Annotated in this window: 41 protein-coding genes and 4 tRNA genes; 24 read left to right on the top strand and 21 right to left on the bottom strand. The window is 45.1% G+C overall.

Annotated elements, in window-relative coordinates:
- The 5 genes from K5Q92_RS15280 to K5Q92_RS15260 all read left to right on the top strand — a co-directional run bounded on the left by K5Q92_RS15280 (position 1) and on the right by K5Q92_RS15260 (position 773).
- A tRNA-Val gene (locus tag K5Q92_RS15280) sits at positions 1–76 on the top strand.
- Between the two features lie 37 nt (positions 77–113).
- Positions 114–189 (top strand) — tRNA-Val (locus tag K5Q92_RS15275).
- Between the two features lie 38 nt (positions 190–227).
- Positions 228–303 (top strand) — tRNA-Val (locus tag K5Q92_RS15270).
- A gap of 37 nt (positions 304–340) precedes the next feature.
- Positions 341–416 (top strand) — tRNA-Val (locus K5Q92_RS15265).
- A gap of 129 nt (positions 417–545) precedes the next feature.
- On the top strand, positions 546–773 hold the full coding sequence (locus tag K5Q92_RS15260) for a hypothetical protein (protein WP_220769848.1): 228 nt from the start codon (positions 546–548) through the stop codon (positions 771–773).
- Positions 774–862: 89 nt separating this feature from the next.
- Here the strand turns inward: K5Q92_RS15260 and K5Q92_RS15255 are convergent, their stop codons facing one another.
- Complete coding sequence (locus K5Q92_RS15255) at positions 863–2,092, bottom strand: MFS transporter (RefSeq protein ID WP_220769847.1); 1,230 nt, start codon at positions 2,090–2,092, stop codon at positions 863–865.
- Between the two features lie 211 nt (positions 2,093–2,303).
- Between K5Q92_RS15255 and K5Q92_RS15250 the strand changes: the two genes are divergently transcribed.
- Positions 2,304–3,185 carry a LysR family transcriptional regulator gene (locus tag K5Q92_RS15250; protein ID WP_220769846.1) on the top strand — a complete coding sequence of 294 codons (882 nt, stop codon included), beginning with the start codon at positions 2,304–2,306 and terminating at the stop codon, positions 3,183–3,185.
- 101 nt (positions 3,186–3,286) lie between these two features.
- On the opposite strand, the gene maiA is transcribed toward K5Q92_RS15250, so the two are convergent.
- From maiA to phhA, 5 genes are all read right to left on the bottom strand, one after another.
- Positions 3,287–3,937, bottom strand: coding sequence for a maleylacetoacetate isomerase (maiA, locus tag K5Q92_RS15245; protein WP_220769845.1), 651 nt, complete (start codon positions 3,935–3,937; stop codon positions 3,287–3,289).
- A 113-nt stretch (positions 3,938–4,050) separates the two neighbouring features.
- Positions 4,051–5,037 (bottom strand): fumarylacetoacetate hydrolase family protein, encoded by a 987-nt coding sequence (locus K5Q92_RS15240; protein WP_220769844.1) that lies wholly within the window; start codon positions 5,035–5,037, stop codon positions 4,051–4,053.
- A 285-nt stretch (positions 5,038–5,322) separates the two neighbouring features.
- Complete coding sequence (gene tyrR, locus K5Q92_RS15235) at positions 5,323–6,864, bottom strand: transcriptional regulator TyrR (RefSeq protein WP_220769843.1); 1,542 nt, start codon at positions 6,862–6,864, stop codon at positions 5,323–5,325.
- Between the two features lie 434 nt (positions 6,865–7,298).
- Positions 7,299–7,637 (bottom strand): 4a-hydroxytetrahydrobiopterin dehydratase, encoded by a 339-nt coding sequence (locus K5Q92_RS15230; protein ID WP_220769842.1) that lies wholly within the window; start codon positions 7,635–7,637, stop codon positions 7,299–7,301.
- Positions 7,638–7,702: 65 nt separating this feature from the next.
- Positions 7,703–8,494, bottom strand: coding sequence for a phenylalanine 4-monooxygenase (gene phhA, locus K5Q92_RS15225; RefSeq protein WP_220769841.1), 792 nt, complete (start codon positions 8,492–8,494; stop codon positions 7,703–7,705).
- A gap of 499 nt (positions 8,495–8,993) precedes the next feature.
- Between phhA and galU the strand changes: the two genes are divergently transcribed.
- From galU to K5Q92_RS15205, 4 genes are all read left to right on the top strand, one after another.
- Positions 8,994–9,902, top strand: a complete 909-nt coding sequence (gene galU, locus K5Q92_RS15220) for a UTP--glucose-1-phosphate uridylyltransferase GalU (RefSeq protein ID WP_220769840.1) — start codon at positions 8,994–8,996, stop codon at positions 9,900–9,902.
- 41 nt (positions 9,903–9,943) lie between these two features.
- The gene (galE, locus tag K5Q92_RS15215) at positions 9,944–10,963 is read left to right on the top strand and encodes a UDP-glucose 4-epimerase GalE (RefSeq protein ID WP_220769839.1); all 1,020 of its coding nucleotides are present in this window, start codon (positions 9,944–9,946) and stop codon (positions 10,961–10,963) included.
- A gap of 233 nt (positions 10,964–11,196) precedes the next feature.
- Positions 11,197–11,676: a ferredoxin-type protein NapF gene (napF, locus tag K5Q92_RS15210; RefSeq protein ID WP_220769838.1), complete on the top strand. Its 480-nt coding sequence runs from the start codon at positions 11,197–11,199 to the stop codon at positions 11,674–11,676.
- Between the two features lie 102 nt (positions 11,677–11,778).
- Positions 11,779–12,204 carry a polymer-forming cytoskeletal protein gene (locus K5Q92_RS15205; RefSeq protein WP_220769837.1) on the top strand — a complete coding sequence of 142 codons (426 nt, stop codon included), beginning with the start codon at positions 11,779–11,781 and terminating at the stop codon, positions 12,202–12,204.
- A gap of 61 nt (positions 12,205–12,265) precedes the next feature.
- Here the strand turns inward: K5Q92_RS15205 and K5Q92_RS15200 are convergent, their stop codons facing one another.
- From K5Q92_RS15200 to cysQ, 4 genes are all read right to left on the bottom strand, one after another.
- Positions 12,266–12,946 (bottom strand): DUF2982 domain-containing protein, encoded by a 681-nt coding sequence (locus K5Q92_RS15200; protein ID WP_220769836.1) that lies wholly within the window; start codon positions 12,944–12,946, stop codon positions 12,266–12,268.
- A 466-nt stretch (positions 12,947–13,412) separates the two neighbouring features.
- The gene (locus K5Q92_RS15195) at positions 13,413–14,165 is read right to left on the bottom strand and encodes a YdcF family protein (RefSeq protein WP_220769835.1); all 753 of its coding nucleotides are present in this window, start codon (positions 14,163–14,165) and stop codon (positions 13,413–13,415) included.
- 145 nt (positions 14,166–14,310) lie between these two features.
- A complete protein-coding gene (mak, locus tag K5Q92_RS15190) occupies positions 14,311–15,195 on the bottom strand; it encodes a fructokinase (RefSeq protein ID WP_220769834.1) in 885 nt (294 codons plus the stop codon).
- Between the two features lie 76 nt (positions 15,196–15,271).
- Positions 15,272–16,072 (bottom strand): 3'(2'),5'-bisphosphate nucleotidase CysQ, encoded by an 801-nt coding sequence (cysQ, locus tag K5Q92_RS15185; RefSeq protein WP_220769833.1) that lies wholly within the window; start codon positions 16,070–16,072, stop codon positions 15,272–15,274.
- Positions 16,073–16,513: 441 nt separating this feature from the next.
- Here cysQ and K5Q92_RS15180 point away from each other — a divergent pair, with 441 nt between their 5' ends.
- Positions 16,514–17,980 carry a capsule assembly Wzi family protein gene (locus tag K5Q92_RS15180; protein WP_220769832.1) on the top strand — a complete coding sequence of 489 codons (1,467 nt, stop codon included), beginning with the start codon at positions 16,514–16,516 and terminating at the stop codon, positions 17,978–17,980.
- Positions 17,981–18,444: 464 nt separating this feature from the next.
- Here the strand turns inward: K5Q92_RS15180 and rfbD are convergent, their stop codons facing one another.
- The 5 genes from rfbD to K5Q92_RS15155 all read right to left on the bottom strand — a co-directional run bounded on the left by rfbD (position 18,445) and on the right by K5Q92_RS15155 (position 26,631).
- The gene (gene rfbD, locus K5Q92_RS15175; RefSeq protein WP_220769831.1) at positions 18,445–19,545 is read right to left on the bottom strand and encodes a dTDP-4-dehydrorhamnose reductase; all 1,101 of its coding nucleotides are present in this window, start codon (positions 19,543–19,545) and stop codon (positions 18,445–18,447) included.
- Positions 19,546–19,570: 25 nt separating this feature from the next.
- A complete protein-coding gene (locus K5Q92_RS15170; protein WP_220769830.1) occupies positions 19,571–20,338 on the bottom strand; it encodes a phosphatase in 768 nt (255 codons plus the stop codon).
- A gap of 225 nt (positions 20,339–20,563) precedes the next feature.
- Entirely contained in the window at positions 20,564–22,090 is a 1,527-nt protein-coding gene (locus tag K5Q92_RS15165) for a sigma-54 dependent transcriptional regulator (RefSeq protein WP_220769829.1), read from the bottom strand.
- A gap of 114 nt (positions 22,091–22,204) precedes the next feature.
- Positions 22,205–25,768: a PAS domain S-box protein gene (locus K5Q92_RS15160; RefSeq protein WP_220769828.1), complete on the bottom strand. Its 3,564-nt coding sequence runs from the start codon at positions 25,766–25,768 to the stop codon at positions 22,205–22,207.
- The gene (locus tag K5Q92_RS15155; RefSeq protein WP_220769827.1) at positions 25,768–26,631 is read right to left on the bottom strand and encodes a phosphate/phosphite/phosphonate ABC transporter substrate-binding protein; all 864 of its coding nucleotides are present in this window, start codon (positions 26,629–26,631) and stop codon (positions 25,768–25,770) included. The genes K5Q92_RS15160 and K5Q92_RS15155 overlap by 1 nt, the downstream gene beginning before the upstream one ends.
- Before the next feature lie 303 nt (positions 26,632–26,934).
- On the opposite strand from K5Q92_RS15155, the gene K5Q92_RS15150 reads away from it, so the two are divergent.
- The 6 genes from K5Q92_RS15150 to K5Q92_RS15125 all read left to right on the top strand — a co-directional run bounded on the left by K5Q92_RS15150 (position 26,935) and on the right by K5Q92_RS15125 (position 34,024).
- Entirely contained in the window at positions 26,935–28,170 is a 1,236-nt protein-coding gene (locus tag K5Q92_RS15150; RefSeq protein ID WP_220769826.1) for a SpoIIE family protein phosphatase, read from the top strand.
- 9 nt (positions 28,171–28,179) lie between these two features.
- The gene (locus K5Q92_RS15145; protein ID WP_220769825.1) at positions 28,180–28,569 is read left to right on the top strand and encodes an ATP-binding protein; all 390 of its coding nucleotides are present in this window, start codon (positions 28,180–28,182) and stop codon (positions 28,567–28,569) included.
- Positions 28,570–29,726: 1,157 nt separating this feature from the next.
- On the top strand, positions 29,727–30,086 hold the full coding sequence (locus tag K5Q92_RS15140; protein WP_220769824.1) for an STAS domain-containing protein: 360 nt from the start codon (positions 29,727–29,729) through the stop codon (positions 30,084–30,086).
- A 12-nt stretch (positions 30,087–30,098) separates the two neighbouring features.
- Positions 30,099–31,388 (top strand): polysaccharide biosynthesis/export family protein, encoded by a 1,290-nt coding sequence (locus K5Q92_RS15135; protein WP_220769823.1) that lies wholly within the window; start codon positions 30,099–30,101, stop codon positions 31,386–31,388.
- A 21-nt stretch (positions 31,389–31,409) separates the two neighbouring features.
- Positions 31,410–32,822 carry an exopolysaccharide biosynthesis protein gene (locus tag K5Q92_RS15130; RefSeq protein ID WP_308443598.1) on the top strand — a complete coding sequence of 471 codons (1,413 nt, stop codon included), beginning with the start codon at positions 31,410–31,412 and terminating at the stop codon, positions 32,820–32,822.
- Entirely contained in the window at positions 32,780–34,024 is a 1,245-nt protein-coding gene (locus K5Q92_RS15125; RefSeq protein ID WP_220769822.1) for an O-antigen ligase family protein, read from the top strand. Before K5Q92_RS15130 ends, K5Q92_RS15125 begins: the two co-directional genes overlap by 43 nt.
- Before the next feature lie 666 nt (positions 34,025–34,690).
- Here the strand turns inward: K5Q92_RS15125 and K5Q92_RS15120 are convergent.
- Positions 34,691–35,140: a transposase gene (locus K5Q92_RS15120; protein ID WP_220769821.1), complete on the bottom strand. Its 450-nt coding sequence runs from the start codon at positions 35,138–35,140 to the stop codon at positions 34,691–34,693.
- An 898-nt stretch (positions 35,141–36,038) separates the two neighbouring features.
- Between K5Q92_RS15120 and K5Q92_RS15115 the strand changes: the two genes are divergently transcribed.
- From K5Q92_RS15115 to K5Q92_RS15090, 6 genes are all read left to right on the top strand, one after another.
- Positions 36,039–37,382: an oligosaccharide flippase family protein gene (locus K5Q92_RS15115; RefSeq protein WP_220769820.1), complete on the top strand. Its 1,344-nt coding sequence runs from the start codon at positions 36,039–36,041 to the stop codon at positions 37,380–37,382.
- Positions 37,372–38,445, top strand: coding sequence for a glycosyltransferase family 2 protein (locus tag K5Q92_RS15110; protein ID WP_220769819.1), 1,074 nt, complete (start codon positions 37,372–37,374; stop codon positions 38,443–38,445). The genes K5Q92_RS15115 and K5Q92_RS15110 overlap by 11 nt, the downstream gene beginning before the upstream one ends.
- 183 nt (positions 38,446–38,628) lie before the next feature.
- Positions 38,629–40,854, top strand: coding sequence for a WecB/TagA/CpsF family glycosyltransferase (locus tag K5Q92_RS15105; RefSeq protein WP_220769818.1), 2,226 nt, complete (start codon positions 38,629–38,631; stop codon positions 40,852–40,854).
- Positions 40,855–40,864: 10 nt separating this feature from the next.
- Entirely contained in the window at positions 40,865–42,307 is a 1,443-nt protein-coding gene (locus K5Q92_RS15100; RefSeq protein ID WP_220769817.1) for a sugar phosphate nucleotidyltransferase, read from the top strand.
- Between the two features lie 52 nt (positions 42,308–42,359).
- The gene (locus K5Q92_RS15095; RefSeq protein WP_220769816.1) at positions 42,360–42,812 is read left to right on the top strand and encodes an adenylyltransferase/cytidyltransferase family protein; all 453 of its coding nucleotides are present in this window, start codon (positions 42,360–42,362) and stop codon (positions 42,810–42,812) included.
- Complete coding sequence (locus K5Q92_RS15090) at positions 42,812–44,062, top strand: CDP-glycerol glycerophosphotransferase family protein (protein WP_220769815.1); 1,251 nt, start codon at positions 42,812–42,814, stop codon at positions 44,060–44,062. Before K5Q92_RS15095 ends, K5Q92_RS15090 begins: the two co-directional genes overlap by 1 nt.
- A gap of 429 nt (positions 44,063–44,491) precedes the next feature.
- Here K5Q92_RS15090 and rfbC read toward each other — a convergent pair whose 3' ends face one another.
- From rfbC to K5Q92_RS15075, 3 genes are all read right to left on the bottom strand, one after another.
- Positions 44,492–45,043 (bottom strand): dTDP-4-dehydrorhamnose 3,5-epimerase, encoded by a 552-nt coding sequence (gene rfbC / locus K5Q92_RS15085; protein WP_220769849.1) that lies wholly within the window; start codon positions 45,041–45,043, stop codon positions 44,492–44,494.
- Positions 45,044–46,141: 1,098 nt separating this feature from the next.
- Positions 46,142–47,152, bottom strand: a complete 1,011-nt coding sequence (locus K5Q92_RS15080) for an NAD-dependent epimerase (protein ID WP_220769814.1) — start codon at positions 47,150–47,152, stop codon at positions 46,142–46,144.
- 394 nt (positions 47,153–47,546) lie between these two features.
- On the bottom strand, positions 47,547–48,713 hold the full coding sequence (locus K5Q92_RS15075; RefSeq protein WP_220769813.1) for a nucleotide sugar dehydrogenase: 1,167 nt from the start codon (positions 48,711–48,713) through the stop codon (positions 47,547–47,549).
- A 595-nt stretch (positions 48,714–49,308) separates the two neighbouring features.
- Here K5Q92_RS15075 and K5Q92_RS15070 point away from each other — a divergent pair.
- Positions 49,309–50,712 carry an MBL fold metallo-hydrolase RNA specificity domain-containing protein gene (locus K5Q92_RS15070; RefSeq protein ID WP_220769812.1) on the top strand — a complete coding sequence of 468 codons (1,404 nt, stop codon included), beginning with the start codon at positions 49,309–49,311 and terminating at the stop codon, positions 50,710–50,712.
- A gap of 223 nt (positions 50,713–50,935) precedes the next feature.
- On the opposite strand, the gene K5Q92_RS15065 is transcribed toward K5Q92_RS15070, so the two are convergent.
- Together K5Q92_RS15065 and K5Q92_RS15060 are read right to left on the bottom strand one after the other, a co-directional pair.
- A complete protein-coding gene (locus tag K5Q92_RS15065; protein WP_220769811.1) occupies positions 50,936–52,879 on the bottom strand; it encodes a nucleoside-diphosphate sugar epimerase/dehydratase in 1,944 nt (647 codons plus the stop codon).
- An 825-nt stretch (positions 52,880–53,704) separates the two neighbouring features.
- A partial coding sequence (locus K5Q92_RS15060) for a DegT/DnrJ/EryC1/StrS aminotransferase family protein (protein ID WP_220769810.1) occupies positions 53,705–54,880 on the bottom strand: 1,176 nt, incomplete at its 5' end.

Genomic DNA, 54,880 nt, shown 5'->3' with positions numbered 1-54,880 from the left:
GGTCGATTAGCTCAGCTGGGAGAGCACCTCCCTTACAAGGAGGGGGTCACTGGTTCGAGCCCAGTATCGACCACCATTCTTTTCATAAAGAATTAAAACATTGTGAAATCCCAGGTCGATTAGCTCAGCTGGGAGAGCACCTCCCTTACAAGGAGGGGGTCACTGGTTCGAGCCCAGTATCGACCACCATTCTTTTCATAAAGAATTAAAACATTATGTAAATCCCAGGTCGATTAGCTCAGCTGGGAGAGCACCTCCCTTACAAGGAGGGGGTCACTGGTTCGAGCCCAGTATCGACCACCATTCTTTTCATAAAGAATTAAAACATTATGAAATCCCAGGTCGATTAGCTCAGCTGGGAGAGCACCTCCCTTACAAGGAGGGGGTCACTGGTTCGAGCCCAGTATCGACCACCATTCTCTAGTTTTCCCCTTTTTTTAGAACTTCCCTTTTATAAAACACCTTAAATTAATTCCATCCTATCTTTGTCACTCAAGTACGTTCTCTACTATTCTTTTAGAATAACCTTTAGTTGGACAAACCTTATGGCAGATGTCAGTCAATCAGCTTCATTAGCAAGTATTGCGGCCTATTTAAAACTGACTTACCAATACGATCAAGACACCGCACTTGTGGAAGCAAAGTCAGTGATGAAAAACCTCGTCAAAATGCGGCAAAAGGGTTTTATTACCGGTTGGTATTTCGATGAAAACGGTCATCTTGAGCTATTACCTAGCGATCACGTTATGCAACAGATAAATCCTAACAAATAGAGGGGAGTCAGCAGCTCTAAGTCGTTATAGCCTTAATCACATACTGACAAACAATAAGGCTCGCGCCCTTCCCCTCCTGCCAAATTTAGCTATGATTCCATCACTAACGGACCACAAGCAGACTTAGGCTGGATCAGTTTAAATACCACCAAGCTAAGTACCACTAAGCCCAGCACCGATCCCAACACCACACCTTGCCAACCCCATAACAACCAAAATGGCAATAAATAGGGACCACCTATTGCTGCGCCAAGGTAATAGCTACATAGATAAAGCGCCGTCGCTTTTGCTCTGTGTTCCTTTGCACGATAAGCAACCCATGCATTACAACTACTGTGAATTAAGAAGAAACCAAAGGCCGAGATCAAAAATCCTACAAAGATCGCCCCTAAACTATCGAACAGAGTGAGTAGACTCCCTGAAAATAGCGCTAGCACAGAATAGATAAAGACTCGCTTTAGCCCAAGTCCAGCAACCCATTTAGCCGAACAATAAGAGGCATAGGTTCCACTCAGGTAGCAAAGGAAAATAAGTGTCACTTCAAATCGCCCTAGCTTAAACGGGCTATCCATCAAATGAAGCTGAATATAGCTAAATTGGTTTACCATCACCATGAAGGCAAGTCCACCGACAAGGTATATAAGCCGTAGCTTAGGGTCGGCTAAATGGTGGCAAAAACCATTAAAGTCTGAGCGCTTTAGCGGCCATCGGCCTAATTCAATTTCAGGCTTAACGAAGTGACTCTTAGGCAAAAGATAACTCACAATAAGCGTACCACTCAAAGAAACAGCGGTTAATAAAGCCATCGCCTGTTGCCAATCTAGATACTGTGCCATCCCCCCACCTAGCAAACGCCCAACAATGCCACCAACACTATTGGCCGCAATATAAATTGCCCCAGCTTTTAACAGCGCATTGCTACCTAATTCATCTTTAAAATAGGCCATCGCCATTGCAGGAACAGAAGCAAGCAGTGCTCCCTGCAGCATTCTCAGTAAGATCAATTGATTAAACTCAGTAATGAACAAAGCGCAAAAATCTAGTACAACTAAGAGATACAGACTGATAAGGATAGGTTTTTTACGGCCAACACGATCGGAAAGCACTGCAAACAACAACAGTGAAAACGCCATGGTAAAACTGGTTACCGACAGCAATAACGTTGCATGGCTCTTAGTTACAGAAAATGAGTCCGCAATCAGTGGCAACATGCCTTGGACTAAATATAAATTGATAAAAATAACCATAGAAGCGAGAGATAAACTGATAATAAGGCGGATCTCGCTAGCATCTTGCCTCTGTGGACTGAGGGTATTCATGGGTAACTAACTCAAAATGTTTAATTACTCGATAGCATATCAACGGCTAACGCATAAGAATAACAACTAAAAAATACAAAAGTTATTGATTTTTGTTATAGCAACTTTAAAGTAGAAACCTTATCAACGGCCCAAAATTAATACTGAGCCAATACAAGAAAAGGCGCTAAACAAAGAGTGAACGCCGATTAAAAAAATAGAAAGAGTCAACATGGATATTAGGCAGTTAAAGTACTTAGATGCATTGGTTACAGTAGGGAGTTTCACCAAAGCCGCCGAGCAACTCAATATGGCCCAACCTGCATTGAGTCAGAGCATTAAGCGACTCGAACAGGAGCTTGGTGTCACGCTAGTTGATAGAGGCCCGAACAAAAGCAGTAAATCAATTTCGCTGACGGCCGAAGGCAATGCCCTGCACCAACATGCCAAGTTGATCATCAAGAAAATGGCTCAAGCTGAAGCACATATCAAATCGATGGCGAACCTCACAATGGGCGAAGTCAGGGTAGCTGTGCCGGGCATGCTAGGCTCATACTACCTTCCTAGTCGATTAATGGCGTTTCGGCATCAGCATTCACAGCTTAAGTTATCTCTGTTCGAAGGCGGAACCCGCGACACACTAAGAATGCTGCAAAATGAAGATGTCGATATCGCTATTATTACCGCCAACGATCTCACCGATGAATTTGACAGTCATTTGCTACTACAAGAACAAATGGTAGTTGCTGTTGGTAAAGAGCACCCACTTGCTAAATCCGATGCGGTAACGCTAGAAGCGTTTTTCCAACATGAACTGGTATTCTTTAAGCCTGGATATTTTCATCGTGATTGGATGCTCGAACAGGCTGAGCAATTGGGACTTAAAGCGAATATCGCATTTGAAACAAACTTAATTAACCTCATTAAACAGGTGGTAGCACAAGAATATGGAATAACCAGCGTACTAGAGATGGTGATAGAGAAACACGACAACATCTGCGCCAAACCCTTCTGCCCGCCTATGTTTTTAGACTTACATATCGCTTGGAAAAAGCAACGGCCTATCAGTCAAGCTGACAAGGCGTTTGTTGAGTTTCTCATGCAAAACCGTTAACTATACCAACGCTCGTTATTAAGCTAGATATAAGCCAATCAGTTCTTCAAATTTCTCGCAAAACTGTTAGCAATACTTAAACAATAACGAGCATATAGCAGTTAACTTGCGTCCAATTGGTTTTCGGGTACTGCATCTATAAATGCTTGCTGAGTCAAACAGTGTGCGTTTATACGCTCAATATTTGGGTATGGACTCATGTCGACCTTAAAGCGCTTGGCGTTATACACCTGAGGCACTAAACAGATGTCGGCAAGGCTTGGGTTATCACCAAAGCAAAAAAGCCCGCTATGTCGCGCTAGTTGCTTTTCTAATGCACTAAAGCCCTCTTTAACCCAATGATGGTACCAAGCCGTTTTACTTTCATCGGCAATATCTAGCTCACTAGCCAAATATTGCAACACTTTAAGGTTATTAAGCGGATGAACTTCACAAGCCACCGTTAACGCCATTGCGCGCACAACAGACTTGTCGAGCGGCGAGCTAGGCAAAAGTGCAACCTCTGGATAAACCTCATCAAGATACTCAATAATAGCGAGAGATTGGGTTAACACACGCTGCTGACCATTATCTTCAATAATGAGACTGGGCACTAACTCTTGAGCGTTTATTCGTTGATATTCGTCCTTATGCTGCTCACCGCCATCTTTAACCAGATGCACAGAAACTTGCTCTGCAACGAGCGACTTTAGATTCATCGCAATACGTACGCGATAAGCGGCACTTGAGCGCCAGTAACCGTATAGTTTCATCTGAGTACCGTCCTTATTTAAAAATCGATATATCCATTACAACTAGGGAGTCTATTTATAAAAAAGGCTAACTCCTAAGAATTAGCCTTATCAGCGCTACAATCAACAAGGTACTAAGCCTTATACTCCACGACTTGCTGGTCAATCGAACCAAAGATGCTGTTATTGTTTTCATCAAGCATTTCAATACGAACCCGATCACCAAAGCCCATGAATGAGGTCGTCGGCTTACCCTCAGCTATGGTTTCAAGCATACGAGTCTCCGCAAGACAGCTAGAGCCTGCGCTGCGATCATAGTTTGAGATAGTGCCTGAACCGATAATTGCTCCCGCGCCAATTGGACGAGTTTTAGCCACATGAGAAACCAGTTGGCTAAAGTTGAACGTCATATCAACTCCGGCATTAGGACGACCAAATAGCTCACTATTAAGATGAGTAATTAACGGCAGATGGATCTTAGAGTCCTGCCACTTATCTTCTAGTTCATCAGGAGTCACCGCCACAGGTGAAAAGCTACTCGATGGTTTTGATTGGAAGAAGCCAAATCCTTTTGCAAGCTCACCCGGAATAAGGTTTCTTAGCGATACGTCATTCACTAGCATCAGCAACTTAATATGTTGCTCGGCATTTTCAACTGATACGCCCATGGGTACATCATCTGTGATCACTGCAATTTCAGACTCAAAATCGATGCCCCACTCTTCGCTTGCTAGCGGGATATCCGCCTTAGGCGCGATAAAGCTGTCAGAGCCCCCTTGGTATACCAACGGATCTGTCCAGAATGTTTCTGGCATCTCGGCACCACGGGCTTTACGCACTAACTCAACATGGTTGACGTAGGCACTCCCATCAGCCCATTGATAGGCTCTTGGTAGCGGAGACAAACACTTAGACTCATCAAAATCTACCGCGTTATCCATCATGCCCCTGTTTAAAGCATCGTACAGCTCAACTAGCTGTGGGTTCAGCAACTCCCACGCATCCAGCAGTTGCTGCATCGTATGAGCAATAGCAGGTACGGCAACAGCCTTGGTCAAATCTTTGCTAACCAACATCAGTTGACCATCACGGCGTCCATTATCATAACTTGCTAACTTCATCCTCACTCCTAATAAATTGTGGCTTGGCTGCGATACGTGCTTTGTTCTTTTGCGTTAGCAGCGAGCTTTTACCAAAATCGAAACATTGGTTATAATTCGAGACTGGGTCATAGAATGACATCAACTTGCTACTCAGTGGAATAGTGTGAACAAAATCACAGTTAATCACTTTAACCCCGCCAATGTAAACTTATTGATACAACCTCCAATTAATAGGCTAATGACGCTCCTTTTTATCAGCCACAGCCTATTTAAGCATGAGTCGACGGCAAACTATTTTTACACCTACTTAGGTTTGTTTATCTTATATTCCCGTAGCTTGTTAGCAATTGCCGTATGTGAAACGCCTAACTTCTTAGCCAACTGCCGCGTACTCGGATAGGCAGGATAAAGCCTGCGTAAAAGGCTCGCTTCAAACTGTTTCATCGCCTGCTCGAGGCTGCCCTCAAACTGGTGGTCGAAATAGCCAAAGCCTTCAGCATAAGAAGGTAACTTTAACTGTTCAACAGTAAGCTCGGCATTTCCATCCCACATAGATACCGCCCTAAAAATCGCATTTTTAAGTTGGCGTACGTTACCCGGCCATGCGTACCCGAGTAAATGCTCTCTACACTCTCCGGATATACGACGAATAGGTATAGATAGCTGCTGGCTATAATGCTCTAGGAACATCTCTGTAAGCGGAATAATATCGACTTTGCGTTCACGTAACGCCGGCACATGAAAGCTCAATACGTGGATGCGGTAATAGAGATCTTCTCTAAACTCGCCACTTTGGCATAATTCGGCAAGATTCTTCTGAGTGGAACAGATAATACGCACATCGCTGCGGATCTCTTCATCACCGCCTACTCGCCTAAAAGTGCCATCTTGGATGAATCGTAATAGCTTAACCTGAGCCGACTTTGACATCTCGGCAATCTCATCGAGGAAAATTGTTCCACCCTTCGCTTCCTCAATAAAGCCACGCTTAACGACGCTGCCATTGCTAACGAAGCCAAAAAGCTCCTCTTCGGCCGCGCTGTCGGGCATAGCAGCACAGTTAATGGCGATGAAAGGGTGTTCGCGGCGCATACTGGCATCGTGGCAGGCTCGAGACATCAACTCTTTACCTGTCCCAGTTTCACCTGTGATCAATAAAGGCGCATCAAGCTGCGCCATACGGCGTGCTTGAACCAGCACCTCCTTCATCTTGTCACTGGTTGCTAATACGTTTTCAAAACCACTCGATTGGTTTTGCAATGCATTGAACTGCTTACCTAGTCGCGCCGGGGATTTCAGCGATACCACTGCACCGGCTAAAATAGGGGTGTCACTGCCGCTATCAGGCAGGTAAATGGGTAACATTTCGGCGAGGTACTCATTTTCACCTATGTTCACCCGTGTCGCTTGAGCCAGTACGGTTGACTCACTCAACCAACGGCTAAAGCTAAAACCATGAACCCAATGGTTTATCGGCTCATCGATCACCTCGTGCTCAGCCATACCCACTGTGTGCAAGGCCGATTCATTAACGATTCGGATCCGCCCTTTGACATCGATAGAAAACACCGAATCAGGTAAGGTTTTCAATAGGGTTTTTAAGGCGTAGTGCTCCTGCTCTGACGGCATGAAGGAAACGGTACGCACATCATGTACGCCTTCGACTTTTCGAATTAGGGGTAGTAACTCACTGAGCGTATCAAAACTGACTTCGGCAAATTGTAGATAAAGAAAACCTTGATTACTTGCATCAATCGCAAACAAGTTGATCCCATAGTCTTCCATGATCAACAAGATATCTTTGGCAAGACCGACACGGTCCAAACAGCTGACTTCCAAGCGCATACTATTGCAGTTCCCTTTTTTAAATACTCGTTATTGGGATAACACTACTTACCAGAAGTGAATAAGCTCAGTTTGTGGAGCAGGTTTATAGCAACATGCACTTCTGTAATCGCCTATACGTTAGAAGTTTATCGGTGCCGTGGCAAGACTTGTTTACAGTGGATTTGTAACATTCTATACGGAAAAGCCAAGAAACTCTCGGCTCTGAATTCTCAAACGCTTCACAGTTAAGGCGCAGCGTAGACACAAACAGCGTTCAGCCCTCGCTTCTTAGTGAAAACACAAATTAACAAGGGGCTGCAACAACAGGTATCGCTGACTGTTTGGCCTGAAATGTACGCAGCACCCAGCGCCTCACAGCTCCTGTTTTCCAATGTTTCTTGCCACTCTTACATGAGGCTTTTTCTTAAATACTTTTCTTTTTGCGCGATCTTCTAATCTAGCAGCGCATCGGTCTTGGCCGCCATGATGAAGTCATTCTTATGTAAACCCTTTATCGAGTGAGACCACCAAGTAACGGTAACCTTCCCCCACTCAGTCAAGATGCCTGGGTGATGAAAATCGGCTTCAGCTAAATCAGCTAACTTATTGGTAAACGCCATTGCCAACTTAAAATTCTTGAATTTATAAACACGCTCTAATTGCATAACTCCGTCACGAACCTCAACCCCCCAATCAGGGATTTTTGCGATTAATTGTGCGAGCTCCTCATCAGTAACTTTCGGTGCATCTGCGTGGCAAGCTTCACATTTCATTTGCGCTAATTCAGTCATTTCTGTTCCTCAAACGATTCATTATTTTCTTATTCAACATTCAATACTTAAAGCTTACTCTTTACTTAACCCGCCTTAGCAGGGAATGTCGGTTTAAATAACCCTAAGCTTTGCGCTTTTTTTACCGCAGCCATAATGTCCATCTCAGCTATCGTACCCAAATCACTGACATTCTCGATGGCGTAATAGATTGGCTGCATAATATCAATTCGATAAGGCGTACGTAGTACATCGACTAAGTCAAACGGTCTGATCTCAGGCTGATCTCCCATAACATATAGGGTCTCACCAGGAGAGCTTAAAATACCTCCACCGTAGATCCGCAGTTCATCACTTTTAGAACGCAGTAAACCAAACTCAACCGTAAACCAGTAAAGCCTAGCTAAAAAAATACGCTCCTCTTTATTTGCTGCAAGCCCTAATTGCCCGTACTGATGTGAGAAGTGGGCAAAAGAGGGGTTGGTGAGTAGTGGACAATGCCCAAAAACCTCGTGAAAAATATCCGGCTCTTGCAGGTAATCAAGCTCCTCACGGCTACGGATAAAGGTCGCCACTGGAAAGGATTTATTTGCCAAAAGTTCAAAGAACTTACCAAATGAGATGAGCGCTGGAACCGCCGCTGTTTTCCAACCTGTCGCTTGCTGTAATACACTGTCAATTTCCGCTAGCTGCGGGATCCTATCTCTGGCCAGATCAAGTTTATCTAACCCCTCAAGGTATTCTTTACAGGCTCGCCCCGGCAGATTAATGCTCTGCCTTTGATATAGCTCAGACCAAATTTCATGTTCGGCTTGAGGGTAATCAATATAGCCATTCACATCTGGTAAGCGCGCTGTATAATTTTGCTGTTTGCTCATAGTTATTTACTCATGTTACTAGCCACTAGCTAAAGCAAATCGCTTTATGTCGTACTCAGCTAGTGGATGATAGAGTGCTTACTTCATACTTAACTAAAGCTGCAAATTTGTTAACCCGATCACAGTTTATTCTTCACCCACAAACCTCACATCTATGTAACAATAATTTTACACGCGAATATATTCATCCCCTAAAACTACCTAGCTATAGACATTACTACCGTATATAAAAATTGACATCTAAACTCAGAAGCCACAAGAAGCAACTCTTCAACTCAGGCATTTACGATTCATTGTTAGGATTGCCTTTATCAGATTAAGTCTGCTCTCCTGTTTTTTCACAGACACTTAGCCTACAAAACAGCCAATATTGAACATAAAGTAATAAATAAGTTTAATATACAGCTCTCTTTCAGCAAATCTTCCCCAATACTTCCCAGTTTCAGTATAGAATGTAGGTTTGTATGGCAACTCCTGATTTAGAATAGATAGGAATAGAATGAAACAACATAAAATTCTCAAGGCGGTCATCCCTGTAGCAGGCCTTGGAACGCGCATGCTTCCAGCCACGAAAGCTATCCCTAAAGAGATGCTGCCGGTTATGGATAAACCACTGATCCAGTATGTTGTTAACGAAGCTATCGCTGCTGGGATTAAAGAAATCGTCCTAGTAACCCACGCCAGTAAAAACTCCGTTGAAAACCATTTCGATACCAGCTTTGAGTTAGAAACCCAACTTGAGCGCCGCGTTAAGCGTCAACTGCTGGCTGAAGTACAGGCTATTTGCCCGGACGACGTCACTATTATCAGTGTGCGCCAGTCTCAAGCTAAAGGCTTAGGCCACGCGATTTTGTGTGCCAAGAGCATTATCGGTGATGCACCATTTGCCGTGCTGTTACCAGACGTGCTCATCGATGATGCAAGCAGTGACTTAAGTAAAGAAAATCTCGCCGAGATGGTTACTCTTTATAATAAAACTGAAGTTGGCCAAATCATGGTTGAGGGTGTGCCTCACGAGCTTGTTAGTCAATATGGTATTGCCGATATCAATGGCGAAGAGCTAAAACCAGGAGAGTCACTGCCATTAACTCAATTGGTAGAGAAGCCAAGTGTAGAAGATGCGCCATCTAACCTAGCCGTTGTTGGCCGCTATGTACTGCCTGCCGAAATTTGGACTTATCTAGCTAAGACTCCAGCTGGCGCGGGGGATGAAATTCAACTAACCGACGCTATCGCCATGCTGATGGAAAACCAAACGGTAAATGCATATTACATGCAAGGTAAGAGTCATGACTGTGGTAATAAGCTGGGCTATATGCAGGCTCACGTAGAGCATGCGTTACGTCACAAAGAGATTGGCTCAGAGTTTGCTGAATACCTAAAGGCTGTGGTTAAGACGCTTAAGTAATGGACTCTTGAACATCTGTCCAGATGAAAGGATTTTAAACAATGACGATTTTAGTTACCGGCGGTGCCGGTTATATCGGAAGCCATACCGTTGTAGAGCTACTCAATAACGGTAATGACGTTGTTATCTTAGATAACCTCAGCAACTCCACTGTTACCGCACTTGAGCGAGTCGAGCAGATCACAGGTAAAGCCGTTACATTTTATCAAGGTGATGTTCTTAATAGAGCCTTCTTACAAAAACTGTTCACAGATCATGATATTAAGTCAGTGATTCACTTTGCTGGCTTAAAAGCTGTAGGTGAATCAGTGGCACAGCCACTACGTTACTATGAAAATAACGTCACTGGTACAATCGTATTATGTGAAGTGATGGCAGAGTTTAACGTTAAAAACCTCGTATTTAGCTCATCTGCTACAGTGTATGGCGACCCGGCGAGTTTACCTATCACCGAAGAGTTCCCTACAGGGGCAACGAACCCCTATGGTCAATCCAAACTGATGGTTGAGCATATACTCGCTGACCTTTATCACTCAGATAATAGCTGGAATATAGCCTTATTAAGATACTTCAACCCAGTAGGTGCTCATGCAAGTGGCTTAATTGGTGAAGACCCAAATGATATTCCTAATAACTTAATGCCGTTTATCACTCAAGTTGCTGTCGGTAAACGTGAGCAATTAAGCGTATTTGGCAGTGATTACGATACTGTTGACGGTACAGGTGTTCGCGATTACATCCATGTGGTCGATCTCGCAATGGGGCATTTACGAGCACTAGATAAGCTAGCTACTCAATCAGGATTGGTGACCTACAACTTAGGTACAGGTCAAGGTTATAGTGTACTAGAAATGGTTAAGGCGTTTGAAAAAGCAAGCGGCACAACAATCAAATACCAACTGGTTGACCGTAGGCCTGGTGACATTGCGGCATGCTATGCAAACCCAGAAAAAGCTCATAAAGAGCTAAACTGGCAAGCGACTCATAGTATCGATGATATGGCGCAAAGCAGCTGGCTCTGGCAGTCGACTAACCCGAATGGTTATCAAAGCGAAGTCTAAGGCATTAGGTTCTAGGTTCTAGGTTCTAGGTTCTAGGTTCTAGGTTCTAGGTTCTAGGTTCTAGGTTTGGTAAACATAGATAAAAAGCTAAACTGATACTAGCTTTTGATTTAGCTTTTCCTAGAATCTAGAAGCGAAGCGGCCTCGCAGTGAGCCTGCGAACGCCCTAGAGCCTAACGTCCCTGTATGCCAACAAACGTACAATCTTAATACCTTTTAAAAAGAGCCGATAAATGAGTAGCATTAACCAAAGCAGAAGAAGACTTTTCAGCCGCAAAAAGAATGATGCTGTTCGTCCTCCATGGGTAAAGCAGACAATCGAATTTACCGACGAATGTACCCGCTGCGATAAATGCATCTCTGCCTGCGAAACACAAATCATCATCAAAGGCGATGGTGGCTTTCCTGAAGTTGATTTTAAAATTGACGAATGCACATTTTGCCAAGAATGCGCCAATGTCTGCCCAGAAGACATCTTTGAAAGCACCGACACAGCTCCTTGGCAAGTAAAAGCCAACATTCAAGATAATTGTATGGCTTATCAAGGTATTTGGTGTCAAAGCTGCAAAGATGCCTGTGATCCCCGTGCTATCAGTTTCTCCTTAGCCATTGGCAAAGCCCCTCTTCCTAAAATTGATATCGAAGCATGCACTGGCTGTGGCGCTTGCGTAGCCCCCTGCCCATCGACAGCAATTCTGGTTCGCAACGTATAAAAACAGCCAAAAATATGACGTATAAGCGCCAAATTTAAGTGGTTTTGTTTCCTTTAATTTCAAGGTAACATCTAAGCAACTTAGACTGACTGTGGCACGATTATGTTTAGAAAAAAAAGAAGCGGCGGGTTAACTTTTATCGCTCAAGGCACCCAGTTTACGGGTGAAACAGAGTTTGCAGCAGAGGCTCTTATTGCTGGTGAGATCTTCGGTAAAGTGCGCTCCAGTGGCAATATCACTATCGAGCAAGGCGGACTAGTTGATGGTAAGCTTCACTGCTCAGAACTTCGAGTATCAGGCACCTTTCGAGGTAAATTAACCTGTGAAAAGCTAAATATTACCAGCACAGGCTTGGTTGATGGTGAAGTAAACTGCCAGTCGATGGAAATTTTTGAGGGTGGCCAATTTATCGGTATGCGTGTAAGAGACGACATCGCCTTCCTACCTTCCAAGTCAACGCCAAAGCAAGAGCAGAATAACCCCTCTCAAGAAGATAACATTGAAGATGCGGAGTTAAGCATCAGCTAAGCATTCATTATATCTTAGCCTGCTCACAGCCCTCTTATTCAACATGCATAAAAGCTCTGCGCTACAAAAGCTCAGAGCTTTGCTGCTTATAGTCCCTGAGTAATTTAAGAAACTCATCAGCGGGCCTATCTATCGTATCCGTTGCGATAAATAGGTGATAACCTAAGTGTGAATTTAATATCCGGCAGCGATGGCCAAACATGGCTAACACGCCCTTATAACGATCATTATCTTCGATAAAAGGGGTAAACTCTGCACACATCTGGCTCTCTAATGCCGATAGGTCTTCATCTTGAGCAGAAGCGGTCATCAATAGAGGTCGCTGCTCGGTTAATAGCCCCGCAGCCAGCCTCAATGAAATACATTCTAAAACCGGACTGACCCGTTTAAGTTTAATTCCAATATAAGGTAAGGTCAGCGTATCGAGTCCCTGTGTGACTCGTGGTTGGTCGACTCTTTGAATATTCTGCCATTCAATCGCCACCTGCCCGCGGCGATGAAAATAAGTTATCCCCTCTTTGGTCAACTCTACCGTCACCTCTGGTTCAACCAATTTCGAACCACCCAGCACCAGCCCTATAGCGCCCAAGGCAAAACAGATAATTCCCGGAGCAAATAGATGACTTCCTGATAAGAAAAATCCAAGCCCTAAAACGACGCCTATAATTCCAGCTAAAGTCAGCGTAATCCCATTACGTTTATTGATCGGTCTTATAAATACAGCTTCATCTATCAACTTCACATACTCTTATTGTTTATGGGCACAGCGCATATCGCGAACCCTAGTTATCAAAGAAGGTTCTAGGGGCAAAAGGGCAAAAGGGCAAAAGGGCAAAAGGGCAAAAGGGCAAAAGGGCAAAAGAAGATTCTAGGTGCAAAAGAAGATTCTAGGACGTTCGCAAGCTCACTGCTAGAGCGGCCTACGGCCTGCTAGGAAAATCAACAGCTTTTGCTTCTACTTCTACTTTTACTTCTATTTCTACTTTTACTTTTGCTTTTACTTTTGCTTCTTCGTCTTAGCTCTAGCCGTCTCAGCTCTAACCGTCTTAGCTCTACCCGTCTTAGCTCTAACCATCTTAGCTCTAACCGTCTCAGCTCTAGCCGTCTTAGCTATAACCGTCTTAGCTCTACCCGTCTTAGCTCTAGCCGTCTCAGCTCTAACCGTCTTAGCTCTACCCGTCTTAGCTCTACCCTAAAACCTGTTTTTCCTAGGACCTAGCACCTTCTTTTTCATGTTTCAATTTAAACCAAAGCAGCCCCATATATTCATGAATAGCCCGCTGAGAATTTAATAAATTCTGCGCATCAAAGCGCCACCAATAGGTCTCTCTTTGCGCAAAATCGGTCGGGGCGGCAGAGACATTTAACTGTGCATCGGTAAAAATCGCCATCGCTCTAGGCATATGGCTGGCCGACGTAACTAGCCTGAAAGGTGCATCGCCCACCTCCCATTTCATAAACTGCGCTTCTTCGATGGTATCCTTCGCCAAAGGAAATTTTATAATGGACTGTGAGGCAACCCCTAATTCAACGGCAGCATCAAACATCACATCGGCGTGGGAACGCGTAGAAAGCCCCCCGCTCCAACCACTCACCACCAATTTACAGTCCTGACCAAGAGAAAGCTGGCGTACCCCCTCAGTCAATCGAGCCAAGGCAGTGTTAGAGAGTTGCTGAACTGCAGGCAAATTTGCATTTTCATCATGCCCGCTGCCAAGTACCATCACCAAGCAGCCTTTTCCTATTGGTTGGCTGTTTACTGAATATTGATCCTCTAAAGGAGCCAGCAACCAATTACTGCCCCAGCCGCTACTCAAAATGACCAGTAGGGTTGCTGCTAACACTAATAACGCTTTTGAAGAGCGACGATTACGCATGACTAGGTAGGCAAGCACAATTAATAACAGTAATAAGGGGACAGGCATAAAAAGCTGCGAGATAATTTTTTTTACCCAAAACATAAAGCAATGGCCGATATTAGATGAAAAATATTTATGAAGTGTAGCATGTTATTATAATCATTAATGTTATCCGCTGTAATTCATGGCTAGATAGCAAAACACTATCAGTCAACACCTACCCCACAAATAGGCTTTCACTCACATATTACAGCCAAGCCGCACCACGCACCCCCGATGCACTTCCATACATGTTTTGTACCACAGGAGTACGACATTCCCCGCCCAATACATACCTAGGTAAAACATCGGGCAGTAACGAATAAATAGCACTAATATTCGATACCCCACCACCGAGCACAATAATGTCAGGGTCTAGCACATTGATAACATGAGCGAGAGAACGGGCGAGCCTGTCGATATAACGCTCAAATGCTGCAGTTGCTAGTGCATCACCTTCTTGCATAAGTGAAACGATCTCAGCGCCATTTGTCGCTCGTCCACCAGCAAGTTGATAGTCCCGAACAAACCCAGTGCCGGAAATAAATGTCTCAATACAATCTTTATTGCCACAAAAGCAACTGGTTGAATTAAACTCTTCGGCGGTCATCCAAGGTAAGGGATTATGGCCCCACTCTCCGCCAATTCCATTACCACCGCCATGGACTTTACCGTTAATGGCAATACCCGCACCACACCCTGTACCAATTATGACTCCAAACACCACAGTCTTTCCTGCCGCCGCGCCATCGACGGCCTCAGAGACCGCAAAACAATTGGCATCATTTGCCACTTTGACTTCTCTGTCTAAACGCTTCGCTAAGTCGGTATCGAGGGCATGACCGTTAATCCAAGTCGAATTGGCATTTTTAACAAGGCCTGAAAAAGGGGAAATAACACCGGGGATCCCAACGCCAACACTACCTTTTTGCCCAAGCTGCAATTCGGCTTCATTAACTAATGCCTCGATAGCTTCTAAAGTCAAATTGTACTCTCTTGGCGTTGCAACACGCTTACGAAACAGCTCATCACCGTTATCGCTAAGTGCTACTACCTCTATTTTTGTGCCACCAAGATCGACGCCTATCCGCATGTGTTCCTCCATAGAAGTTATTAACTATTGCTTTAAATCGTTAAAGTAAAATAAAGCCCATTGCCCAAGAAGCGAATCACTTCTCTGCCAACTCCCAATGAGGTGCGTAGGCGATAAAATAGGGGTTCAATATGTCAGACTTTTGATTGTAATTCAGCCGAATATTGGTGTCATATTGCAATACTCGTCCACCAGCACTTTCCAATACCGCTTGCGCCGCGGCAGTATCCCATTCACTCGTTAACCCTAGACGAGGGTAGATCTCCGCTTTCCCTTCAGCTAATAAGCAAAACTTAAGCGAGCTGCCTACACTTTTAATCTCGTACTCACCAATCTCTTGCAGATAGGCCTCTAATCCGGGGCTTGCGTGAGAGCGACTACCAACGATTCGAGGAATACGTGAGTTATTGCTATCCGCTTTAGGTAATTTGATTTGATCCCCGGCATGCTTTAACCAAGCTCCACTGCTCAGTTCACCATAAAAACACTTATCCAGTACTGGCGCGTAAACGACACCCGCTATAGCCCTATCCCCCTCAATGAACGCAATATTCACCGTAAACTCGCCATTGCGCTTGATAAACTCTTTGGTGCCATCAAGAGGATCTATTAACCAGTAAGATTGCCAATGACGTCTCTGCTGCCAATCGATATCTGTTGACTCTTCTGACATAACAGGAATATTGGGGGTCAACTGCGCCAGTCTTTCCACAATCACCCTATGACTGGCTAGATCGGCAGCAGTGACTGGGCTGTCGTCGGCCTTGGTCACGACTCCGAGATCGTCTTTGGCGTAGATAGCCATAATGGCATCACCGGCTTCAGTCGCAATGTCGACCAGCTGCGCTAACCATTCTTGTTTAAATATCTGGCTCAAAGTGAGTTATCTCTATAATTTATTAAGGTATTAATCCCATTATGCCAGTATTTAACAATAAAAATTAATAACCAAAAAATCATTCTAGGTTTAAAACAGACTAAGGGAAGAGCTAAATTCTAGAGCGCTTCGCTTCGAGAGCGTTCGCAAACTCACTGATAGAGCGCTTCGCTGCTAGAAAAGCAAAGACAAGATAAGTGCCAGCCTAGACTTTGACTCCTTTCCTGCTGTTGCTTGTCAGCTTTTGCCTATCCATCTTAGCTATTACCTATAAATCGCCATAGCACAACCTCGAAGTGACGCAGTCACGCCCTAGAAGCGTAGCGCCCTTCTTTTGCTTATATGTCACAGTTTGTGACTAACTATCGATTCATCTTGCTTAATACTACCTGTCAGCAGTGAAATCCTCTAAAATGCGCCCCATTAACAAAAGGGATCCCAATGAAACTCAAATTATTATCTGGATTGTTACTGCTTAGCTGTAGCTCAGTGCAAGCGGCATGGTGGGTAGAACCGACTGACTTACCATTAAGGGCCGATATTCAATTGCTGTCTGATACAGGCGTGATTGTTCAGCCAATCACCACTTACCCGCTAATGTGGGATGGTATTAAGCAAGATATGGACAAGGCGGATCAGAATGCCCTGTCTAGCCTACAGCGTGATGCGTTCGAGAGAGTTACACGAGCATATGAGCACGATCATCGTGGCATGAGCAGTAAGATAGAGCTTGCTGGCGGTTCAGATACCACACGCTTTATCGGTTTTGGTCAAGACTATCGCGATAAGGCAGAAGCAGCGGTATCGGCTGAGGTGACAAAAGATTGGTTTAGTGGTCGCTTAGCGGCAAGTTATCACTACGACCCTATCGACGGTAATAGCACACGTTTAGATAATAGTTTCGCAGCAGTGATGCTAGGCAACTGGATTGTCAGCGCCGGCGCACAGCAAAAGTACTGGGGACCGGGCTGGGATAGCGGCCTTATTCAAACCACTAACGCCCGACCTATGCCAGGCATGACGTTTAGCCGTAACAACAGCCAAGCATTCGAAACACCATGGCTTAACTGGATTGGTCCTTGGACCTTTACCACCTCATTTAGCCAGATGGAAAGTGATCGTTATGTACCAGATGCCAAACACTGGGGGGCACGCGGTACCTTAAGACCTATCTCTAAACTCGAAGTGGGCTTCTCATGGACCATGCAATGGGGCGGCGAAGGTTACGGCAACAGTTTAAGTGACTGGTGGGACGGCCTGTTTAACGGTGGAATGAGCGAAGGCGAAGTCACAAATGGCCAAGAGAATATGCTCGCAGGCTATGATTTCCGCTGGTCCGATACCGCTTTTGGTATTCCTTACGGTATCTATTATGAGCGTATTCATGAAGACTATCATAACGGTAAGAACAAGCTGATCAACTCAGCCAACATGGGCGGCGTCGACTTCTTTTTAGCAGACATCAATACCCGCATATTTGTTGAATACTCTGATACCCAAGTGGCCTGTGGTATTGATTCAAATGCCTATAATTGCCTTTATGAACATGGGTTTTATCAAAGCGGTTATCGTTATTATGGAAAGAGCTTAGGCAGCACCTATGACAACGATGCAACAACCTTAGTCGTTGGCGGTATTACTCAACTTGGCGGCGGACAAAACATCAGCAATAAATTCCGCTACCTAAGACTTAATACCGATGGCACAGATACAGCTAACCCTGAAGGCGGTAACCCAGTATCGCCGGGCGAGTATGAGCGTGTATACCAGTTCGATACCAGCTACCACAGACCTTTCTATCAAGGTACCTTAAAGGTCGGTGGCACAGTGGGTTACAGTCAATATGTCACTTCAGGTGGTAACGACTGGGATGCAACCGTTTACGCTGGCTGGGAAAGAAGTTTTTAATTAAAAAGTAAGAAAGGTTCTAGGCCCTAGGACGCTTCGCTTCGAGGCGGCCTTCGGCCTGCTAGGAAAACCAAAAGCAAAGCCGCACCAGCTTTAAAAGAAGAGCCTAGGTCTAAAAGAAGAGCCTAGGTCTAAAAGAAGAGCCTAGGACGTTCGCAAGCTCACTGCTAGGACGGGCTACGCCCTGCTAGAAAAAGCAAAAAACAAAGCACCTTATCATTCACTTCTTTGTTTTCCGGCTTTTCCGTCTTAGCTCTTCCCTAGAAGAATAGCGCCTTTCCATGCAGCTACCGTGAGTGAGTATACGAACCTTCCGTTTACCGTAAGGCCACAGGCCGTTCCGCTTTTTAGTCTTAGCTCTTCCCTAGAACCTGCTTTTCCTAGAGCCTAGAACCTTCTCTGCTTCCCCGGCTTTTAACCGTCTCAGCATGCTCCGGCTTTTGCTCGTCTTTGCTTGAACCGTCTCAACTTCCCCGGCTTTTAACCTTTTGATATTTAAGCATGGCCTTTAGCTGCTGTTGCCAGTTCGCACAAATTAGACTATCAGATTGGATAGCTAATTGATGACACAGTTTTTGTGCATTTAACGCGCTTTGCTTTGGTCGTAATGCCAAGGTGTTTTCATGCAGCCCTTGCCAAGCCTGAGTCGTAATAGGCTTTATCAAGCAATCAACTGATTTAGATTTAGGCTCTGTCATGGCTAATGCCTGACGCTGGATCTCACACGCAAACTCATACCATGACGCACTAGCACTACTGGCGTAATGGTATAGATGAGCAACGCCTTGAGCCGTTCGTTCTTCCAATGCCGCTTTGTCATTTAAGTTCATAGGCTGACTTTGCTTAACAAGCATAAAAATTGCTACGGCAAGGGCTTCGCACCATGTTGGACTGCCATACTGATCATTGATGACTGATAAGCTCTCTTTTATCTTAAATAACCCCTGCATAGTTTTGACAAAGTTATTCCCCCAGCAACTGTAAAGCCAAGAGGTACGTATAATCGTTGCCTTAGCCCCTAAGATATCACTCACCCAGCGCTCGCCCTCGAGCTTGCTCTTGCCATAAGACGACAGTGGAGCCGGAGCATCTTGCTCTGTATACGAGCGCTGTAACCCACCATCGAACACAAAGTCAGTCGAGATATGCACGAGCCTAATATTTCGATGCAGGCACTCTTGCGCGAGTAATTTAGGCCCTATCCCGTTGACTGCCATCGCTCTATCGACATCATTCTCTGCTTTATCAACGGCATTATAGGCGGCGCAATTAATCACCACATCTGGCTTAAAAGCATCAAAGGCAACCCGAATAGAATCAGGCTCACAAATATCAAGCTGCCGATGAGACAAGCCCATCACTTCATCTGTGGCGGCTGTACACTCTATGGCTTCAGGCAACGAAGCTAGCAACAGTCTCTGAGCAGCCGTTAGTGCAATACTATTAGTCTTAGTCGTCTCAGTAGCTTCGGTTGCTGGAGTAATCTGGGTAATTCGGGAAAGCTCAGCTACAGACAATAACGCCTGCGCCAGTTGGCCTGATCCCCCCGTGATAAGAATTCGCATCTTGTTTTAATAATCTCTTCTAGCTTTAGTTTGAACTTGCATCAAAGCTTTCGAGTAACACTGAGTACTCATCTAAGGAGCCATGTCCCCGTGATGATAGAAAAGCGAGTAAGGCTTCGGGACTACGATTCAGTAGTCTATCTAGAGGAAACTCTGCTTCTGCAACGATCTGCTCAGCCAGTGTGAAGTCAGCTAAGCTGTAGGCCACGTGAGAGTCTGAGCCCATCACCAACAAGCCACCTGCCTCTTTAACCGCCTTAGCTATGGCAATGCAATTGTGCTCGCTACCTTTTCGTGAAACTAAAAATGAAGAATTATTGATCTCGAGGGCGACATTATTCTCCGCTGCAGCCTTTGCGACCGCGGTAATGTCTATCGGATAAGCAGGATTCCCTGGGTGCGTAATAATGTCTACATGACCGCTGTTAATACAGTTAATCATTGCTGCGGTATGCGTTTCTTTATCGCTTGGCGCAAATACAGGCTCATGAAACCCTGCTAAAACAATGTCTAACTCTTGTAGGTAATCGCCAAAATAATCTATCTCTCCAACTACATTCTTAATATTGGCTTCTATGCCGCGTAAAATGCCGACGCCATCGACCACTCGCGGCAATACTCGCAGATTCACAAAATGCCAAAAGTGGGGAGCATCGGCCATATCGGGGCCATGATCTGTGGTGGCAAATAGCTTAACCCCTTTATGTTTAGCCATCGCAATATATTCTTGTAACGTACTATAAGCATGAGTTGAAGCAATTGTATGGGTATGGGTATCAACAAGATATTTCATAGCGTTCTCATTGTATTAAACAAAAAGGAGTAGATGTTTAGTCTACTCCTTTCGCTAGCATTGCTCTATCGCTAACGTAACTAACCTATGATATTAATGGCCGATTGCTTACTCAGATAACCTAACCCGTTTATTGAGTCCGTTAATTGAGTCCGTTAATCCTGTCAGTAAACTTAATAGCTTTACTTAGTCGCTTTATTTGGTCACTTTGTTCAGTCACTTTGTTCAGTCACTTAAGCTCTTTTCTAACTCATCCCAAGTCTGGCGTTTACGATAAATTGTTGAGGCGCTGATATCTAATAACGCCGCCGCTTTAGGCACATTACCACCGCACTGTGCGATAGCGTGTTCAATCGTCTGCTTCTCTGTCAGCCACAAGGGTACGATATCATCACTCTTTTCCTCGGCAGTTTTTGATGCATATTGCTCTGCACCAGAAAAAACCGCTCGCTCAATACCATCAAGAAAGGAGGATGCGGCAGGCTCAGTACGGTTCAGCCCTCTATCTTGTTGCGGTTCAGGTTTAGCCCCAACCTCAGGCTGCTCTTTAGAGTCTGGTTTTACCTCTTGGCCTGCAGTCAATTGCATTGGCAACATATCGAGTTCAACCAACTCACTGTCGTTTAATACCACGATCTGTCTAATGACATTTTGCAATTGTCTAACGTTACCCGGCCATTGATAGGTCTTTAAACATTGCTTCGCGTCACGGCTAAAGCCTTTAAACTTCTTACCCTCTTCTTTGTTGTATTCTTTAAGTAAGCTAGACGCCAGCAATAAGATATCTTTGCCACGCATTCTTAAGGGTGGCAGCTCGATTGGGATCACATGTAAACGGTAAAAGAGATCCTCTCTAAACCGCCCAGCTTTGACTTCATCCCATGGCATTCGATTGGTTGCGCTAACAAAGCGCACATCGACTTTTTCCTCTTTCGTGCCACCTACGCGCTGAAACACACCCGTTTGGATAAAGCGCAACAATTTACTCTGTAGCTCAAGATCCATCTCGCAGATCTCATCGAGAAAAAGCGTACCATTATGTGCACGAGTCGCGGCGCCATCTCTATTGGCAACGGCACCGGTAAATGCTCCTTTTGTGTGACCAAAAATCTCACTTTCAATCAAATCTTTAGGAATAGATGCGCAGTTTAACGCCACAAAAGGGCCGTCACGACGATTCCCCGCATTATGTATCGCATGGGCGCACACCTCTTTACCAGTACCACTTTCGCCAATAATAAAAGCCGAGGCTTTACTGTTCGCCACACAATCTATGGTTTTATATACGGTCTGCATTGCGAGAGACTCGCCCACAAAACCCATGTAATGAGGCTTAGGCAGGCTGCTTTCATATTTTGCGACAAGATCAACAAGCTGACGCTGTTTCAAGGCGTTACGAACGGTAATGGAGAGACGTTTGGCATCGAAAGGTTTAACCAGAAAATCGAACGCTCCGGAGCGCATAGCATCAACGGCAATATCGATACTGCCATGAGCGGTGATCATAATAACGGTGACATCTGGGTAGTCAGCCTGCACGGTTTCTAAAATATCCATCCCCGACATATCGGGCAGCTGAATATCGAGTACTAACAGATCCGGTTGCCAGCGTTTAAGCTCGTTTAACGCATCCCCCCCATGGTTAACATGGGTTACTCGTGCTCCCTCCGTACGCAGGTATTCGGTATACAGCGCCCCCAGAGACATGCTGTCTTCTACGAGTAATGTGGTAAATGAGCTTGTTATATCCATATAAAGTCAGCCTATTAATAATGAAGTAACGTTCAGCGACAACTTGCTTAATATCAAAAAGTTAAACTAGCCTTTTCTCCATGAGCATATGGTTAAGTCTAGCAGTAATTACTCTTAGTGTGTTGATTCAAAACGCTGCTGGTATAAGTTAACGGTTTGCTGGGCTGTCGCTATCACTTCATCGAGCAATACTGGCACCCGTTCAGTCTCTTTGGCTTTAGCGCTTAACTCGAGCCTTTTTGCCGCAACAGACAGTGCCGTTGCCCCAAAGCTGCCAGAACTGCTTTTAAGAGTATGAGCCTGTAGATCGATTTCAGCTAGGTCGAGTCCATTTCCGTTCTGGTACTCTAAAAGCAGTAGGCGCAATATACTTAATCGCTCCTGCGCCTCGGTTACGAAAACCGTCATCATTCTACTGATCGCTTGTTCACCTAACATCCCCGTTAACTCGTTAAGTACTGCCTCATCAATAATTGTCATCTGTTCCTCATCGCCTTGGGGACCGACATGTAACCGCGCCCTTTTTCCGTTTTTACTACTATCGTTACTCACTCGCTTTACTCGCTCAAATGGAATCACTTTAGCGTCGTCAATATTTGCCCCTTTGTTATTATCTACCGCATAATTGTCCACCGCATGCAAATGAGGGCTCTGTCTATCGGCTTCAGTGGTAACTATAGCCTCTTCCTTAGCCGAAACAATCCATTGATTTACCACATTAACAAGATCTTCTCGGTTAACTGGCTTTGGCACGAAATCTTTCATCCCAGCATTCATGCACAACTCTACATCTTCTCTTTGTACATTAGCCGTCATAGCAATGACTACCTGTGATGGATTACGTTGCAATATTTTTTGGGTGGCTTCGATACCATCCATCTCGGGCATTCTCATATCCATTAAGATCAAACCATATTCTTTATCAGCGGCCATTTTCAAGGCCTCGACGCCGTTATTGGCTATCTCAACCTTAAAACCAGCCTTACTCAGCAAAGCGCTGGCAACAATTTGATTTGCAGGGCTATCCTCAGCCAAAAGAATGGGAAGGCTCTGCTCTAGTTTACCGGATATTTCGGGCTCATGTGGAGTCTGTTCAGCCGATGATTCGTGTTCCCCTCGAAGCACTCCAAGCATCATGTCGCGGCCAAGGGGCTTATTAATCACCTGCTCTAATCCTATCTGTCTGAGTAAGACAGACGCCTCAGGCAGGACAACTGTCATTAATGCCGCCACCATGCCTTCATCTAACAGAAATTCACGTTTGATTTTCTCGACGCGACTAAGATTAAGATCGAGTAGGCAATGCTCATCAATCAACACCAGATTAAAACGACCTTGTACCTGCGAGTGATCAAAGATTGCTTCTATACTGTCGATACAGACCGATGTCACGCCATACTGGCTGTATTGTCTGCGAATAACATCACGATAGATCTCATTGGTATGCACTAAGAGCACTCGAGAATGACTAGGTAGCGGTGCGACTTCGGGGCGCGCGCCTTTATCTTGTTTCAGTAATAGATCAAAACTAAAGCAGCTCCCTTTACCATGTAGACTTTTAACGCCTATATGGCCCCCCATCTGAGTGATAAGCTCTGCACAAATAGCCAAGCCGAGTCCTGTACCGCTGTAGTTTGTGTTATGGCTATCATGTACTTGGCTAAACTCTTCAAATAATGTCGATTGGGCCTCTTCGCTTATTCCAATGCCTTGATCCGCGATCTTGCAACACAGACGAGCCTCCTCGGCATCGCCATCAGCGAGGCACATCTCAATGGTAACGCAGCCACCAAAAGAAAACTTAATCGCATTATCGATTAAGTTATGCATCACCTGCCTTAATCTTTGGCCATCACCGATTAACGTCTCTGGCACATTGCGATCAACAAAAATCGCTATCACAATTCCCTTATCCTGAGCCTTAGGTGACAACACCCGTAGCACCTGCATTGCAAGCTTAGCTGGAGAAAAAGCGCTCTCGTCTAGCACCATTTGCCCTGCTTCAATTTTAGAAAAGTCCAAAATATCGTTAATGGTACTCAGCAATGCGATTCCCGCCTCCTTGGCGGTATTAGCATAGATGCGCTGCTCTTTATTCAATCTTGAGTCCAATATTAAGTCGACACTTCCCAGCACCGCATTCAGTGGTGAGCGGATCTCATGACTCATAGTGGCTAAAAATCGTGATTTCGCCTCACTCCCCTGCTCGGCTTGTTCTTTGGCCAATTTAAGTTGGGTTTCGTACTCCATTCGACGGGATATATCTCGAATAAATGCGGTGAGCAACATCTCATCACCTAGCTGTACAGGAATAAGCGTTAATTCAATAGGAACGGTTTCTCCTGTAGAGCGACTGGCCTGCATTTGCGTGGAATGCTTAATTTCCACGCCTTCTCCCGTTGCACTGTACTCATCTAAAATAGTGTGAAAACGCTGCCTCTCCTCTCCACTAAAGAGCACATCTTCTAAATGCTGGCCAATCATCTGCTCAGAATGAAACTTAAATAGTAAACATGCCGCGTCATTCACTTCTAAGATCTCACCGGTAATATCAATCGTCACCAACGCATCTTTGCTGCCCTCTAAGGTGGCTAACAAGATAGACTCCGTCCTTTGGGCTGCGACTTGAGCACGCTTAACATCACTTAAGTCCTTCACTAAGCCTAAAAAGAGCAGCTCACCATCGATACACATTTTTGAGATAGACAGTTCTATCGAGAAAAGGCTGCCATCTTTTTTCTGTGCGAGCAGCTCACGTCCTTTGCCTACCCTCTTATCGTCAGCACTTGTTAGGTAGTGTTGGATATAATCGTCATGCATATTGCGCTCATTCGATGGCATCAATAATGAAACATTTTGCCCTATCAGCTCAGACGAGCTATAACCGAACAAGCGACTTACCGCAGGGTTAACCTCTTCAATTATCCCTTTTGTATCGACAACCACAAAACCGTCTACAGCGGTCTGCAATATGGCATTGAGCCTAACATTAGCGCTCTCTAACGCCTGATTTTTATCTGCCACCTTGTTTACCATTTGATTAAAGGCAAGCATGGTTTGGCCTATCTCGTCTTCACTGCTAACAGGGATTTGAACTTTCGACTCTCCCTGTAAAATACGCTGAGATGCACCTTTAAGCAGTGCCAGATTGTGGGTCAAATAGTGGCCTAACAGCCAAGAAAACAGTGCGACCAAGAACATCTCGATACCAGCAATGGTCATGAAACGAGTTCTGGCATCGATAATAAAGCTCTCTAGCTGTCCAGTGTCAAAACCCAGCTCAACCTTGCCATAGTTAAATCCCGATTCTTCAATACCTCTTTCAATATCTAAGATCCCGTCATCAACATTAATAATTCCGCTGTCTAATGAGGCCGCTGAGTTGCCATTGTGACTTCCAGCACTCACCAGTAATCGATTTTGGTCGTAAATATTGACATAGAGAACTTGAGAGGTGGTTAGCAACTCATTTGCAAGCACGTTCAGCGTAGAGAGATCACTGCTGATCACCGCATCTTTTGCGGCAGCAGCAAACAGAGACGCAGTCGAGCTGGCGCGCTTTTCAATCTCTGCTTGATTCGAGCTTTTTAGATAATCGACACTGGTATAAACCAGCAGCATCAGTAACAGACCTTCGATGATTGCGATCCCGAGAATCGTTTTTATTCGAAATGACATTAGCGACTCCCCTTTAGTGGCTCGTTCAGCTCACTCAATGCCAGTGCCCGAATATCATCCCAGTCACTGCTTTGCGCCGCCTCCATGGCTTTAAACCCTAACCCCGCTAATAAAGCGCGTCCCTCACTCGTAGTCGAGAGAGCCTGTAACTGGCTTAACAACTGCTCACGACTCTGCTTTGATACTCGCGGGTGAGTCGCGATAGCATGGGGAGTGTAACCGGGTGTTTTCCAGAGCACCCTGAGTTGCTGAGTGACATCACTGTCCATGTTTTTAAATGTACGCCCCACACCACCACCCGCATCGACAAGACCTTGAGCCACTGCAAGATAGACTGAGTCATGGGAACCTACATATTTAGTATTATGAGCAACACCTTGCTGCTTTAATATCGCCCGAGGGATCACGCTAGCCGCAAAGGCTGCGGGAGCCGGAAAAGCTAATGATTTGCCATCAAGCTCAGAAAGGTTAGATATAGGGGAGTCTTTTCTAACAACGATAAGGCCTTTTAGGTATTTATCTTGCTCTTTCGCCAATGCGATATAACCAGGAGATTCATGAAATACGGTAAAATGATATGGGTTCATATAGGCGATATCATACTCCCCCTTTGCTAAACGCATTTCAAAGGTTGGAATGTCCGGCGCAGTTGCAAATTGCAAGTTAAGATTCGCATTTTGCGATAGCTCCGCCAACACAGGAGCCCAGCCTTTCGCCAAAGTGCTCGCCGCCTGCTGTGGCACAACACCAAACGTCAACACCTTAGGTTCAATGCTGGCTGCAGCCGTTGCCGAGCTATAACAGAGCATAAGCATAAACCAATACAAAACAGCCACTTTACTAAACGATTTAAGGCTAGACATCACATTAGCTCCCCAATAGTGCTTAACTCTATTAGTTAGTCCAAGCAATCCCTACGCCACAATGCTAATGCTTATATATCGCTCTACTTAACAAACAGCCCACTCACCGATAGCTCTTTTAAATCATAAAATTAAAGCTAGGCAGTGACTATAAACCTGCCTTTTTGCAAATACACTCAGCCCATCTCATGATTTAAAGTTCAACAAACCTCTTAAAACACAACCAACCCATTGGCCACTGTCTGGCATAGAGCTTGCTTTATTACAAAATACCCCTGAACAAACTAAGTTGAGAGGAAGACAATGACAACGCCTTTAGCTTTACAGCATGTCAGCCAATATAAAATTATCCTAGTGGAAGACAGCGATAGTGAGCGCTGTTTATTACTAAACCTACTCGACTCAATGGGATTTACCGTTCAAGGTTTCTCTAATGCCCAAGAGGCTCTCGCACACCTTCAAAACGAACATGTGGATATGGTGATCACGGATTGGATAATGCCTCAAATCAGCGGCATAGAACTATGTCAAACCATAAAGTCTATGCCTTGCACGCCATATACCATACTGCTTACCGGCAATAACCAGAACGCACATATCGTTGAAGGTATCGAGTCTGGCGCCGATGACTTTATCGCAAAACCTTTTCACAGCGGTGTACTAAAGGTCAGAATTCTCGCTGGGCTGCGTATCATAGAGATGCAACATAAGCTGACCAGTCACAATAAAACACTCAGCCAGATGCTAGTAAAGGAGCAAAATTACCTCAACGGACTTAAGCAGGACCTTTCTCTCGCCGCTCAACTTCAACGTGCCCTGCTCCCTAAAAACTCAAGCTTAAGCGAAGGCTGGCGCGTCACAACCGAATTTAAACCAGCACAAGATCTCGCCGGCGATCTGTTTCAATGTTTCAATATTGACCCCCAGCACATTGGCTTTTACCTACTTGACGTCAGTGGACATGGCACAGCGGCATCGATGCTGAGCTTTACCCTAGCGCATCATCTATCGAGTAACCAAAAAGTTTGGCAGTCACTCGATTTAGTGCGGATAACTAACAATCTTAATCGGGAGTTTGATGATCCAGAGCAGTGCGGCCGCTTTGCAACACTGCTTATCGGGATCGCCAACACCAAGACAGGAGAGGTCGAAATTATCAATGCCGGCCACCCCTCGCCTATCATAGTTAGCCCCAGTGGAGCCAAGTTTGTCGATGATAGTTACATTGCTTCTCAACTGCCTATCGGCATAAACAAACAGCACAATTATCAAAGTCAGCACTTCACCCTAGAGAAAGAGCAGCAGTTATTGCTCTACTCAGATGGGCTCTATGAGTGCAGGCACAGTAAATTTGGCAGCTTCGGGCTGACAAAGCTACTGAAAAACGTGAGCGATGCCAGAGCGTTACCGGCAGAAAAACTGCTCCATTATCTCTGCTATAGCACCGAGCTATGGCAAGAAAAGCAAGCGCAGGACGATATCTCTTTAATGCTCATCTCTGCCACAAACAATTTATCTCATTGTAGTTACCAAATGTAAGGAAACACTATGAATAGCCTACAGTTTAATTTAAATCGAAATATTTTTGCCAACCACTCCATCAGCAAAGAGATAGAGCAGTTCATGCTACAAAACGATGTTTCGGACGCTAAGCGCTTCAAAGTGATCACCTGCGTTCTAGAGGCGGTTTCTAATATATTTACCCATGCAGCCCCTAAAATTAACTCTTTAATCATTATCTTGCACTGTGACCATCAGAAGATAGTTATCGACCTATTGGATAACTCACAGATGCAGCCCTTCACACCTCCAACTGATTGTCCACCAGCAGAAGCCGTTTCAGGACGAGGTCTTTGGATCATCAAGAGTTGGATGGACAACGTTCGTATTCAAGAAACTGTTGCCGGGACTCATTTGCAATTTAGTATCGCGGTTTAAAAGAAGGGGCTAGGTTTAAAAGAAGGTTCTAGGATCTAGGGCGCTTCGCTTCGAGGACGGCCTTCGGCCTGCTAGGAAAAAGGCAAAGACGAACGCTTCGCTCACAGAAGACAGAACGTTCACAGGCTCACTTACCGACAAGACTCTAGGACGCTCGCAAGCTCACGGCTAGAGCGCTTCGCTTCGAGAGCGGCCTTCGGCCTGCTAGAAAAAAAGCAAAGACGAACGCTTCGCTTACGGAAGACAGAACGTTCACAGGCTCACTTACCGATAAGATTCTAGGACGTTCGCAAGCTCACGGCTAGAGCGCTTCGCTTCGAGAACGGCCTTCGGCCTGCTAAGAAAAGCAAAGAACAAAGCAGCATAGTTTCCACTTCTTCACCTCCTTCTTTACCTTCTCGGCTTTCCCTAGAACCTGCTTTTCCTAGAGCCTAGGGCCTTCTTCGCTTTTAACCTCGAAGCGCAGCGCCCTTCTTAGCTTTTAACCGTAAGCGCAGCGTTCCGTAAGTGAGCCTGCGAACGTTCCGTTATCCGTAAGGCCGAAGGCCGTTCCGTTTTTTCCGTCTCAGCTTGTACCTAGAACCTTCTTGGCGCTTCTGGCTCCTAACCTTCTTTTGTAGGTTGGGCTTTAGCCCATCAACATCATACAAATACCAAAAGAGCTGATGGCATAAATGCCAACCTACATAAAAGCCTAGAACCTGCTTTTCCTAGAGCCTAGGGCCTTCTTCGCTTTTAACCTCGAAGCGCAGCGCCCTTCTTAGCCTTTAACCGTAAGCGCAGCGTTCCGTAAGTGAGCCTGCGAACGTTCCGTTATCCGTAAGGCCACAGGCCGTTCCGCTTTCCGTCTCAGCTTGTATCGTCTTTGCTTTAACCTAGAATCTAGAAGTCGCAACGCGACGCTCTCGAAGTGGCGAAGCCACGCCCTCGTCTCTCGAAGCACAGCGCCCTTCTTAGCCTTTTCCCATTTTGCATCGCAAATAAAGAGCCTAGATTAACTCTCACTTACCAAGACACAAATAAACAAATAAAGCCAATAAATACAACGCAGTAGCGTTTGGCATCAGGTTTGCATCGTTAGTAAGCAAAGCGTTAATAGGCTCTATGCCTGTTCGATAACAACACAAAATGCCAAGTGCATTTTTAAGGATGGCGATATGACTTTCTCTCAATTACCACAAAATAATGCATGCAAGATCACTCTGCCTGTTGAGGTGATTATGACGCAAACGCCGACACTCAGAGCCGCAATACTGCAGCAAATAGAAGCAGGGATGACCCAACTCGTGATTGACCTACATAAGGTGGAATATATCGACTCAAGCGGCCTTTCAGTGCTGATCTCAGCCTTAAAACGTGTAGAGCAAGACAATGGTGAGATCGTACTACTATCACCTACCGCTGGGGTACGTTCGCTCATTGAACTTACTCGCTTACATCAGATCTTTACTATCTATGAAGATGAAGCTGCGGCCGTCAATTACATCTGTAATGAGCTTAGCCAAACAGCGCACTAAGAGGACAGAGTTATGAGTCTCAAACAAGGCATTGTTACTGCACGCAAACAAACCCAGGAAGTAAAGAGCACAGTCAGGTTTATCACCTGTGCCTCATTATTACTGCTCACAGCTTGCGTTACGCCTCATCACCCTGAAGAGTCCGCTATCTGCAAGGGTAATAACAATGACAATATGACTCAGTGCCACTTTTATGACCGTAACACCCCCTACACTCGCAGTAAAAACGCGGACACAACCACTCGCATCAACAAGAGAAGAACCGATAGTACAATGGGCAATACCTGGTTAATGCATGCAGGCCAGTCACAACAACCGCTGCACTTACCTCAAAATATTCGCTTATCGGTAGGTGACAAACTCAAGATTAGAGTGCTCAATGGCGAGGAGTTCAGCGGAGATGTTGAAGTCAATAACGATGGCTATATCTATCTGCCTTACTTGGCGCCAATTCATGCTAAGGGCCTCGATATTGCACAGCTAACAAGTTCAATCCAGCAACACCTAGTCGATGAAGAGTTCATGCTTAAAAACAGCGTTCGCCTAAGTATCACTCCCCTAAGCTGGGCGCCCGTTGAGGTAACCGTGTCTGGTGGAGTATTCGAACCGGGTCAACACTTGATCAATAAGAAATCTGATCTTGATATCATCGATGATGATGGCAACCACAGTGGCGATCAAGCGGCTAAGCGTACCATCGCATCGGCACTGAGAGCATCGGGCGGAGTGCGTCCCGATGCCAATATTTCAGCGATTACAGTGTTCAGAAACCAACATAGCTTTACCTTAGATCTATCAGGCGTGATCCATGGGTACCCTGTACCCAAGTTCACCCTGATGTCGGGAGATCATATTCATGTACCACAACATGACTATTTTGATGATGTGCTCGCCCGCCCATCGCAAATTACCGCACCGGGTATTCGAGTCTTTATATCAAACCTCACGCAGCCAGCATCTAGTAACGCGCAGTCAGCTGTCGACACCGATGCGACGCGATTTCCTTACGGTACTCGCCTATTAAGCGGCGCTATCGCAGCCAACTGCGTCGGAGGCGCACAGTCAACCAATGCCAGTCGCTACTTATTACTGATCACCAAGAACCCGTTAACCGCACAAGTCGATGTGGTAGAGCGCTCAATGGATAACTTAATCAGACACTCTTGGGAAACAGGGATGAACCCTATCTTAATGCCAGGTGATGGGATCGCCTGTTATGACTCTCGCGTGACCAATATTCGAGAAATTGCGCGTTCAATCACCGAAGTACTCGTCCCAGCGACTCTCCTAGAGTTGCTGTAATAGAAGCGATACAAGGAGGTTATGATGCAAACAAAACACTCCTCCAGACCTCTTTTATGGTTAAAGCACTACTTTGTAAACGGTAGTCAGCTACCGGTGAAAAAGAGAAGGCGTGCCTATCTCATCGTCACCTCACTACTACTGCTAAGTATCTGGCTTTTAGTGCTGCTATTTACGATTTTGAGCCCAAGCCGTTACATCAGCCAATGGACGCTTATTTTACCCGGGCCTGGCGCGGGAGCCTTAGTTAGCCTAGATAGTGTGGGGCAAGCTAATAGCTCTACCAACTCCCCTTATGCGAGTAGCGCAATCGACCCTAGGGTCAACTATAAATCCATTGCAACGAGTAAAACCCTGATCAATGCCGCCGCAAAAACAATGCACCTTAAAGGCAGCGAATTTGGCATGCCAAAATTAAAACTACCTAACCAAACCGGGCTCATGCAATTCAGTATAAAAGGTCCTACGCCCAAGGGCGCGCAGCAAAAAGCCTGGGCACATTATCACAGCTTGCAAGCATTGTTAGCCGAGCTTCGCCGAGATGAAATTGAGCAGCGCGAGGATGCCATTCGAGTTGGTATGGCCACCTTTGCCAATAAAGTGAATTTAACTCAAGAGAAATTACTCGAGTTTCAATCGATACACGGACTTGTTTCACTAGATCAATTCAAAGAACTGGCCTTAACCATGGAGAGACTGAGACATAACAAAGTCAATTTAGTCTCAGAGCTACAAGGCGTTAAAGCCAGCCAGAAAATGCTAGAAATCCACCTAAGCTTAACGCCAAAACAGGCGGCGGGATTACTGACCTTGAAAAATGATCAGCTATTTCAACAGCTACTCATCAGCTATACCAATGTCACTGCGACACTTGCAGAGTACAGCAGTCGCTTTGGCAAGCGTCACCCAAAGGTCGTCACCTATAAAGATGAGCAAAAGTCTGTACTTAACGCATTAACTCGACGGTGCAAGACGCTACTTGGCTATAACGATAAGCGTCTAATGCTGATGCTGTCTGCTGATGATTTAGATGGCCGGGCTCAGCTTATGCAGGAATTACTCTCGCTCAATACCAAAGCCGAAGGGCTTAGGCATCAGATTGATACCCTGTCAGATCAGATCCATGACTGGGACCACAGGTTTACCGACAGTAACGACGATGCAGCAAAGCTCGAAGGACTGCAACGAGAACACCAAGTCGCTACCGCAGTTTTTACCTCCGCACTAGCAAAAATGGACCTAGGTAAAGCCGACATATACGCAGCCTATCCATTACTGCAACTGATGGCAGCACCGACATTAGCAGAACAGCCCGATAACTTGCGCTCTCTACTGGCAATAGTTGGCGGCGTAGCGGCTTCAATTTCACTGATTGCAGGGATGGGAATGCTATGGATCCGCAAACCTATACTCCAGAAAATTCTGACGAAGTAATCATCTGGCGCTCAATTACAGGCACCTATCTGTTCTGGGTTTTAGGTGCTATGTATCTCGTTGCCCCCGTTATTGCCTGGATATTACTGCTACGCATGCTAAAGCGAGTATTACTGGATAAAAAAAGTTATACCGTCAGCAAAACACAAACTTGCTGGCTAGTCGCTATGGCTATGATGTTATTGGCACTGGTGATCGGCCATCTGACACACGATTTAGGCCTAGCTAAACTGATAAAGTCCAGTATCGGCTGGGCAAAAGGCTGGGCTCTTTTGGCTATATTTCCACTACTGGGCAGCCTACAGATCAGGCCTGAGCTTATCTATCGGGCCTGTTGTATCGTCTGCAAACACACACTTATCCTGCTGCCAATCTTCATACTCGCTTGGGTAGTAAAACTTCCCAGCACACTGTACACCTCGCCCTTAAGCATTATTGGCGGCCCAGGCCCCGAGTTTTTCAACGTCAGCCTATATGAGATAGACCCAGCAAGTGGTTTACCTAGGTGGCGACTCTTTACTCCCTGGGCACCAGCCTTAGGCATGCTTGGTAATCTATTCTTTACCTTTGCCATTCAAGAAAAATCCAAACGATTCAAGTTCTATGGCTTTGCAGGCAGCTTTTGTATGATTTTGCTGTCGCAATCTCGACTAGCTTTAGTGTGTTACCTATTGCTGATAGGCTTTTTTATGTTTATCCGCTGGTGTCGATCTCCATGGGTTTACTTTGCAGCGACGCCCGTCTTTATGTTGCTTGGAGGGGCAGGAATTTATGTTGTCGAGAAGATGCAACAAAGCGTGGCAGCCTTTAAAGCCGCCCGAGCTGGCTCTACCCGTGTGCGCCAGGAGTTGGCTAATATTGCCCTCGAGCGCTGGGCCAATGAAGCTGTAGTCTGGGGACACGGCATTGTGGAACGTGGCCCACACCTAGTGGAATATATGCCGATTGGCTCCCACCATACTTGGTATGGCTTATTATTTGTGAAAGGTATTGTAGGCGCTATCGCCTTAGCGATTCCTCTACTTGTCACCCTGTTAGCTCTGCTAAAAACCCTTTTTCACTCAGCCCTAAGCGCCGTTGCCGTCTCAATCATCTTTCAGCTGTTTTTATATACATTCGGTGAAAATCTGGAGATCCTCGCCTATCTATTCTGGCCGGGGCTTGTAATCGTCGGAGCGGCTTTAAAAGAAGCAAGAACCTAGGTAAAAGCAGATTCTAGGGCGTTCGCAAGCTCACTGCGAGGACGGCCTTCGACCTGCTAGAAAAAAAGCAAAGACGAACGCTTCGCTCACGGAAGACGGAACGTTCACAAGCTCACTCACGGAACGCTGCGCTGACGGTATAAGCTTAAAAGAATCACAAGCAAAGGCTAAGACGAACGCTTCGCTTACAGAAGACGGAACGTTCACAAGCACACTTACCGGCAAGATTCTAGAACGCTCGCAAGCTCACGGCTAGAGCGCTTCGCTTCGAGAGCGGCCTTCGGCCTGCTAGAAAATCAAAAGCAAAAAACAGCAACGCCTTTGCTTGTTCCGCTTTTCCGTCTCAGCTTGTTCCGGCTTTTAACCATCTCAGCTTGTACCGGCTTTTAACCGTCTCTTGTAGGTTGGGCTTTAGCCCATCAACATTATACAAATACCAAAAGAGCTAATGGCATAAATGCCAACCTACATAAAAGCCTAGAACCTGCCTTTCCTAGAGCCTAGGGCCTTCTTCGCCTTTAGCCTAGAAGTCGCAACGCGACGCTCTCGAAGTGGCGAAGCCACGCCCTCGAAGCGCAGCGCCCTTCTTTCGCTTTACGTAGGTTGGGCTTTAGCCCATCAACAAGTATTACAAAAACCAAAAAAGCTGACGGCATAAATGCCGACCTACAAATAAATGGAATTCCAAAAGGGATAATCACCAATACGCTTAACTAAATTTTTTCTTAATGGATTAGCCACTATATATCGACTAATGTTTTCTCTGTCATCATCAAGTCGTAAAGCATGATCGTAAAATGATGCTTGCCATAAGCGGCCTGTACGCTTTAACTCCTTATTGATGGCAAAACTGCTAGCTCCTTTTAATGCTCCTACAACCATGGATAACTCAGCGTTCTTCCCTAAACGTAACAGCCCATGAAAATGATCTGGCATCAATACCCAAGTTAACCAAATACAATTATGTTTACGTTCATTTATAGCTATTTGTAAGCAAAATAGACAAGCTAAATTGAAATCGCTGAAATACTCCCGCTTGTTATCTGTATTAAAAGTAATAAAGTATTCACCGCCCTCTTGTGAAAAACGACCATTTCGTAAGTCACTCCATGACATCTTAATCTCCTACTGTAAGGCTCGACGGCATAAATGCCGACCTACAAAAAAGAATAGCTTCTTAAGTTAAGGAAAGCATTGCACATACATTTTAAGTACTAACTCATGCGTCTTTATCTGTTGAGCTTAGCTCATAACAAAACAACTGCGCAAAGCTGACGGCATAAATGCCGACCTACAATGGATAGCGGCGCTTTCCCGTAAGTGAGCCCGCGAACGTTCCGTATTTCGTATGGCCACAGGCCGTTCCGCTTTTCCGTCTCAGCTTGTACCTCGAAGCACTCCGCCCTTCTTTCGCTTTACGTAGGTTGGGCTTTAGCCCATCAACAAGTCTTACAAAAACCAAAAAAGCTGACGGCATAAATGCCGACCTACAATGGATAGCAGCGCTTTTCCGTAAGTGAGCCCGCGAACGTTCCGTGTTCCGTAAGGCCACAGGCCGTTCCGTTTTTCCGTCTCAGCTTGTTCCGGCTTTTAACCATCTCTTGTAGGTTGGGCTTTAGCCCATCAACATTATACAAATACCAAAAGAGCTGATGGCATAAATGCCAACCTACATAAAAGCCTAGAACCTGCCTTTCCTAGAGCCTAGGGCCTTCTTCGCCTTTAGCCTAGAAGTCGCAACGCGACGCTCTCGAAGTGACGTAGTCACGCCCTCGAAGCGCAGCGCCCTTTCATTCTGATTCGCAATATGCGAACCCAATGCCACCAGCATCCACCTCCATGATTAATTCTAGGTTTAATCATCCTAAATAAGACTAATAAACAACAAGTTAACAATGAAAAATCTTAGGGAGAAAGGTTGGCATGAACTCTGTATTAAAGATAGGTACTACTGGCTAAGGCCAGATAGCTCGAACAGCAGTTACTCGATGTTCCTCTAAAGCAGGTGCTCTATATGCAAAGTGAATCGCTATACAAAAGATCACTATCGACACTGTTAAACGGTGCACTGGCCAAAGGTCTTTTTTGGCTAGGATCGGCTCAAGTACTTGGTCGCGTGGTTCGTCTTGGTTCCAGCATTATCATTGCACGATTACTCACTCCAGAAGTTTTCGGTCAGGTTGCCATCATTCTCACCTGCTTCGAGCTTATCTGCACACCAACCCGCCGCATCTCTAGTGCGGCACTAATTAAGATGGATGATAACCAACTTAAACGATCTCTATCTGCGGCCAACCGAGTTAACTGGTTAGCCGCGATAACCGCCTTCGTTGCCATGAGCTTACTCAGCTGGCCGCTTGCAATCTACTACGATGACTTGCAGCTAATTCTTCCCATGATACTCATGGCAACAAGCTATTTACTGCTCCCCTTTGGCATGCTCTACGCTGCAATCAATCTACGTTTAAATCGGATGCGTGTGGTAGGTAGAGCTGTACTATGGCAGACAGTATTTGATGCAATACTCACCGGCAGCTTTGCTTTACTCGGGCTTGGAATTTGGGCCATTATTTTGCCCAAAATCATTGTGGTATTTATATGGATTGGGGTTCATAGATACCATAATCCCTTGCCGGAGCTTTTAGCTGGCAGTGCATCAGAGCCTAGATGGCAACTACTACCAGAAAGATCCCGAGCCATTCTCAAATTCGGCCTGCAGGTTGGCCTCGGAGATCTCGCTATCGCATTAAGGCAAAATATTGATTACATCTTAGTGGGCTATTTTCTCGGTATAGAAGCATTAGGCGTCTACTTCTTTGCCTTCAATGCCAGTTTAGGCATTAGTCTTGGGTTAGTTCAAAGCTACGGTACAGCGCTTTATTCCTACCTTTGTCAAACAGGTAAAGAAGCCGACCCTAAGCAGCTGACATTAGAACAGAAGTATCTTCAATCTCTTAAGTTCATCATGTTACTGACACTGCCAATTATCAGCTTACAAGCTCTATTAGCACCGCTGTATGTCCCTTGGGTTTATGGTCAGAAATGGTTAGATGCGGGGGCTCTTCCTATCTTCATCCTACTTTGCCTGAGCGGTTTAGTGAGGCCACTGGGCGAAGCCGCCAGTCAGTATTTAATTAGCTCAGGTAGAAGTCAGCTAAACCTGTTATATAACAGCGCGTTCACCGTTATCTTAGCCATCACTATTGCACTGTCTAGCCTATGGGGTCTGCAAGCCGTGGCATTAGGGATCTTATTAGCACACATTTTGGTTATGCCAAGTTTCACCCTCTATTTAAAGCTAACTCAATCCATACCCGACACCGCCCATTACCGCTCGGAGGCACATTATGACTGCTAATTTATCCAACAGGAAAGTCGCATCAATAAAGGTTTCGGTGGTGATGCCCATCTATAATGTTGAAGCTTTTGTTGAAGATGCGATTAACTCAGTACTAAACCAAAGCTTTAAACACTTTGAGCTACTGCTTATTAACGACTGCTCACCCGATAACAGCTTGGCTATCTGCAAACGTATTAACGATCCTAGAATTAGAATTATTGAACATGAACATAACCAAGGTCTCGCTGCGGCGAGAAATACTGGCATTCGCCACGCCATAGGCCAATATGTGGCATTTCTCGATTCAGATGACATGTGGCACAACGAAAAACTTGCACAACACGTTGTCCATCTCGACAACGCGCCCGAAGTGGGAATTAGCTTTTCGCGATCGCTGTTCATGGACTATCAAGGACAAAAACTCAATGTCTATCAAATGCCTCAGCTCACCAATATTCAGGCACAAGATCTGCTCTGCCGCAACCCTGTGGGTAATGGCTCTGCACCTGTTATTCGCCGTGAAACCCTAACAGATATTCGCTACCAAGCGTTTAATAAGAGCCAACCCCATAGCTGCTACTTCGATGAGAACTTTCGCCAATCTGAAGATATTGAATGCTGGCTAAGGATTGTGACCACCACCCATTGGAGAATAGAGGGGATCCCAGCGCCTCTAACCTTCTATCGCTTAAATGCACAAGGGCTATCCGCAGATCTTAATAAACAATATGCCTCTTGGGAAAATATGATCAATAAAGCCAAAGGCTATGCGCCAGCACTTTTAGCACAACATGAAGATAAAGCACGAGCCTACCAGCTCAGGTACATAGCAAGACAAGCCATTCGAAATAAAAACGGGAAACAGGCGGTTAAATACCTGCATCTTGCTCTTAAGACCGCCCCAGAGATCATTCAAGCTGAAACCGGACGTACCTTAGCCACAATGGCAGCTGCCTACCTATTAAAACTGCTACCACTAAGACTCTACCAGCTTTGTGAAAATCTGGCTCAACGGTTACTCGGGCGTATTCAGGCCGCAAAAATCAACCGCGATGGCGTAAACGCTGCGCTGCTAAAGTAACTCCAACTACCTCCTCTAGAGTCATTTGCACCCTGCCTTGCAAGATGCAAATGACTCAACCACTTTAAGTTCAACCCCCCAACAAACAAGGTAATGCACTGAATATTAAAGATATAAATTATGGCCTAGTATATGCAAGTTCTAGATTATGTATTAACACTATAAGCCAGAAGGGACTCAATAATGGAAAATACCAACTTGAATACCGACTCGAATATAGTCTCGGATACAGTCTCGAACACAGAGTCAACGGCCCAAGCCGCTTATCATGGCCAATCTCGTTTTAGTATTCGCTGTTTCGACTTCCTCATCGCTTTGCTGATGTTAATTATAAGCTCGCCATTTATGTTATATGGCTACCTTAAGAGTGCTTTCAGTCAAAATAGTGCATTTGAAACTGTGTATATTCACGGCTTAGACCATAAGAACATAGGCTTAAAACAATTTTCCTATACGGGCTGGTTTAAGAAGCTGCCGGTATTATTTAACTTGTTAAGTGGGGAGATTTCAGTTTTAGGTACTGAGCAGAAGTTCGCACTGCTAAAAGAAGATGCACATGCTGACACGAATCTTGAGCAGTTAGCGACAGATAGGTTAACAACAGATAAGTCGTCAGCAGATAAGCAAGCAACCACCAGCTTCAGCAATAGCTTAGCGAATAAAGAAACTGTTAAAGCCCCTAAGAAAATCTATCCTATTAAGCCTGGACTCACCTCAATTGAACAGATGAACGCCGCAACCGGACTGCGTTTTGAGGTTGCTCCTAGATCGCTTGATAAGGCCCATAGCAGCCTAGCCCACTATCTGCTTGCACTCGTAAGGCTTTTGATTGTATTGGCTGTCACTCGTATCGCCTTTAATAAGCCAAGCAGAAACAACCCGGAGATCTGTGTATTCGGCATCAAACTTGATAACTGGACCATGGCGCAACTATTAAATGAAGTGCTACACCAATGTCAGCGAAAGCCTCAGCCTATGCAACACTACGCCTTTGTTAACGCTGACTGCCTCAATATTAGTACTCAAGACGAGTCTTATCGTCAGTGTTTACAACAGACTCAGCGCATTTTCGCCGATGGCATTGGCGTTCGACTAGCCTGCCTAAGTAAAGCGAAAGCACTGCAAGATAACCTCAATGGCACCGACATGTTTCCACGCCTTTGTCAGCTCGCCGCAACCAATAACCTGTCAATTTTTTTGTTAGGTGGTCGCCCAGGAGTTGCAAAAGCCGCTGCCAATAACATGCAGCAGCGATACCCAAAACTCAATATTGCAGGCTGTCATTCAGGTTATTTCAATAGCGAGGCAAGCAGTGAAGACAATCAAGGCGTCATAGATACAATTAATGAGTCTAAAGCCGATATTCTACTTGTGGCTATGGGGGCACCAAAGCAAGAGTTATGGCTTGCTGCCAATAAGCAGCGACTCACCTGTTCTATTGGGATAGGTGTTGGCGGTCTTTTCGATTTTTACGCAAACCGTATCAAACGCGCCCCCTTATGGCTAAGACAGATGGGGTTTGAATGGAGTTACCGTTTACTTCAAGAGCCTAAGAGAATGTGGAAACGCTATATCATAGGCAACCCAAGCTTTCTATTTCGCGTGTGGCGAGAAAACCGTCAGCTAAAGAAGCAACACAATCACCCACACACACCTTGGACAACGAAAGCAACAGCAGACGCTAACCTTACCAAACTGCAGCTTCAAACTGAGCTCAATAAAGCGACCAGTAAGAACCGAGAAGTCCCGCAGTTTGATGCTAAGCAAGCTAACCTGCGCCGAGCAATGTTTAATCTAAATAGACATCTCGGTCGTGGCGCTAAGCGCTTATTCGACATCTTGGTCTCATCGAGCCTATTAGTCCTGCTATTGCCGTTTTTAATCTGTATCGCGCTACTTATCCGCTGTGAGTCTAGAGGTGCAGTGCTATTTAGTCAGCCTAGAGCCGGGCTTAATAACAAGCCATTTACCATGTGGAAGTTTCGCTCTATGTACCAAGATGCAGAGCAGAGACTGGCGACATTAAACCACAGTAACGAAATGGATGGCGGCATCATTTTTAAGATAAAGAATGATCCTAGGATCACCTTAGTTGGACGCGTGCTCCGTAAGGCCTCAATCGATGAGTTACCCCAACTATGGAATGTACTTAAAGGCGACATGTCGTTAGTCGGCCCCCGTCCAGCCCTAGTCAGCGAAGTAAAGCAGTACAAGCTACACCATAGAAATCGCTTGACGATAAAGCCTGGCATCACCTGTATTTGGCAAGTCTCCGGCCGTTCAACCATTCCATTTGAGCAGCAGGTTGAACTCGATATCGATTATATCTATCAACAATCGTTTAGTGCTGATCTGCTGTTGCTGCTGAAAACGATTCCCGCCGTTATTTTTGCCCGTGGCGCGTATTAAGGAGTTGCATATGCAAGCGATTATTTTTGCAAACCGTAACGGCAGTGAGCTGGCACCATTGAGCAGTTATTACTGCCCAGCCTTATTACCAATCAGTAATAAAAGCGTTATCGAGTACACATTAGAAGATCTCGCCGAGGCGGGAGTGAAGCGAGTAAAGCTGGTGATCTCAACCCACGTTAACGAAATAAAAGCCTTAGTCGGTAATGGGGAGCTTTGGGGGTTAGAGGTCGACTATTTTCTGAGTAAAGAGCAGGAAGATGCCTCCAAGATCATCCCAAGGCTGGCGCTGGATAAGACCGAGCCAGTCTTACTTGCCCGCGGTGACATACTCAGAAGCCCATGTATCAATTCGTTTTTGCAATTTAGCAAACAGATGAGCGAAAGCTTTGTTATTGCAAAGCTCGACAACCAAAATGCAGGCTTAATGATGCTCCCCGCCGCCATAAAGCATACAGAGAAGCTCAATTGGCCTCTCTCTAATGACCAAACTGAGCATAAGGCCTCGACTCAGGGAAACAGTATGGGTAACACAGTCACCCAGGTGTTGCATGGCGACTGCTTTATGCTCAACTCACTCGATGAATATATGCAGGCCAATCAGGCTATGGCTCTAAAAAAGGTCGTGGGCGCCACGCCAAAAGGCCGCTATTGCAGTAGCGCTGATGAAGCTAATGGTTTTTATATCGGCAGCCAAACCAAGACAGGGCAACTGAGAATGCAGAACGCTTGGGGAGTGATTGGCGACAACAGCTGGATAGATGAAAGCGTTAACATGGAGCAGAGCGTGATTGTGGGTAAGAACTGCCTTATAGAAGCTAAATGCAGACTCAAAAACTGCATTATTCTCGATGACTCATACGTAGGCCAAGGGCTAAACGTAAGCAATGCGATTATCTGCAAAGATATGCTGTTAACGCCACAGACTGGGGCGGCCATCAGGCTTAACGATGACAGCATCATAGCGAGAAACCATACCGTATCACCAAATAACAGAGTAAAGCGGTTCGATAGATTATGTGCCTTGCTTCTGTTTATGTTAGGGCTGCTCGTATCCCCACTCCTGTTGCTTATCAGCCTGACAGGCTCAAGTAAAGGCTGGCGGATAAAAGAAAGAGTCGAGCTAAATAACAGAGTTTACTCCTGCTGGCGCTGGGATCTTAAATCACTCTTTCTCAGTCGGCTTCCCCAGCTCTACCTCGTAATAACAGGGCAGCTAAAACTGTTTGGGCGTACGCCATTTTTACAGCCGCAACAGCAATCCACCAATAGTGAATACGGACTATATGGACCATTGCAACTACTGCCCTTTACCCTTCCCGACGAGGAAAAAACACTTATCGAAACGGAGTTCATGCTATCGAAGCAAAAGAGTAAGAATCTTAAGCTCATCAGGCAGTCATTTAGTTACGCTAACCATCAACAAACACATTCAGAGTTAACAAGAGATTAGGAAGCACCATGCCTTAACGACATTCAGCAAGTTCCTTTAGAGGAGAGTCATTATGAAAACGATTATCACCTATGGCACATTCGATCTATTTCACTACGGCCATGTACGCTTGTTTAAGCGTTTAAAAGCCCTAGGCGACAAACTGATTGTTGCGGTATCGACCGATGAGTTTAATGCCATGAAGGGAAAGGCCGCATTTTTTAGTTACTTTCAGCGGGCTGAAATTGTTGAAGCCTGCAAATACGTGGATATGGTTGTGCCTGAGACTCACTGGAATCAAAAGGCGAAGGATATCTGTAAATATGATGTCAGTATCTTTGGTATGGGCGATGATTGGAAAGGCGAGTTTGACGAACTATCTATACTGTGTGAGGTTATCTATTTAGATAGAACAGGCGAGATCTCGACCACCGAGATCAAGAGTAATTTAGCGCATCCCAAGACTGGGGCTAGCAATGACCCAAGCACAAACCGTTCAGTATCGACCAAGAAGATAAATAAGTAATGCAGCACGCTATTTTTGACTGGATAAAGGCGATTATCAGAAAGCTGATATTTACACTCTCGGCTCTCTCCCCTCGCAGCTCAAACAAGGCACTGTTTGGTAGCTACAAGGAAAGGTATTGCGACAACAGTAAATACTTGTATTTACATTGGCAGCAAACAAAATTCATCCGTTGTATCTGGATTAGCGGCGATCAAGATGTAATTAAACAACTACAGAGTCAAAACTTGGAGGTTTATTATCGCTGGTCGATGAAGGGGATTTATCACGCCCTAACCGCCAAATACTACTTCTATAATAGTTATATCGGCGATATTAATCAGTGGCTTGCAAATGGAGCGCTGAAGGTGAATCTATGGCATGGATTGCCGATGAAAAAAATTGAGTTCGACATTAACGCAGGCCCTATGGCGCAAGTGTTTAACCCAAAAGGAAGCTTAGCGTTATATAAGCAATGGCTATTTGCCCACCAGCAACGCATCACTCCCGATTTAATGTTAAGCCCAAGTCCACTTATCGACTCCCTCTTTAGTAGCGCATTTAGACTTAACAGCTCACAGCTTTTACGCGCAACTAATCCAAGAACCGATTACTACATAATTCACCCAAGTCAGCGCACGCAACTCAATCAAAACGCTCTTCAAGGTGCGAGCCAAAGTGCGAGCCAGAGCCATTACCACAGTGATCACGAGAGCGATGACCAAGCTGATAAGCCTAGCATCATCCTGTATGCCCCCTCTTGGCGCGATAGCCACAAACAAGGTAACCCTTACAGCAGCGCTTTTGACTGGCAACAGTTATCGAATCACTTAGTTACTAATAACCAACTATTTTTACTACGACTACACCCAAATGAGGCAAGCTTGGCAGATGAGCTGACGAGTTACCCTAATATCATCAATATTTCGCAGTTAGAAGACGTATATGGCTTCTTGCAAGAGGTGGATCTGCTTATCACCGACTATTCCTCTTTATTTATCGATGCCCTGCCACTAAACACGCCTATCTGCTTCTATCGCTTCGATGAAGCCCACTATCAACAAGATTGCCGCGATATGTACGAATACGCCGAAAAGCTCCCTGTTATCGCCCCTAAATGCACTAGTTTTAATGAGTTACTAGGGGCATTAGCACCAGAGGCTATCGTCAAGCAAAAGAAAAGCTACCGAGAGAGCTACCAAAGCGTTAGCGAACTTTTTTGGGGAAAGGATACGCCAACAGCATTTGAAGCGTTAGAGGAGTGGCTGTAGATACTAGGGCGTTCGCAAGCTCACTGAATAAATAAGGTTCTAGGACGTTCGCAAGCTCACTGCGAGGACGCTTCGCTTCGAGGACGGCCTTCGGCCTGCTAGAAAAAAGCAAAGACGAACGCTTCGCTCACGGAAGACGGAACGTTCACAAGCTCACTCACGGAACGCTGCGCTGACGGTATAAGCTTAAAAGAATCAAAAGCAAAGGCTAAGACGAAGTGTTCCGTAAGGCCGAAGGCCATTCCGCTTTTCCGTCTTAGCCTGTACCGTCTTTGCTTTAACCTAGAATCTAGAAGTCGCAACGCGACGCTCTCGCAGTGACGTAGTCACGTCCTCGAAGCGCAGCGCCCTTCTTAGCCTTTAATCTAGAAGTCGCAACGCGACGCTCTCGAAGTGACGTAGTCACGCCCTCGAAGCGCAGCGCCCTTCTTAGCCTTTAATCGTCAGCGCAGCCTTCCCATCCTTCTCCGACAAAATTGGCTCTGCGCCCGCTTCTAACGGCCATTGAATATTTAATTGAGGATCATTCCAAGCAATACACTTCTCAAACTCGGGCGCATAATAATCAGTGCATTTGTAGATAATGTCAGCATGTTCGCTCAAGGTTAAAAAGCCGTGGGCAAAGCCCGGTGGGATATCCATCTGCAGGCGGTTTTCAGCAGACAGCACTTGCCCAAACCACTGACCATAGGTTTTTGAGTCTTTGCGAATATCGACGGCAACATCGAAAATACTACCAGCAGTCACGCGAATAAGCTTACCTTGTGCCTGTACTTCTTGATAATGCAGACCACGTAGTACATTTTTAGCCGAACGGCTCATATTCTCTTGCACAAAGCGTGGGCAAGCCATACCCACTTCGGCAAATAGCGCCTCAAACTCTGATTGACGAAAAGTTTCCATGAAGAAGCCACGTTCGTCACCAAATACTTTCGGTTCAAACAGCAGCACATCAGGAATGGTAGTCGGGATTAATTTCATCATGCTCTTTATAACGTAGTAAAAGAAGGTTCTAGGACCTAGGGCGTTCGTAAACTCACTGCGAGAGCGCTTCGCTTCGAGAACGGCCTTTGGCCTGCTAGAAAAAAGCAAAGACGAACGCTTCGCTCACGGAAGACGGAACGTTCACAAGCTCACTCACCGATAAGATTCTAGGACGTTCGCAAGCTCACGGCTAGGGCGCTGCGCTTCGAGAGCGGCCTTCGGCCTGCTAGAAAAAAAGCAAAGACGAACGCTTCGCTCACGGAAGACGGAACGTTCACAGGCTCACTCACCGATAAGATTCTAGGACGTTCGCAAGCTCACTGCTAGGACGCTTCGCTTCGAGAGCGACCTTCGGCCTGCTAGGAAATCAAAAGCAAAAAACAACAGCGTCTTTGCTTGTTCCGCTTTTCCGTCTCAACTTGTTCCGGCTTTTAACAGTCCCAGCCTGTACCTGCTTTTAACCGTCCCTTGTAGGTTGGGCTTTAGCCCATCAGCATTATACAAATACCAAAAGAGCTGATGGCATAAATGCCAACCTACATAAAAGCCTAGAACCTTCTTAGCTTTTAACCGTCAGCGCAGCGTTCCGTACTCCGTGAACGAAGTGTTCCGTAAGGCCACAGGCCGTTCCACTTTATAAGTTTTAGCCCATCAGCATTATACAAATACCAAAAGAGCTGATGGCATAAATGCCAACCTACATAAAAGCCTAGAACCTTCTTCGCTTTTAACCTCGAAGCGCAGCGCCCTTCTTAGCCTTTAACCGTCAGCGAAGCGTTCCGTATTCCGTGAACGAAGTGTTCCGTAAGGCCGAAGGCCGTTCCGCTTTTCCGTCTTTGCTTGTTCCGCTTTTCCGTCTTGGCTTGTTCCGCTTTTCCGTCTTGGCTTGTTCCGCTTTTCCGTCTTTGCTTGTTCCGCTTTTCCGTCTTTGCTTGTTCCGTTTTCCCGTCTTGGCTTGTTCCGGCTTTTAACCGTCTTAGCTTGTTCCGCTTACCGTCTCAGCCTGTACCGTCTTTGCTTTAACCTAGAATCTAGAAGTCGCAACGCGACGCTCTCGAAGTGACGTAGTCACGCCCTCGAAGCGCAGCGCCCTTCTCAGCTTTTAAGATAATACTCTTTATACCACTCAACAAACTTCTGTACGCCCTCTTCGACGCTAGTTTGTGGCTTGTAACCTACAGTTTTGAATAAATCTTCGGTATCTGCCCAAGTTGAATGTACATCGCCGGGTTGCATATCCATCATATTTTTAATGGCTTCGATACCTAACGACTTCTCAAGTGCAGAAATATAATCCATCAACTTAACTGGGCTACCATTACCGATATTGAACACACGGTACGGTGCAGAGCTAGTCGCAGGAGTTGCCTCAGCAGCATTCCACTCTGGATTAACAGCTGGAATACTGTCTTGAATACGAATAATGCCTTCTACAATATCATCGATATAGGTGAAATCGCGGCTCAAATTACCGTGGTTATAAACATCAATCGCCTCACCTTTCACGATTTTATTGGTGAACTTAAGCAGCGCCATATCTGGGCGTCCCCAAGGACCATAAACAGTAAAGAAGCGCAGGCCGGTTGTTGGTACACCATAAAGATGAGAATAGGTATGTGACATCAGCTCATTGGCTTTCTTGGTCGCCGCATACAGAGATATTGGGTGATCGACACTGTCGTCAGTTGAGAATGGCATTTTTGAATTTAGGCCATAAACAGAGCTTGATGACGCATAGACTAGATGTTGGATCTTATGGTGACGACAACCTTCTAAAATGGTCAGATGCCCGACTAAGTTACTATCGGCATAGGCCATTGGGTTATCAATAGAGTAGCGAACTCCGGCTTGCGCAGCCAAGTGGATCACTCTATCAAATCCCTCCTCAGCGAACAGAGCGGCAATGCCTTCTCTGTCTGCTAAGTCTAACTTCTTAAATGAAAAAAGAGCCTGTGGCTCCAAATTTTTAAGACGGTCTAATTTTAAGTTTACGTCATAGTAATCGTTGATATTATCAATACCAACCACTTCATGACCCGCAGCGCATAAGCGCTCACTAACTTTTGAACCAATAAAACCTGCCGCACCTGTTACTAAATACTTCATAAAAATCTCTTTTGTTAAAGAAGGTTCTAGGACGCTTCACTACGAGAGCGTTCGCAAGCTCACTTCTAGGAAGGCCTCTGGCCTACTAGAAAAGCCAAAAGCCCAAACGCGCCACCAGTAACCTTTCTTATTCTCTTCTAATTTCTGCTTATTCGTCTTAGCCTGTACCTAGAATCTTCTTGGTGCTTCTGGCTCCTAACCTTCTTTTGTAGGTTGGGCTTTAGCCCATCAACATCATACAAATACCAAAAGAGCTGATGGCATAAATGCCAACCTACATAAAAGCCTAGAACCTGCTTTTCCTAGAGCCTAGAAGCGAAGCGCCCTTCTTAGCTTTTAACCGTCAGGCCGAAGGCCGTTCCGCTTTTCCGTCTCTGCTTGTTCCAGCTTTTAATCAATCCGACCCAAATAGATCGCGGGTATAAACTTTTTCAGCTACGTCAGCAAGCTCATCAACCATACGGTTTGACACTATGACATCTGAAAGCTGTTTAAATTCATTCAAATCTTGCATAACACGCGAGTTAAAGAACTCGGGTTCATTAAGCACAGGCTCAAATACCACGACTTCGATTCCCTTAGCTTTTATGCGCTTCATAATGCCTTGAATAGATGAAGCACGGAAGTTATCAGAACCTGACTTCATAATTAGGCGGTATATACCCACGACTTTAGGCTGCTTCTTAATAATAGAATCAGCTATAAAGTCTTTACGGGTAGAATTTGCATCAACAATCGCGCTAATCAAACTGTTAGGCACATTTTGGTAATTCGCACGCAGTTGCTTAGTATCTTTCGGCAGGCAGTAACCACCGTAACCAAAAGATGGATTGTTATAATGGCTACCAATTCGTGGATCTAAGCCGACACCTTCAATGATTTGGCGTGAATCTAAACCATGAGATTCTGCGTAACTGTCTAGCTCGTTGAAGTAGGCTACACGCATTGCAAGGTAGGTATTAGAGAACAACTTAACCGCTTCGGCTTCAGTCGAATTGGTATAAAGGATATCGATGTTTTCTTTAAGCGCTGCGTCACTCAGTAAGTTAGCGAATACTTCAGCTCGTTCTGAGCGCTCACCGATAATGATACGCGATGGGTGCAAGTTATCGTATAGCGCACGACCTTCACGTAAAAACTCAGGTGAGAAAATAATATTCTGAGTATTAAACTTCTGCTTAACTGACTCGGTATAACCTACAGGCACAGTCGATTTGATCACCATTACAGCATCAGGATTAATGGCTAATACATCCTGGATAACCGCTTCAACCGATGAGGTATTAAAATAATTAGTTTGGGTATCGTAATCGGTAGGTGTTGCAATAATCACATAGTCTGCATCTTGATACGCTAATTGTTTGTCTAATGTAGCAGTTAAATCAAGTTTATGATTACTCAGATAATCTTCTATCTCAACATCGGCTATAGGTGATTGACCTTGATTAATCATCTCTACTTTTTCAGCAACAATATCAACCGCCATGACGGTGTTTTTTTGCGCCAACAATACCGCGTTTGACAGGCCGACATAGCCTGTCCCTGCTATAGCAATTTTCATCATAAAACCTTAAAAGAAATATCCGCGTAAAATACCACTCAGTTGATAAAAAGTCTTGTTTTAGACTCACATTTGTAAAAGCTAATTAGGTTCTAGAGCCTAGAACGTTCGCAGGCTCACTCACCGATAAGATTCTAGGACGTTCGCAAGCTCACTCACAGAACGCTGCGCTGACGGTATAAGCTTAAAAGAATCACAAGCAAAGGCTGAGACGAAGTGTTCCGTATGGCCGAAGGCCGTTCCGCTTTTCCGTCTCAGCTTGCACCGTCTTTGCTTTTATAGCATCTAGAAGTCGCAACGCGACGCTCTCGCAGTGACGTAGTCACGCCCTCGAAGCGCAGCGCCCTTCTTAGCTTTTAACCGTCAGCGCAGCGTTCCGTATTCCGTGAACGAAGTGTTCCGTCAGGCCAAAGGCCGTTCCGTTTTCCCGTCTTAGCTTGTTCCAGCTTTTAACCGTCTTTGCTTTAACCTAGAATCTAGCAGGAGCATTGCGACGCTCTCGCCGTGGCTACGCCACATTCTAGAATCTACATATAACACTTGACCTACAGCTAACGAGGCCTTATGGATCGCGATTAAACAAAGGAAGTTATTTATGCAAATCATTCATCATGGTGCTGTTAATGGTGTGACAGGCTCATGCCACCAGTTAGATATTAATAAGCAATCCAGCATTCTAATTGACTGTGGACTATTTCAAGGAGCCGAAACCGCAGGTAAAACCACGGCCGACCAACTTAGAATTGAATTTGACTTGAGCCATATAACGGCACTCATTGTTACTCACTGCCACATCGATCATGTGGGCAGGATCCCATATCTACTGGCAGCAGGTTTCAACGGCCCAATATACGCGACAAAAGCCACGGCCGCATTGCTACCATTAGTCATAGAGGATGCGCTTAAGGTTGGTGTTACCAGAAATCAGCGATTAATTCGTTTATATTTAAAACGCTTACAACAGTTAATCAAGCCCGTTGATTATGAGCAATGGTTTAGCTTGGAGGTCAATAACTGTGACAGTGGATTTCAGCAAGCCAAGGCGCGGTTTAACGTAGCTGGACATATTCTAGGCTCTGCCTATGTTGAAATAGAACTAAGTGACACAAGGACGAAAAAAGACAGCCATACAGTTGTATTTTCTGGCGACTTAGGCGCAAGCAACACCCCATTACTACCAAGTCCTAAAAGCCCATATCGTGCCGATACCCTAGTGATTGAGTCCACCTATGGTGATAAAAATCATCATAACCGAGAACATAGATCAGATAGCTTACGCCAAGTGATAGAAAGATCAGTAATCGATAATGGCATCGTACTCATTCCGGCTTTTAGCGTTGGTCGAACTCAAGAGCTATTGTACGAGTTAGAACAAATTATCTTCAGCCAACAACACAACGATATGTGGCAAAGTATAGAGATAATTATTGACTCCCCCATGGCCGCAAACTTTACCGAGCAATATATAAAATATAAGGATCTGTGGGACACTGAAGCGAAAGCCGTATTAGCGCAGCAACGTCATCCGCTCGACTTTAGTCAGCTTTACACCATTGATAGCCATCAAGATCATCTCGCGGTGATCAATTATTTAGCCAGCAGACAAAAGCCTGCCGTTGTGATTGCAGCTAGCGGAATGTGTACAGGCGGGCGAATCGTCAACTATTTACAGCGCTTTTTACCTGAGCCGACTGCAGACATTCTATTTGTGGGTTACCAAGCAAAAGGAACAACAGGAAGGGATATCCAAGAATACGGACCTACTGGAGGTTACGTGTATATTGAGGGAGAGAAAATCGATATAAAGGCTGGCATACATACTATCAGTGGCTATTCAGCCCATGCTGATCAGCAAGATCTTATTAATTTTGTCAAAGGCATAGAACATAAGCCGAAACATATCCGAATCGTCCATGGAGATACAGAGGCCAAACAAGCGTTAGCCGATCAATTCCGCCAGCTCTTACCGAATACAGAAATTGTAATAGGTACAAGTTAGAACCATAGACTACTAAGAACACAGAGCGCTACGCTACACGAAGAAAAGCAATCACAAATTTAGAAAATGCTCTAGTCTTTTGTTCCCCGCACTTCTTCGTGTCCTTCGTGTCCTTCGTGTCCTTCGTGTCCTTCGTGAAAGCATAGCGCTTTGTAGTAAAAATTCGCTCTTAAACAAAAAAGCCAACTCAATGAGCTGGCTTTGTTACGATCAAACCATTAATTTAAGAAACGATAGAAAGCACATTTTCATCTTTGCTACTCTGCTGATGCTCACCTTCACGTTGTTGCCAAACTAAATCGCATATGCCATCAGTAGGATTAAAACCTGTAGGTGCGCTCAGTAAGATCTCTCTGATCGCTTCATGCTGGAACTCATGGCATGCTGTATCTAGTCGCTTTAGGATGATTTCAAGCTCATGCCAAGGTAAATATGATTCATTGGCAGTCATGATTCGCTCATGGTTCGTGCCCGTCACATCATCACCAATTAGCAGCTCTTCATACAGCTTCTCACCAGGACGAAGGCCACTAAATTCAATAGCAATATCACCCTCAGGATTCATATCATCTTTAACTTCAAAACCACTTAAGCGGATCATTTTTGCCGCGAGATCGACGATCTTAACTGAACTGCCCATGTCCAAAACAAATACGTCACCACCTTTGCCCATCGCGCCAGCTTGAATAACCAACTGCGAAGCTTCTGGTATCGTCATAAAGAAACGGGTGATCTCTGGATGTGTCACCGTAACAGGGCCACCTGCCGCAATCTGCTTTCTGAAGAGTGGCACCACTGAACCCGATGAACCGAGCACATTACCAAAACGTACCATGCAAAAACGTGTTGAATGCGATTCGTTTGCTAGTGCTTGCAAAGCAAGCTCTGCTAAGCGTTTTGTTGTGCCCATCACATTGGTTGGTCGAACTGCTTTATCGGTAGAAATAAGCACAAATGTCTCTACTTTTGCGGCGATTGCAGCTTGTGCAGTATAAAGCGTACCAAACACATTATTGCGCACACCTTCTACTACGTTATGTTCAACTAACGGCACATGCTTGTAGGCCGCTGCATGGTAAACAGTTTGCACCTCAAACGCTTCCATAACTGCTTGTATACGATTCTCTCGCTGCACAGAACCCAACATTGGGTAGATTTCAACATCTAACCCGAGCCCTGAAGCCAAAGCTGAAAGTTCGCGCTCGATTGAATATAACCCGAATTCAGACAACTCAAATAACACAAGTTTCTTTGGTGATTGCTTAATAATCTGTCGGCATAACTCAGAGCCAATAGAGCCCCCCGCGCCTGTCACCATCACCACTTTATTCTGGATATTAGCCGTCATCAGATCATCACGAGGCTTAACACTGTCGCGGCCGAGAAGATCATCAATTTCGACTTCTTTAATGTCACTATAAAGCTTGTTACCACTAACTAGATCGGCCATGGCCGGTAAGGTGAGTACCTGCACAGCGAGTTGTTCTAATGATAATAAAATCTCTTTTCGGCGCGAACGCGACGCGCTAGGCAGTGCGAGTAACACCTTAGTAGCCTGCTTTTCTCTTATGAGCTTACGCATAATCGATGGCGAATGCACATGCACACCTTGAATGACCGTGCCATGCAATGACTTGTCGTCATCGACAAAAGCAAACGGATAATATTCATGGCTTTGTACTAGCGCAGTTACCAGTTGGCGACCACTTACACCAGCACCGTAAATAATCACCGGCTCACCGTTACGTTTCATCCCCGTGCCAACTAGCGCACGGACCATGGTTCTCGTGCCACCAATAAAAACCAGTGCAAATGCAGAATAGATAACTGGTACGGTTCTAGGCAGTTGTGAATCGAAATAATAAGCGGCCAATACTAAGCTAACCGTTGATACGACGACACCCAATAAAATAGCGCTCAGAGCTTGCAACCCCATATAACGCAGTACCGCACGATATAGGCCTAGTTTAGCGAAACCTAGAATACTCAGAGGCACAACGCTTGCTATAAGTAACCAATATGTGCCATTCGTCAGCGCACTGATATCATCAACACGAACAAGTACCGCGCCCCAAAAGGCGATAACTAAAAATAACGAGTCAATTAACACGCTAACTATTCGTTTTTCCACTCGTTTTAGTGAAAACAAGCATTGCAAAAAGTCCATTTTTTGCTCCATTTGGCAAGAAGGCTTCATAAAAGATGACTACTACATGAATAAAAGTGATTATATCAAGCCGAAGATAATAACATATTTTGAAGGCGAGTTGCTGTTACTACTTAACTAAAAAATACCGAACACTTCGCAAGGCTAGGCTCTCACCCACCTTAACTCTATAACCAATTAACCACCTCTTTAGCAAAGTGCATGAGTTAGAATGGCAGCATATCTACTTAGACCATCGCTTAATCCAGATTAGGCAGAACTGGCTCAATGGCGAAACATGTGATGTGAAAACGCCATAATTTATTGAAGAGCCCGCCATAAACTTAGGATGTGTGATTCAGTGTATGATGAATTTAAACGGATAAAAAAGGCAAGCTAATCTAATTCAAACTTTGTGTTTACCGGCCCTTCAGGCACACCAGTAGAAACCCACTAACTATGTGAGTAGAATGCTCTAGTATCCAACACTTATAAAAACAAGGGTAAAACTACGCAGCCCGAATGAAAATCCGCTATATGTTTCACACATGCTAGGACATAGCGTTACTCGCTTACTAATTTGATGTGTATGCGCCCTATTATAGCTAATGCTTTGATAACGGGTGCTAATACTGTTGATTTGTTGATTTGTTGATTTGTTGATTTGTTGATTTGTTGATGAGAGATGGAAAGCTACTTGGGGGATAAGGAAAAGAAGAAAGCTAACTAATGATTTATAAAACAAGGCTATATTCATAATTAACATGAATAAAGCCTTTTAGTTTACTCTGTCAGTAAGCCTGTGCTTCAACTTAATCCCAGGTTTTATACTGAATAAATTCCAAGCTATTTTTGAGCTAATAGCAAAACACTGCGAATTACTTCACAAGTTTTATTTATCTCGACCTGGGTCAGTGTAGGATGTACAAGAAACATTAAACTCGTTTCTCCCAACTCCATCGCATTTAGCAATCGGTTGGCAGGTCGCCAGGGTGTATTATCAAAAGCTTTCTCTAAATAAACCTCTGAACAACTACCTTGATACGCTGGAACGCCTTGTTCGACAATTTTTTCAATTATTAAATCACGAGTCCAACCTTCTTTTAAATTCTCAGGACAAACAAACAAATAGTGTTTATACTCTGCGTGTTCGATATAATCAGGTACATCCACACAACGAACTATATTTAATCCCTGAACAGCGGTATCAATTGCCTTACCATTCGATTGACGTTTTGCAGTCCACTCACTCATTTTTTGTAATTGTATACGACCAAGTACTCCCTGCATCTCAGTCATACGCCAGTTTGTGCCAAAACTATCATGCAACCAACGAAAACCTGGCGGATGTTCACGATTATAAATAGCATCAAAACTTTTGCCATGATCTTTATAAGACCACATATCTTGCCAAAGAGCTTTATCGTTAGTAGTGACCATACCGCCTTCACCACCAGTCGTCATGATCTTATCCTGACAGAAAGACCAAGCACCAATATGACCTATAGAGCCCACACTGCAACCTTTATACTTAGCTCCGTGTGCTTGGGCACAATCTTCAATAACAAAGAAACCATGCTTCTTTGACAAATCCATAATTGCGTCCATTTCTGCAGGCATACCAGCTAAATGAACAACAATAACGGCTTTAGTTTTTGGAGTAAGAACTTCAGCGATTGACTCTGCTGTAATAGCTTGACTGTTAAGATCGACATCGGCAAATACTGGTGACGCTCCGCAAGTAACAATTGATGAGGCAGAAGCTAGGAAAGTACGTGACGTTGTAATAACTTCATCACCCTCACCAACATTCAAAGCCCTTAGTGCAAGATCTAATGCAAGAGTACCGTTTCCAAGAGCAATAGAGTAATTACAACCAGTCCAAGCAGCGAATTCTCTTTCAAACTCACGACATTCATTGCCTGTCCAATAATTAACTTTGTTAGATAAAATCACGCTACTAACAGCATCAGCCTCTTCTTGAGAAAAAGAAGGCCATGGGGAAAATGGAGTATTTAACAT

This window comes from Shewanella sp. MBTL60-007, from assembly GCF_019654915.1.
Classification (GTDB): domain Bacteria; phylum Pseudomonadota; class Gammaproteobacteria; order Enterobacterales; family Shewanellaceae; genus Shewanella.
This window is presented reverse-complemented; position numbering and strand designations above follow the sequence as displayed.

Coding starts and splice junctions, on each gene's coding strand:
- K5Q92_RS15260 (WP_220769848.1), top strand. CDS start 546: ATGGCAGATGTCAGTCAATCAGCTTCATTAGCAAGTATTGCGGCCTAT.
- K5Q92_RS15255 (WP_220769847.1), bottom strand. CDS start 2,092: ATGAATACCCTCAGTCCACAGAGGCAAGATGCTAGCGAGATCCGCCTT.
- K5Q92_RS15250 (WP_220769846.1), top strand. CDS start 2,304: ATGGATATTAGGCAGTTAAAGTACTTAGATGCATTGGTTACAGTAGGG.
- maiA (WP_220769845.1), bottom strand. CDS start 3,937: ATGAAACTATACGGTTACTGGCGCTCAAGTGCCGCTTATCGCGTACGT.
- K5Q92_RS15240 (WP_220769844.1), bottom strand. CDS start 5,037: ATGAAGTTAGCAAGTTATGATAATGGACGCCGTGATGGTCAACTGATG.
- tyrR (WP_220769843.1), bottom strand. CDS start 6,864: ATGCGCTTGGAAGTCAGCTGTTTGGACCGTGTCGGTCTTGCCAAAGAT.
- K5Q92_RS15230 (WP_220769842.1), bottom strand. CDS start 7,637: ATGACTGAATTAGCGCAAATGAAATGTGAAGCTTGCCACGCAGATGCA.
- phhA (WP_220769841.1), bottom strand. CDS start 8,494: ATGAGCAAACAGCAAAATTATACAGCGCGCTTACCAGATGTGAATGGC.
- galU (WP_220769840.1), top strand. CDS start 8,994: ATGAAACAACATAAAATTCTCAAGGCGGTCATCCCTGTAGCAGGCCTT.
- galE (WP_220769839.1), top strand. CDS start 9,944: ATGACGATTTTAGTTACCGGCGGTGCCGGTTATATCGGAAGCCATACC.
- napF (WP_220769838.1), top strand. CDS start 11,197: ATGAGTAGCATTAACCAAAGCAGAAGAAGACTTTTCAGCCGCAAAAAG.
- K5Q92_RS15205 (WP_220769837.1), top strand. CDS start 11,779: ATGTTTAGAAAAAAAAGAAGCGGCGGGTTAACTTTTATCGCTCAAGGC.
- K5Q92_RS15195 (WP_220769835.1), bottom strand. CDS start 14,165: ATGTTTTGGGTAAAAAAAATTATCTCGCAGCTTTTTATGCCTGTCCCC.
- mak (WP_220769834.1), bottom strand. CDS start 15,195: ATGCGGATAGGCGTCGATCTTGGTGGCACAAAAATAGAGGTAGTAGCA.
- K5Q92_RS15180 (WP_220769832.1), top strand. CDS start 16,514: ATGAAACTCAAATTATTATCTGGATTGTTACTGCTTAGCTGTAGCTCA.
- rfbD (WP_220769831.1), bottom strand. CDS start 19,545: ATGCGAATTCTTATCACGGGGGGATCAGGCCAACTGGCGCAGGCGTTA.
- K5Q92_RS15170 (WP_220769830.1), bottom strand. CDS start 20,338: ATGAAATATCTTGTTGATACCCATACCCATACAATTGCTTCAACTCAT.
- K5Q92_RS15165 (WP_220769829.1), bottom strand. CDS start 22,090: ATGGATATAACAAGCTCATTTACCACATTACTCGTAGAAGACAGCATG.
- K5Q92_RS15160 (WP_220769828.1), bottom strand. CDS start 25,768: ATGTCATTTCGAATAAAAACGATTCTCGGGATCGCAATCATCGAAGGT.
- K5Q92_RS15155 (WP_220769827.1), bottom strand. CDS start 26,631: ATGTCTAGCCTTAAATCGTTTAGTAAAGTGGCTGTTTTGTATTGGTTT.
- K5Q92_RS15150 (WP_220769826.1), top strand. CDS start 26,935: ATGACAACGCCTTTAGCTTTACAGCATGTCAGCCAATATAAAATTATC.
- K5Q92_RS15145 (WP_220769825.1), top strand. CDS start 28,180: ATGAATAGCCTACAGTTTAATTTAAATCGAAATATTTTTGCCAACCAC.
- K5Q92_RS15140 (WP_220769824.1), top strand. CDS start 29,727: ATGACTTTCTCTCAATTACCACAAAATAATGCATGCAAGATCACTCTG.
- K5Q92_RS15135 (WP_220769823.1), top strand. CDS start 30,099: ATGAGTCTCAAACAAGGCATTGTTACTGCACGCAAACAAACCCAGGAA.
- K5Q92_RS15130 (WP_308443598.1), top strand. CDS start 31,410: ATGATGCAAACAAAACACTCCTCCAGACCTCTTTTATGGTTAAAGCAC.
- K5Q92_RS15125 (WP_220769822.1), top strand. CDS start 32,780: ATGGATCCGCAAACCTATACTCCAGAAAATTCTGACGAAGTAATCATC.
- K5Q92_RS15120 (WP_220769821.1), bottom strand. CDS start 35,140: ATGTCATGGAGTGACTTACGAAATGGTCGTTTTTCACAAGAGGGCGGT.
- K5Q92_RS15115 (WP_220769820.1), top strand. CDS start 36,039: ATGCAAAGTGAATCGCTATACAAAAGATCACTATCGACACTGTTAAAC.
- K5Q92_RS15110 (WP_220769819.1), top strand. CDS start 37,372: ATGACTGCTAATTTATCCAACAGGAAAGTCGCATCAATAAAGGTTTCG.
- K5Q92_RS15105 (WP_220769818.1), top strand. CDS start 38,629: ATGGAAAATACCAACTTGAATACCGACTCGAATATAGTCTCGGATACA.
- K5Q92_RS15100 (WP_220769817.1), top strand. CDS start 40,865: ATGCAAGCGATTATTTTTGCAAACCGTAACGGCAGTGAGCTGGCACCA.
- K5Q92_RS15095 (WP_220769816.1), top strand. CDS start 42,360: ATGAAAACGATTATCACCTATGGCACATTCGATCTATTTCACTACGGC.
- K5Q92_RS15090 (WP_220769815.1), top strand. CDS start 42,812: ATGCAGCACGCTATTTTTGACTGGATAAAGGCGATTATCAGAAAGCTG.
- rfbC (WP_220769849.1), bottom strand. CDS start 45,043: ATGAAATTAATCCCGACTACCATTCCTGATGTGCTGCTGTTTGAACCG.
- K5Q92_RS15080 (WP_220769814.1), bottom strand. CDS start 47,152: ATGAAGTATTTAGTAACAGGTGCGGCAGGTTTTATTGGTTCAAAAGTT.
- K5Q92_RS15075 (WP_220769813.1), bottom strand. CDS start 48,713: ATGAAAATTGCTATAGCAGGGACAGGCTATGTCGGCCTGTCAAACGCG.
- K5Q92_RS15070 (WP_220769812.1), top strand. CDS start 49,309: ATGCAAATCATTCATCATGGTGCTGTTAATGGTGTGACAGGCTCATGC.
- K5Q92_RS15065 (WP_220769811.1), bottom strand. CDS start 52,879: ATGGACTTTTTGCAATGCTTGTTTTCACTAAAACGAGTGGAAAAACGA.